The 56,489-nt window shown below is 71.9% G+C and carries 51 protein-coding genes and 1 pseudogene (1 of these 52 running past the window's edge); 26 read left to right on the forward strand and 26 right to left on the reverse strand.

What is annotated here, in order from left to right:
- Positions 1–108: 108 nt before the first annotated feature.
- Genes BKD26_RS27285 through BKD26_RS27295 form a run of 3 tightly spaced genes read right to left on the reverse strand, consistent with a single transcriptional unit; the run spans position 109 to position 2,410 of the window.
- The gene (locus BKD26_RS27285) at positions 109–1,047 is read right to left on the reverse strand and encodes an MBL fold metallo-hydrolase (protein ID WP_084903371.1); all 939 of its coding nucleotides are present in this window, start codon (positions 1,045–1,047) and stop codon (positions 109–111) included.
- Positions 1,044–1,580: a flavin reductase family protein gene (locus BKD26_RS27290; protein WP_084903373.1), complete on the reverse strand. Its 537-nt coding sequence runs from the start codon at positions 1,578–1,580 to the stop codon at positions 1,044–1,046. Before BKD26_RS27290 ends, BKD26_RS27285 begins: the two co-directional genes overlap by 4 nt.
- Positions 1,581–1,624: 44 nt before the next feature.
- Positions 1,625–2,410: an SDR family NAD(P)-dependent oxidoreductase gene (locus BKD26_RS27295; protein ID WP_084903376.1), complete on the reverse strand. Its 786-nt coding sequence runs from the start codon at positions 2,408–2,410 to the stop codon at positions 1,625–1,627.
- Positions 2,411–2,611: 201 nt separating this feature from the next.
- Between BKD26_RS27295 and BKD26_RS27300 the strand changes: the two genes are divergently transcribed.
- Positions 2,612–3,079: an SRPBCC domain-containing protein gene (locus BKD26_RS27300; RefSeq protein WP_179166723.1), complete on the forward strand. Its 468-nt coding sequence runs from the start codon at positions 2,612–2,614 to the stop codon at positions 3,077–3,079.
- Positions 3,080–3,444: 365 nt separating this feature from the next.
- Here BKD26_RS27300 and BKD26_RS27305 read toward each other — a convergent pair whose 3' ends face one another.
- Genes BKD26_RS27305 through BKD26_RS27325 form a run of 5 tightly spaced genes read right to left on the reverse strand, consistent with a single transcriptional unit; the run spans position 3,445 to position 8,108 of the window.
- On the reverse strand, positions 3,445–4,476 hold the full coding sequence (locus BKD26_RS27305; protein WP_084903381.1) for a Gfo/Idh/MocA family oxidoreductase: 1,032 nt from the start codon (positions 4,474–4,476) through the stop codon (positions 3,445–3,447).
- A 5-nt stretch (positions 4,477–4,481) separates the two neighbouring features.
- Complete coding sequence (locus tag BKD26_RS27310) at positions 4,482–5,921, reverse strand: NDP-hexose 2,3-dehydratase family protein (protein WP_084903383.1); 1,440 nt, start codon at positions 5,919–5,921, stop codon at positions 4,482–4,484.
- Positions 5,922–5,944: 23 nt separating this feature from the next.
- Positions 5,945–6,979 (reverse strand): amidohydrolase family protein, encoded by a 1,035-nt coding sequence (locus tag BKD26_RS27315; protein ID WP_206603723.1) that lies wholly within the window; start codon positions 6,977–6,979, stop codon positions 5,945–5,947.
- Positions 6,980–7,014: 35 nt separating this feature from the next.
- Positions 7,015–7,848 carry a hypothetical protein gene (locus BKD26_RS27320; protein ID WP_084903385.1) on the reverse strand — a complete coding sequence of 278 codons (834 nt, stop codon included), beginning with the start codon at positions 7,846–7,848 and terminating at the stop codon, positions 7,015–7,017.
- The gene (locus BKD26_RS27325; RefSeq protein ID WP_084903387.1) at positions 7,833–8,108 is read right to left on the reverse strand and encodes a hypothetical protein; all 276 of its coding nucleotides are present in this window, start codon (positions 8,106–8,108) and stop codon (positions 7,833–7,835) included. The genes BKD26_RS27320 and BKD26_RS27325 overlap by 16 nt, the downstream gene beginning before the upstream one ends.
- 174 nt (positions 8,109–8,282) lie before the next feature.
- Here BKD26_RS27325 and BKD26_RS27330 point away from each other — a divergent pair, with 174 nt between their 5' ends.
- The 3 genes from BKD26_RS27330 to BKD26_RS27340 are packed head-to-tail and all read left to right on the forward strand — an operon-like array spanning position 8,283 to position 10,703.
- Positions 8,283–9,056 (forward strand): fumarylacetoacetate hydrolase family protein, encoded by a 774-nt coding sequence (locus BKD26_RS27330; RefSeq protein ID WP_084903389.1) that lies wholly within the window; start codon positions 8,283–8,285, stop codon positions 9,054–9,056.
- A gap of 1 nt (position 9,057) precedes the next feature.
- Positions 9,058–9,255: a tautomerase family protein gene (locus BKD26_RS27335; RefSeq protein WP_084903391.1), complete on the forward strand. Its 198-nt coding sequence runs from the start codon at positions 9,058–9,060 to the stop codon at positions 9,253–9,255.
- Positions 9,252–10,703, forward strand: coding sequence for an aldehyde dehydrogenase (locus BKD26_RS27340; RefSeq protein ID WP_241518871.1), 1,452 nt, complete (start codon positions 9,252–9,254; stop codon positions 10,701–10,703). The genes BKD26_RS27335 and BKD26_RS27340 overlap by 4 nt, the downstream gene beginning before the upstream one ends.
- A gap of 89 nt (positions 10,704–10,792) precedes the next feature.
- On the opposite strand, the gene BKD26_RS27345 is transcribed toward BKD26_RS27340, so the two are convergent.
- Together BKD26_RS27345 and BKD26_RS27350 are read right to left on the reverse strand one after the other, a co-directional pair.
- Entirely contained in the window at positions 10,793–11,320 is a 528-nt protein-coding gene (locus BKD26_RS27345) for a hypothetical protein (protein WP_084903397.1), read from the reverse strand.
- A gap of 30 nt (positions 11,321–11,350) precedes the next feature.
- The gene (locus BKD26_RS27350) at positions 11,351–12,571 is read right to left on the reverse strand and encodes a 3-deoxy-7-phosphoheptulonate synthase (RefSeq protein WP_084903400.1); all 1,221 of its coding nucleotides are present in this window, start codon (positions 12,569–12,571) and stop codon (positions 11,351–11,353) included.
- A 185-nt stretch (positions 12,572–12,756) separates the two neighbouring features.
- Between BKD26_RS27350 and BKD26_RS40925 the strand changes: the two genes are divergently transcribed.
- Together BKD26_RS40925 and BKD26_RS27360 are read left to right on the forward strand one after the other, a co-directional pair.
- Complete coding sequence (locus BKD26_RS40925; protein ID WP_084903403.1) at positions 12,757–13,500, forward strand: IclR family transcriptional regulator; 744 nt, start codon at positions 12,757–12,759, stop codon at positions 13,498–13,500.
- Between the two features lie 17 nt (positions 13,501–13,517).
- Positions 13,518–14,705 (forward strand): 4-hydroxybenzoate 3-monooxygenase, encoded by a 1,188-nt coding sequence (locus BKD26_RS27360; protein ID WP_084903406.1) that lies wholly within the window; start codon positions 13,518–13,520, stop codon positions 14,703–14,705.
- A 63-nt stretch (positions 14,706–14,768) separates the two neighbouring features.
- On the opposite strand, the gene BKD26_RS27365 is transcribed toward BKD26_RS27360, so the two are convergent.
- On the reverse strand, positions 14,769–15,251 hold the full coding sequence (locus tag BKD26_RS27365) for a nuclear transport factor 2 family protein (protein WP_206603724.1): 483 nt from the start codon (positions 15,249–15,251) through the stop codon (positions 14,769–14,771).
- Positions 15,252–15,482: 231 nt separating this feature from the next.
- On the opposite strand from BKD26_RS27365, the gene BKD26_RS27370 reads away from it, so the two are divergent.
- Together BKD26_RS27370 and BKD26_RS27375 are read left to right on the forward strand one after the other, a co-directional pair.
- Complete coding sequence (locus BKD26_RS27370; RefSeq protein ID WP_084903411.1) at positions 15,483–16,505, forward strand: NADP-dependent oxidoreductase; 1,023 nt, start codon at positions 15,483–15,485, stop codon at positions 16,503–16,505.
- 96 nt (positions 16,506–16,601) lie between these two features.
- Positions 16,602–17,711 (forward strand): hypothetical protein, encoded by a 1,110-nt coding sequence (locus tag BKD26_RS27375; RefSeq protein ID WP_084903414.1) that lies wholly within the window; start codon positions 16,602–16,604, stop codon positions 17,709–17,711.
- A 64-nt stretch (positions 17,712–17,775) separates the two neighbouring features.
- Here BKD26_RS27375 and BKD26_RS27380 read toward each other — a convergent pair whose 3' ends face one another.
- Positions 17,776–19,041, reverse strand: coding sequence for an FAD-dependent oxidoreductase (locus BKD26_RS27380; protein ID WP_084903416.1), 1,266 nt, complete (start codon positions 19,039–19,041; stop codon positions 17,776–17,778).
- A complete protein-coding gene (locus BKD26_RS27385; protein ID WP_084903419.1) occupies positions 19,038–19,361 on the reverse strand; it encodes a 2Fe-2S iron-sulfur cluster-binding protein in 324 nt (107 codons plus the stop codon). Before BKD26_RS27385 ends, BKD26_RS27380 begins: the two co-directional genes overlap by 4 nt.
- Positions 19,362–19,544: 183 nt before the next feature.
- On the opposite strand from BKD26_RS27385, the gene BKD26_RS27390 reads away from it, so the two are divergent.
- A complete protein-coding gene (locus BKD26_RS27390; RefSeq protein WP_241518872.1) occupies positions 19,545–20,966 on the forward strand; it encodes an alpha/beta fold hydrolase in 1,422 nt (473 codons plus the stop codon).
- Between the two features lie 60 nt (positions 20,967–21,026).
- Here the strand turns inward: BKD26_RS27390 and BKD26_RS27395 are convergent, their stop codons facing one another.
- The 3 genes from BKD26_RS27395 to BKD26_RS27405 are packed head-to-tail and all read right to left on the reverse strand — an operon-like array spanning position 21,027 to position 24,479.
- Positions 21,027–22,058: a ketoacyl-ACP synthase III family protein gene (locus tag BKD26_RS27395; RefSeq protein ID WP_084903424.1), complete on the reverse strand. Its 1,032-nt coding sequence runs from the start codon at positions 22,056–22,058 to the stop codon at positions 21,027–21,029.
- A gap of 6 nt (positions 22,059–22,064) precedes the next feature.
- Entirely contained in the window at positions 22,065–23,222 is a 1,158-nt protein-coding gene (locus BKD26_RS27400) for a CaiB/BaiF CoA-transferase family protein (RefSeq protein WP_084903427.1), read from the reverse strand.
- Positions 23,223–23,255: 33 nt separating this feature from the next.
- A complete protein-coding gene (locus BKD26_RS27405; RefSeq protein ID WP_084903431.1) occupies positions 23,256–24,479 on the reverse strand; it encodes a cytochrome P450 in 1,224 nt (407 codons plus the stop codon).
- A gap of 149 nt (positions 24,480–24,628) precedes the next feature.
- On the opposite strand from BKD26_RS27405, the gene uvrA reads away from it, so the two are divergent.
- Both uvrA and BKD26_RS27415 read left to right on the forward strand, forming a co-directional pair.
- Positions 24,629–27,166 carry an excinuclease ABC subunit UvrA gene (gene uvrA, locus BKD26_RS27410; protein WP_084903434.1) on the forward strand — a complete coding sequence of 846 codons (2,538 nt, stop codon included), beginning with the start codon at positions 24,629–24,631 and terminating at the stop codon, positions 27,164–27,166.
- 248 nt (positions 27,167–27,414) lie between these two features.
- Positions 27,415–29,058: an MFS transporter gene (locus tag BKD26_RS27415; protein ID WP_241518873.1), complete on the forward strand. Its 1,644-nt coding sequence runs from the start codon at positions 27,415–27,417 to the stop codon at positions 29,056–29,058.
- 152 nt (positions 29,059–29,210) lie between these two features.
- On the opposite strand, the gene BKD26_RS27420 is transcribed toward BKD26_RS27415, so the two are convergent.
- Positions 29,211–29,441, reverse strand: coding sequence for a ferredoxin (locus tag BKD26_RS27420; RefSeq protein WP_084903439.1), 231 nt, complete (start codon positions 29,439–29,441; stop codon positions 29,211–29,213).
- 23 nt (positions 29,442–29,464) lie between these two features.
- Positions 29,465–30,673 carry a cytochrome P450 gene (locus tag BKD26_RS27425; RefSeq protein ID WP_084903442.1) on the reverse strand — a complete coding sequence of 403 codons (1,209 nt, stop codon included), beginning with the start codon at positions 30,671–30,673 and terminating at the stop codon, positions 29,465–29,467.
- 232 nt (positions 30,674–30,905) lie between these two features.
- Here BKD26_RS27425 and BKD26_RS27430 point away from each other — a divergent pair, with 232 nt between their 5' ends.
- From BKD26_RS27430 to BKD26_RS27445, 4 genes are all read left to right on the forward strand, one after another.
- Complete coding sequence (locus BKD26_RS27430; RefSeq protein WP_084903444.1) at positions 30,906–31,850, forward strand: SMP-30/gluconolactonase/LRE family protein; 945 nt, start codon at positions 30,906–30,908, stop codon at positions 31,848–31,850.
- 76 nt (positions 31,851–31,926) lie between these two features.
- On the forward strand, positions 31,927–33,243 hold the full coding sequence (gene rfbH, locus BKD26_RS27435) for a lipopolysaccharide biosynthesis protein RfbH (protein ID WP_084903447.1): 1,317 nt from the start codon (positions 31,927–31,929) through the stop codon (positions 33,241–33,243).
- A 19-nt stretch (positions 33,244–33,262) separates the two neighbouring features.
- Entirely contained in the window at positions 33,263–33,937 is a 675-nt protein-coding gene (gene rfbC / locus BKD26_RS27440) for a dTDP-4-dehydrorhamnose 3,5-epimerase (protein WP_084903449.1), read from the forward strand.
- Positions 33,934–35,097, forward strand: a complete 1,164-nt coding sequence (locus tag BKD26_RS27445; RefSeq protein ID WP_084903452.1) for a nucleotide disphospho-sugar-binding domain-containing protein — start codon at positions 33,934–33,936, stop codon at positions 35,095–35,097. The genes rfbC and BKD26_RS27445 overlap by 4 nt, the downstream gene beginning before the upstream one ends.
- Positions 35,098–35,160: 63 nt before the next feature.
- On the opposite strand, the gene BKD26_RS27450 is transcribed toward BKD26_RS27445, so the two are convergent.
- Complete coding sequence (locus tag BKD26_RS27450; RefSeq protein WP_084903454.1) at positions 35,161–35,556, reverse strand: hypothetical protein; 396 nt, start codon at positions 35,554–35,556, stop codon at positions 35,161–35,163.
- 131 nt (positions 35,557–35,687) lie between these two features.
- Here BKD26_RS27450 and BKD26_RS27455 point away from each other — a divergent pair, with 131 nt between their 5' ends.
- Positions 35,688–36,809, forward strand: coding sequence for a winged helix DNA-binding domain-containing protein (locus tag BKD26_RS27455; protein ID WP_084903457.1), 1,122 nt, complete (start codon positions 35,688–35,690; stop codon positions 36,807–36,809).
- An 87-nt stretch (positions 36,810–36,896) separates the two neighbouring features.
- Here the strand turns inward: BKD26_RS27455 and rfbB are convergent, their stop codons facing one another.
- The 3 genes from rfbB to BKD26_RS27470 all read right to left on the reverse strand — a co-directional run bounded on the left by rfbB (position 36,897) and on the right by BKD26_RS27470 (position 39,880).
- The gene (rfbB, locus tag BKD26_RS27460; protein ID WP_084903460.1) at positions 36,897–37,904 is read right to left on the reverse strand and encodes a dTDP-glucose 4,6-dehydratase; all 1,008 of its coding nucleotides are present in this window, start codon (positions 37,902–37,904) and stop codon (positions 36,897–36,899) included.
- Positions 37,901–38,977: a glucose-1-phosphate thymidylyltransferase gene (locus BKD26_RS27465; RefSeq protein ID WP_084903463.1), complete on the reverse strand. Its 1,077-nt coding sequence runs from the start codon at positions 38,975–38,977 to the stop codon at positions 37,901–37,903. The genes rfbB and BKD26_RS27465 overlap by 4 nt, the downstream gene beginning before the upstream one ends.
- A 243-nt stretch (positions 38,978–39,220) precedes the next feature.
- On the reverse strand, positions 39,221–39,880 hold the full coding sequence (locus BKD26_RS27470) for an NAD(P)H-dependent oxidoreductase (protein WP_084903465.1): 660 nt from the start codon (positions 39,878–39,880) through the stop codon (positions 39,221–39,223).
- A 182-nt stretch (positions 39,881–40,062) separates the two neighbouring features.
- Here BKD26_RS27470 and BKD26_RS27475 point away from each other — a divergent pair, with 182 nt between their 5' ends.
- From BKD26_RS27475 to BKD26_RS41630, 7 genes and pseudogenes are all read left to right on the forward strand, one after another.
- Positions 40,063–41,043: an aromatase/cyclase gene (locus tag BKD26_RS27475; RefSeq protein ID WP_277622421.1), complete on the forward strand. Its 981-nt coding sequence runs from the start codon at positions 40,063–40,065 to the stop codon at positions 41,041–41,043.
- The gene (locus BKD26_RS27480; RefSeq protein WP_084903467.1) at positions 41,030–41,659 is read left to right on the forward strand and encodes a hypothetical protein; all 630 of its coding nucleotides are present in this window, start codon (positions 41,030–41,032) and stop codon (positions 41,657–41,659) included. Before BKD26_RS27475 ends, BKD26_RS27480 begins: the two co-directional genes overlap by 14 nt.
- A gap of 111 nt (positions 41,660–41,770) precedes the next feature.
- Positions 41,771–41,971 carry an acyl-CoA carboxylase epsilon subunit gene (locus tag BKD26_RS27485; RefSeq protein WP_084903470.1) on the forward strand — a complete coding sequence of 67 codons (201 nt, stop codon included), beginning with the start codon at positions 41,771–41,773 and terminating at the stop codon, positions 41,969–41,971.
- A gap of 106 nt (positions 41,972–42,077) precedes the next feature.
- Complete coding sequence (locus BKD26_RS27490) at positions 42,078–43,814, forward strand: fatty acyl-AMP ligase (RefSeq protein ID WP_084903472.1); 1,737 nt, start codon at positions 42,078–42,080, stop codon at positions 43,812–43,814.
- Entirely contained in the window at positions 43,814–45,535 is a 1,722-nt protein-coding gene (locus tag BKD26_RS27495; RefSeq protein ID WP_084903475.1) for an acyl-CoA dehydrogenase, read from the forward strand. Before BKD26_RS27490 ends, BKD26_RS27495 begins: the two co-directional genes overlap by 1 nt.
- A gap of 45 nt (positions 45,536–45,580) precedes the next feature.
- Positions 45,581–46,822 (forward strand): acyltransferase domain-containing protein, encoded by a 1,242-nt coding sequence (locus BKD26_RS27500; RefSeq protein WP_084903476.1) that lies wholly within the window; start codon positions 45,581–45,583, stop codon positions 46,820–46,822.
- A gap of 265 nt (positions 46,823–47,087) precedes the next feature.
- Positions 47,088–47,543: pseudogene (locus BKD26_RS41630) on the forward strand (4'-phosphopantetheinyl transferase superfamily protein); the annotation flags it as partial.
- A 108-nt stretch (positions 47,544–47,651) separates the two neighbouring features.
- On the opposite strand, the gene BKD26_RS27510 reads toward BKD26_RS41630, so the two are convergent.
- The 4 genes from BKD26_RS27510 to BKD26_RS27525 all read right to left on the reverse strand — a co-directional run bounded on the left by BKD26_RS27510 (position 47,652) and on the right by BKD26_RS27525 (position 52,221).
- A complete protein-coding gene (locus tag BKD26_RS27510; protein WP_073759949.1) occupies positions 47,652–48,266 on the reverse strand; it encodes a response regulator transcription factor in 615 nt (204 codons plus the stop codon).
- A 35-nt stretch (positions 48,267–48,301) separates the two neighbouring features.
- Entirely contained in the window at positions 48,302–49,528 is a 1,227-nt protein-coding gene (locus BKD26_RS27515; RefSeq protein WP_241518874.1) for a histidine kinase, read from the reverse strand.
- 87 nt (positions 49,529–49,615) lie between these two features.
- On the reverse strand, positions 49,616–51,883 hold the full coding sequence (locus tag BKD26_RS27520; protein WP_241518875.1) for a TOMM precursor leader peptide-binding protein: 2,268 nt from the start codon (positions 51,881–51,883) through the stop codon (positions 49,616–49,618).
- An 11-nt stretch (positions 51,884–51,894) separates the two neighbouring features.
- A complete protein-coding gene (locus tag BKD26_RS27525; protein ID WP_084903481.1) occupies positions 51,895–52,221 on the reverse strand; it encodes a hypothetical protein in 327 nt (108 codons plus the stop codon).
- A gap of 286 nt (positions 52,222–52,507) precedes the next feature.
- Between BKD26_RS27525 and BKD26_RS27530 the strand changes: the two genes are divergently transcribed.
- From BKD26_RS27530 to BKD26_RS27540, 3 genes are all read left to right on the forward strand, one after another.
- Positions 52,508–53,305 carry an AfsR/SARP family transcriptional regulator gene (locus BKD26_RS27530; RefSeq protein WP_073759811.1) on the forward strand — a complete coding sequence of 266 codons (798 nt, stop codon included), beginning with the start codon at positions 52,508–52,510 and terminating at the stop codon, positions 53,303–53,305.
- Between the two features lie 119 nt (positions 53,306–53,424).
- Positions 53,425–55,014 (forward strand): acyl-CoA carboxylase subunit beta, encoded by a 1,590-nt coding sequence (locus BKD26_RS27535; protein WP_084903484.1) that lies wholly within the window; start codon positions 53,425–53,427, stop codon positions 55,012–55,014.
- A 302-nt stretch (positions 55,015–55,316) separates the two neighbouring features.
- A protein-coding gene (locus BKD26_RS27540; RefSeq protein ID WP_084903485.1) for a beta-ketoacyl-[acyl-carrier-protein] synthase family protein crosses the window boundary here: on the forward strand, positions 55,317–56,489 show its 5' portion. It continues 96 nt past the right edge of the window; 1,173 of the gene's 1,269 nt are visible here — the first part of the coding sequence; its start codon is at positions 55,317–55,319; its stop codon lies off the right edge, out of view.

Genomic DNA, 56,489 nt, shown 5'->3' on the forward strand with positions numbered 1-56,489 from the left:
CACCCGTTCAAGAACCCAGCACGCGTGTCACCAACGTCTCCGGACAGCACACCTAGGCCCTGCCCGGCGGTTCCCCGGGCGCCCGCCGGTCAATGTGCGGGCATCCCGTCAGGCGTGGCAGGCGGGCAGTCCGCCGTGGAAGGCGACCATCTCCTGGAAGGACGCCAGTACGTCGATCCGGGCGCCCGGGGAGAGCCCCTCCAGCTCCGCGTAGGCCCGGTGCAGGTTGGCCACCAGCCGCTCGGAGTCCACCAGGTCGGCGAACGCGCCCAGCTCGGCGCGCTCTGCCGCCGCGAGCGGTCCCAGGCCGTCCCGCAGGCCCTCCTCGGCCAGGAGCTGGACCCAGCGCAGATACGCCTCCGTGGCGTCGAGCAGCTCGGGGCCGCCGACCGGGCCGTGCCCCGGTACGACCGTACGGGCCCCCAGGCCGCGCAGCCGTTCCAACGCCCGCAGGGAACCGGTGACGGAACCCATGAGCACGAACGGTGTGACGCCCGACCACACCACGTCGCCGGTGAACAGCACCGAGCGCTCCGGCACCCACACCACCACGTCGTTGGCGGTGTGCGCGGGGCCCACGTGCAGCAGCTCCACCCGCAGATCGCCCGCGTGCAGCGTCAGCGCGTCACGGAAGGTGAGTCCCGGCAGGGTCAGCGGGGTGTCGCCCCAGTCGACGCCGGGCCACAGACCGCGCAGACCCAGACCCGCCTCGGCGGTGTCGGAGCGGGTGCCCTCGTGCGCGACGATCACCGCGCGGGGGACGAACTGGCCGTTGCCGAAGGTGTGGTCGCCGTGGAAGTGGGTGTTGACCACATAGGCAGGGCCGCCGGGCACGACCCGCTCGACCTCCTCGCGCAGCCGCCGGGCACGGGCCTCGGTGGCGGCGGTGTCCACCAGCACACCGATGCCCTCGACGGCGATCAGGCCGGCGTTGTTCAGACACCATCCGCCGTCGGGCTGGACGAAGGCGTGCACACCCGGTGCGACCTCCCGCAACGTGCCGGGCGGGGCGACGGAGGCGGAGGCATGGACGGAGGGGGCGCTCACGCCGCCTCCCCGAGCTCGGCGGGCAGCCGGCGGAAGCGGCCCTGATGGAAGACGAGCGGGTCGGCCTCACCTGCACCGGCCCGCAGGGCGACGACCCGGCCGATGAGCAGGACGTGATCACCGGCGTCGTACGCCTGGTGCAACCCGCACTCGAAGTACGCCTCCGCGCCCGGCATCACCGCGTTGCCGGTGACACCGTCCACGGCGGCCAGCCGCAGCATCGCGGCCTGTCCCTGCGAGCGGTCGGAACGGCTGAACTCCTGGGCCAGGTCCCGCTGCGGCTCGGTGAGCACGTTCACCGCGAAGCTCTGCCGCCGGATCACCCGGGGGCGGATCTGGCCGTCGGCCTTCACGGACACCAGTACCAGCAGCGGGTCGAGGGACACCGATACGAAGCTGTTGAGGGTGGTGACCAGGGTTTCGTCACCGCTGCCCTGGGTGAGGAGGGTCACTCCGGTGGGGAAGCGGCCCATCGCGGACCGGAAGGATGCGATATCGGGCCGGGCGAGCAATGTGCTTGCCGCGTGGGTCATGGCGCCTGCTCCGTTTCGGGGTCGAAGCCTCGGTGGTACGGGCCTCAGTAGTTGCCGAGGCCGCCGCAGACGTTGAGCGCCTGCGCGGTGATGGAGGCGGCCAGGTCCGAGGTCAGATAGCCGACCAGGCCGGCGACCTCCTCGGGGGTCGAGTAGCGGCCGAGCGGGATCTTCGCGTTGAACTTGTCCTGGATCTCCTCCTCGCTGACCCCGTAGTGGCCGGCGTAACCCTGGCGCACCCGCTGTGCCATCGGCGTCTCGACGTAGCCGGGGCAGACCGCGTTGACGGTGATGCCGGTCTTGGCCAGCTCCTTGCCCACCGCCTTGGTGAAACCGATGACGCCGTGCTTGGAGGCGGAGTACGGGGCGGCCAGTTCCACGCCCTGCTTGCCGCCGGTGGAGGCGATGTTGACGATCCGCCCCCAGTCGCCCTCGCGCATCCGGCCGGTGCTCAGGACCTCGCGGGTGACCCGGAAGGTGCCGTTGAGGTTGGTCTCGATGACCTCGTTCCAGAGCGCGTCCTCGATCTCGGCGGTGACACCGCCGCCGCCCCGGCCCGCGTTGTTGACCAGGATGTCGATCCGCCCGAACTCGGCGACGGCCGCCTCGACCGCGGCGCGGATCTCCTCGGGCGATGTCACGTCGCAGACCGTGCCGGCCACCTCCAGGCCCTCTTCACGCAGCCGCTTCACGACCGTGCGCACGCTCTCCTCGCTCCGCGCGACGCCGAAGACGGCGGCGCCCTGGCGGGCCAGGAGTTCGGTCACGGCGAGGCCGATCCCGCTGGTCGCGCCGGTGACGAATGCGACTCGTCGTCCCGCGTCTGTCATCGTGCTCTCCCCGCTGTGGTCTGTGACCGGGCCGTCCGGTCGGTAGCGACCGTCCCAACGCCACCTCGCAGCCGCCTCGATTTCCTCTCGCGGTCGTCCTCCAGCCGAGCCCGACAGGGCGTCGAGCGGGGCGCGGGAGCGTAGCGGGGTATGGCGAAATCCCGTGCGCGCTCCCGCGTGCACAGTGAGCGAGGAGGGCCCGTGCCCGAACAGACGATTTCGGACGTACGGAAGTCGGTGACTGTCGCGGCCACGCCCGAGGACGCCTTCCAGGTGTTCGTCGAGCGGCCGCAGGACTGGTTCCCGCCGCACCACGTCCTGCTGAAGACCCCGCGGGTGGGTATCGCCTTCGACCGTGAGGCCGGAGGCCGCTACTACGAGTGGGACGCCGAGGGCAATGAGATGACCTGGGGCACGATCCGGGAGTACGTGCCGGGTGAGAAGCTGATCCTCACCTGGCGCATCGACGCGCGGTGGCAGCCGCTGCCGGACGACGAGAAGGCCGGCTTCATCGAGGTCTACTTCACGCCCGTGGACGAGCACCACACCAGGGTGGAGCTCGCGCACACTCAGATCTGGCGGGTCGGTGAGGGCGCCGAGCGCATGCACCAGGCCCTCGACGGGCCCAGCCCGGGTGACACCCTCGGCCGCTACGAGAAGCTCTTCTGAACCCGCCGAGCCCTGGCGGCGGCACCGGAGCGCCGGCGGAAGGCCCCGTCCCCGACGGGGCCTTCCGCCGTGCCGGGATGCCCGGCCCCCGGTGCGCACGTCCGGGCCGCCCATGGGCTGCCGGACGGCCCCGCGTTGCGGCCAGTGACACCCGGCCGGCGCATGGCCGCCGGCCGTACGCCCACCCGGGGCGCCGGGCCGTCGGCTGTTCCGGGCGGCCGGCGGCCCGGAGACCGGGAACTGCCCCAGGCGGTGCCCTGCGCGCGGGCGGGTACCGGCCGGGGCGCAGGGCGGTCACCGAGCCGTGCCGGTGACGCCGGCGCAAAGGGGCGTAACCACCGCGCCGGGTCGGCCGGGACGGCGCGTCAGGGCGTGGTGGTGGACGCCGTCGCCGCGGCGGCGGCGTCCGCCGCCTGGACGTCGGCCAGAAGCCGGGCCAGCGCGAGTGACTGGTCCTCGCGCAGGTCGTTCGGCGCGTTCCGGACGGCGAGTGAGAACGAGCGTACCGCGTTGAGGTACTGGTCGTCGGATTCCACGGTCAACTCCTCGGAGCCGTTCGGCCGTTCCAGCCGGATCGCGGTCGGGTGGCCGGCGGCCGGGGCGTACGCCCGCTCGACGCGGAGCCGCCCTTCGCTGCCGCAGAGTTCGTACGCCGACCGGTAGGCGTGCTCCATGCCGAACACCACCTGCGCGGTCGTCCCGCCGGGCGCCGACAGCAGGATCGCGCCGCCGGTGTCCACCCCGTGCACGGGGTGCCGGCGCAGCCGGGCCCCGCGGACCTCGAGCTCCGGTCCCAGGTGGAGCCAGGCGGCGAGCAGCGGGTGGACGGCGATGTCCAGCAGGGCGCCGCCGCCCAGCTCGGGCCGGTACCGGATGTTCCCCGGTGGCGGTGCCGGGATGGTGAACTCGCCGGTGAAACCGCGCAGTTCACCGATCGCGCCGTCCGCCAGCAGCTCCCGCACCCGGCGGTGCTGTCGGTGGTACGGGAACATGAAGTTCTCGGCGAGCACCAGCCCGCGGGAGCGCGCCAGTGCGAACAGCCGCTGCGTGGAGCCGGCGTCGGGTGTCAGCGGTTTCTCGCCCAGCACGTGCTTGCCCGCCCGCAGCGCCCGCTCGATCCACTCGGCGTGCAGCGACACGGGCAGCGGCACATAGACCGCTTCCACGCCGGGGTCCGCCAGCACCTGCGCGTAGCCCGTCACGGGCTCGCCCCCGTAACGGCCGGCCAGATCACGGGCCTTGGCCCCGTCCCTGCTGGCCACCGCCACCACCCGGCTGCCGGGATCGGCCGCGAAGGCGGGCAGCATCCGGCGCCGGGCGATGTCCGCACAGCCCAGGACGGCGATCCGGACCGGCTCCGGGCCGCCCGGTGGGGTGACAGCGCTGCTTCCGTTCATGCCGCTCACCCCAGGGTGTTGAGGCAGGTCACCAGAGTGCGGGCCTGCACGCTCAGGTATTGGCCGCGCCGGATGAGGTCGCCGAGCTGGGACGCGGTGAGCCAGGCGTACCCCGGGGGCAGCTCCTCGGTCAGGGTCTCGCCGGCCTCGGCGATCACATAGCGGAAGTCCGCGCCGAGGAACCGGCCGCCCTCCTCCGCCTGGACGGCGTCGTAGCGGATCAGGCCGGGACCGGCGCCCAGCACCTGGTCGAGGAAGAGGGGCTGCTCGTCGTCGTCGTAGTTGCCCGGGCGGCACTGCACCGTCGGACCCAGCTCCAGCGCGTCGACCAGACCGCCCTCCACCTTGGCGTGCACCAGGGCGTGCAGGACTCCGTCGAACTCCCGCACCAGCAGCGCCGCCAGGCCGGGGCCGTGGGGCTCGATGAGAGGCTGGCTCCAGGAGGTGACCTCGCGGTTGCCGGCCTCGACCCTGACCCCGACCACCCGGAAGTGCCGGCCGTCGTCGCGGACGATCGCCTCGTCGGTGTGCCGCCAGCCGGGCAGGTCGCGCAGCGGGATCCGGGTGGCGTCCACCCAGTGTTCGCAGAGCTGGTCGGTGTGCCAGCGCAGCAGTTCGGGCAGGGTGGTCAGGGCGCCGGCGGAGGGCTCCCGGGAGGCCGCGAGTGCCCGCTGGAACCGGTCGGCGGGCCCGTCGACGGCCGCGCCGACCGAGGGCAGGCAGGACAGCACCGTCCGCGAGTCCATGTTGATCACGGTGTCGCGGGCGAGCAGCCCGTATATCTGTCCCAGGGTCAGCCAGCAGAAGTCCTCGTCGTACGCGATCTCCTCGTCGACCAGTTCGACGATCATGTTGCGGTTGCGCTTGCGGTAGAACCACCAGCCGTGCTCCGACTGGAGGCTGTCCGCGATGGTCCGGTCGCCGCGCGCGCCGAGGAAGAACTCGATGTGTCTGACCGCGGCACCGTTGTGGGCGCGCGTGTAGTTGCTGCGGGTGGCCTGGACGGTGGGGGAGAGCTGGAGCAGCGGACGGTTGCCCGGCTCCATCTTCGCCTGCATCAGGAAGTGCAGGACCCCGTCGAACTCCTGGCAGAGGATACCGAGGACACCGGTCTCCGGCTGGTTGATGACGGGCTGGTGCCACTGCGGATAAGGCCCGTTGGAGGTCTGTACGCGCAGCCCCTCGACCGAGTAGAACCGCCCGCTGCGGTGCACCAGGTTCCCCGTGTCGGCCGCGAAATGCCACCCGTCGATCTCCGTGAGCGGTACCCGCTCCGACGAGAACACATGCGCTGTGCGGCGGGCCTCCAGCCAGGCGTCGAACTCCGCTGTCGGCAGCCGTACCCCGTCCCTGGCTGCGGCCGACCGGGCCAGCCGCTCGGTGAGCGGGGCCTGCCCGGCGGCCGGTTCCGCCGGGCCGCGCGATGCTGTGAGTGAGGGTGACACGGGCTACCTCCCTGGGGCGATCGTCATGACGCGACGCCAGGTTCCTGACGCCGGCTAGAGCCCGGGGACAGGAACGCATGAGCGAGCAGCCGGCGGGCGTTGCCGCCCAGGATCAGCTCCGACTCCCGTTCGTCCAGCCCCAGTTCGCGCACGGTCCGCACCGGGTCCTCGTCGGCCAGGTCGAAGGGCGTGTCCGTGCCCAGCAGCACATGCTCCGCCCCGACGTCGGCGACCAGGCGGGCCAGCTGCTCGCGGGAGAAGACGGCGGTGTCGTAGTACAGCCCTCGCAGCCAGGTGCTGGGCGGGGACGAGGAGGCCCTGGCCGGTGGTTTACGGGCCCACCCGAGGTCCAGGCGGCCCGCCAGGGCCGGCAGGCAGCCGCCGCCGTGCGCCAGGCACAGCGGGAAGCGGTGCCGTTCCAGCACCCCGCCGAGGACCAGCCGGGACACCGCCAGGGCCGTCTCCATCGGGAAGCCCACCAGCTGGGCCATCCAGTAGGCGCGGGTGCGTTCCGGTTCCACCGGCACGCTGGGGTGCAGGAAGGTGAAGGCCTGCCGCCGGGCGAGGAAGGCCCACAGCTCCTCGTTGACCGGGTCGTCCAGCTCGCGTCCCAGGCCCTGGCTGCCGATGGCCACCCCCGCCATGCCCAGGTCGTCCAGGCAGCGGCGGGCCTCCTCGGCGGCGGACGGGTCCCCCACCGGAACCGTGCCCAGGGCGCACAGCCGGTCCGGGGCCCCGGCGGCGTACCCGGCCAGGGCGTCGTTGCCGCGACGGATGAGCTCCCGCAGCAGTACCGGGTCGGTGAGCCCCGAACCCATCAGGAACGGTGGCAGGGCCACCGCGTGGCACCCCACCCCCGTCCGGTCCATGAGCGCGAGACGCGCCCCGACCTCGACCTGCGCCGGTGGACAGGGCAGCGGGGCGTCCTTGGCCACCCCTGAGATCCGCGGGTCGATCCGTACGACATGGGCCTCGTCCAGTCCGTCGAGCGCGGCCAGTGAGCGGTCACCGAGCCAGCGCAGCAGGGGCAGGGGCATCGCATGGGTGTGGATGTCCACGGCCCCCCGGGTGCCGGGCGCAGGGCCCCGGCCGGTCACGACCACGCCGGGGACAGGTCGTAGTCGGCCACGCCCATGCCGGTGATCCACTCCTGGACCGGTTCGTAGGCGAGGATCCGGGCCGGCCGGTCGGCGAGCCCCGCCAGCGTGAGCCAGCTGCGGATCTCATGCGCGCCGTTGCCGGCCGCCTCCAGCTCCCGGTCCGCCATGTCCAGGACGTCGTCGAACCGGTTGGCGGCCATCCGGTCGAGGAACCAGCGGTCGAACTCGGTGTCGATCTCGCCGACCCGCTCGGTGCCGATCGTGTGCGAGAGGCCACCGGCGGCGACCACGGCGACCCGGTCCACCGCCGTGCACTCCGCGAGGGCCTTGCCCAGCGCAGCCCCCAGCTCGTGGCAGCGGCGCAGCGCCGGCATCGGGGCGACGGCACAGTTCTGCAGTATGGGCACCAGCGGCAGGCGCAGTGTCTCGTCGACGGCGTGGTAGACCGTCATCACCCCGTGGTCGAGGTGGAGGTCGTGGGAGAGGGCCGGTTCGAAGCCCTGGCCGAGCAGATGGCGGGTCAGCTCGTGCGCGAGGGCGGAGTGGCCCGGTACGTCACCGTGCGGCATGGGCAGCCAGGGCTCGGCGGGCCCGGTGTGCCGGTCGGCCAGGCCCACGCAGTGCTGCGGGAAGTTCCCCAGGAAGAAGTTGGTGAAGTGCTCGTTGGAGATCACCACCACGGCTTCGGCGCCGCCCTCCCGGACCCGCCGCACCGCCTGCCCCAGGCCGTCGAAGAAGCGGTCCCGCTGCGCGGCCGGCGCGATGTCCCGGGCAGCCAGCATCATCGGCGCGTGCGAGGCCGCGAACGCCGCTACGACGCGCGCCATCGCGGGCTCCCCTCCACCGCCGAGGCGGTACCGGTCAGCATCGCCCGGTAGCCGTCGCGGGTGATCCCGCAGGACCGGGCGAAGGCGTTCAGCAGCACCGGGTGCACACCCAGCAGGGTGAGCGCGCGGAGGTCCCGGCCCAGGAGGGCCGCCCGCTCGGCGCCGGACAGTTCGTACCCGTCGTCGGACGGCTCCGGCCGCCCGCGTTCACCGGCCCGCAGCCGGTCGAAGACTGCTCTTTGCAAGGTGTAGGCGCTCATACGCCGACGTTAGGCAGCCGGCACGGCCCGGGGCCACGACGGTTCCACTGAGTCGAAGCCCACCGGACGTGCGCTGCCGGGCCTTGCACTCAGTGGAAGAGCTCCACCGCCGGTCGACCCGTGCGTGCTGGGATCGGGGCGGACCTGTGCGCCGAACCCCGGAGGGGACCGACCATGTTGACTGTCGAGCAGGCCGCCGGCCTGCTGCTTGACGCCGAGCGGTCGGCGACCGACCGGCCACCGCTGACCGACCAGTGGCCGCAGCTCGACCTGGCGACGGCCTACGCCGTGCAGGACGAGACCCTGCGCCGCCGAGAGGCCGGGGGAGACCGGCTGGTCGGGGTGAAGCTGGGCCTGACCTCCGCCGCCAAACAGCGCCGGATGGGTGTGGACGCCCCGCTGACCGCCTGGCTGACCGAGAGCATGATGCTGGCCGAGGGCGACCCCGTACCGCTGAAGAGGCTGATCCACCCCCGGGTCGAGCCGGAGATCGTGTTCGTGATGGCGGAGCGGCTGGCCGGGCCGGGGGTGACCCCCGAGACCGCGCTGCGCGCGGTCGGCGAGGTCCGCGCCGGGCTCGACGTGATCGACAGCCGCTACCGGGACTTCCGCTTCACGCTGCCCGACGTGGTCGCCGACAACGCCTCGTCGGCCGCCTTCGTCGTCGGCTCCCGGGTACGCGCCCCCGGCGGCACGGACCTGGTCGGCGAGGGCTGCGAGCTCGAGGTCGACCGCCGGGTCGTCGACCGGGCCACCGGAGCCGCCGTACAGGGCGACCCCGCGGCCGCCCTCGCGCTGGCCGCGAACTCCCTCGGCTCCCGCGGGCTGGCTCTGGAGCCCGGCTGGATCGTGCTTTCCGGCGCGCTGACCGACGCCGTCCCGGTCGGGCCGGGCAGCCGGGTGACCGCCCGTTACACCTCCCTCGGCGCCGTGACCCTGGAGGCGTGAGATGCCGCTGGTGGAGGTCACGCTGGTGCAGGGGCGCGACGGAAAGCAGCTGAGGGAACTGCTGCACCGGCTGCACGCGGCCGTGCGGGACTCGGTCGGCGCGCCCGACGACGCCATCCGCGTGGTCATCAGGGAAGTGCCCGCCGCGCACTGGTCCGCGGGCGACATGACGATGGAGGAGCGGAGGGCGAGCGCATGAACGCTGCTGTGGAGTGGTTCCCCCATGTCATCGGCGGGGAGCGGACGGAGTCGGCGGACGGCGCCCGGTTCGCCTCCGTGGACCCCTGGACCCGCCGGCCGTGGGCCGAGGCCGCCTCGGGAGGCGCCGAAGACGTCGAACGGGCCGTGGCCGCCGCCCGCGAGGCGTACGACGAAGGGCCCTGGCCCCGGATGTCCGCCGGGGAGCGCGGCCGACTGCTGCACCGGCTCGCGGACCTGATCGAGGAGCACGCCGACGCCCTGGCCCTCGCCGACTCCCGTGACATGGGCAAGCCGGTGGCCGACGCCCTGGCCAAGGACGTCCCGCGCACCGCCGCCAACTTCCGCTTCTTCGCCGACCACGCCCGGCTCACCCCCGCCGAGACCTATCCCGCCGAAGGCGGCCACCACATCTACACCCGGTACGAGTCCGCGGGCGTGGTCGTGGCCATCTCCCCGTGGAACTTCCCGCTGATGCTGGCCTCCTGGAAGGTCGCTCCGGCGCTGGCGTGGGGCAACACGGTGATCCTGAAGCCCGCCGAGCAGTCCCCGGCGTCGGCCACCCTGCTGGCAGGGCTGGCCCTGGAGGCCGGCATCCCGCCGGGTGTGCTCAACGTCGTGCACGGCTTCGGCCCGGGGTCGGTGGGCGAGCGGCTCGTCTCCCATCCGGGCGTGGACCGGATCACCTTCACGGGCGAGTCCGGCACCGGCCGGGCCATCGCCGCGAACGCGGCCCGCAACCTCACCCCGGTGAGCCTGGAACTCGGCGGCAAGGGCGCCAACCTCGTCTTCGCCGACGCGGACCTGGAACGGGCCGTGCGCTGGTCGGTCCAGGCCGCCTTCGCCAACGCCGGGCAGGTCTGCCTGGCCGGCAGCCGGCTGTACGTACAGCAGGAGGTGTACGAGGAGTTCCTGGACCGGTTCACCGGCGCGGCCGCGCGGCTCCTCCCGGGAGATCCGCAGGACCCGGCGACCCGGATCGGCCCGCTGTCCTCCGCCGAGCACCACGCGAAGGTCCGCTCGTACCTGGAGGGTGCCGAGCGGGCCGGCGGAAAGCTGATGTCCACGGGTGGCGGTGACGGCTGGACGGTCCTGCCGACCACCGTCACCGGACTTCCCCGGTCGGCGGCGATCTGGCACGAGGAGGTCTTCGGACCGGTCGTCACCGTCGCCCCCTTCACGGACGAGGCGGAGGCGGTACGGGAGGCCAACGCCACCCGGTTCGGCCTGAACGCCATGGTGTTCACCGACGATCTGCACCGCGCCCACCGGGTCGCGGGCGCCCTGAAGGCGGGGACGGTCTGGACGAACTGCTTCTTCGTCCGCGATCTGCGCGCGCCCTTCGGCGGGGCCGGCGACTCGGGTGTGGGCCGTGAAGGCGGCACCTTCAGCCGGGAGTTCTTCACCGAGCCCAAGGCCGTGGTCATGGAGATCGACGGCGCGCGCTGACGGGAGGGACCCAGCCGCCGGCGCCCCGGTCTTCCCTGGGAGGGAGGGCCGGGGCGCCGGTGTCCGTCCGGGACCCGCGGGACGAGGGTTCAGACGCGGGCCGGTTCCGGAGCGGGCACCCACAGCGGGTTGAACCGCTCGTGCACATAGATGTGCATCCGCGGATTGCAGCTGATCACGTACTCCTTGCGGGAGCACGGGATGTTGCCGGGATTCCACCGCCCGTCCCCCGCGTCGATCATCCGGCGGGTGCCCGACAGCCCGTTGCGGGCCAGGTGGTGCCCGATCGGCACCCCGGGCGGTGGCAGCAGCAGGCCGGCGTTCTCCTCGGTCAGGATGACGCGGTTCACGCTCATCACCTCCCCTTCCGGGGTGATGAGCCGCGAGAACCGCTCGATGACGGGCTCGTCCGCCACCAGCCCCAGGGCGTCACGGATCTCCTCGGCGAGACCGATCGCTCCGCGCGGCCCCTGGAAGTCGATGACGGTGCTGAGGTCCGTGGAGAACCACGCCTCCAGGAGGACGGTGGTGGAACCGTCCGCGGCCAGCAGCATCTTCGTCGCCGCGGACCCCGCCGCCGGCGTGCCCGACTCCAAGCCCACCCGCTCCATGGTCATGACTCCCTCTCCTCACCTGCGGCCGGCAATTCAGCGCCAGGCCGCGACGACGTCGAGCGCCTGCTGCGGGTTGAGCCGGGGATCGCACAGGCTCGTGTACGCGGACCCGAGCCCGTCGAGCTCCGCCTCAGCACGGACGCACTCGTGCACCGCGTCGGGCGTGGTCTCCAGGTGGATCCCGGCGGCCACCCCGCCCATCGAGGACACGGCGGCCCGGAACGCCCGGACCTCGCGGACCACGCTGTCCACGAGCCGGGTCTTGAACCCGTTGGGAGCCTTCACGGTGTTGCCGTGCATCGGGTCGCACAGCCAGATCACCGGATGCCCCGCCGAGCGCACCGCGTCGACCAGCACGGGCAGCTTCTGCGGCAGCGCCTGGTGGCCCATGCGGGAGATCAGCGTCAGCCTTCCCGGGGTACGGTCGGGATCGAGCCGCTCGCACAGCCGCAGCAGCTCGTCCGGCGTCATCGACGGACCGACCTTGCAGGCCACCGGGTTGACCACCGAGGCCAGCAGCTCCACATGGGCGCCGTCCAGCTGCCGGGTGCGCTCACCTATCCACGGCCAGTGGGTGGAGGTGAGCAGCAGGCGGCCGCTCGACTCGCGGCGTACCAGCGGGAGTTCGTAGTCCAGCAGCAGCGCCTCGTGGCTGGTCCACAGGGGCGCGTCCACCCGCGGCTGCCGTCCGCCGACGCCGCGCAGGTACGCGGTGGCGTCCTTGGCGGCGTGGTAACCGGTCAGCAGCCGGGCCGGGTCCGGGACGCGCAGGTGGGGCGCCGGCCCCGGACTGTTGACCAGGTGCCCGCGGAAGACCTGCAGTTCCTGGCCGTCGACCTGTTCCACCGGACTGGACCGTGGTTTGGCGAACTGCCCCGCCACCCGGCCCACCCGCACCACCGGCTTGCCGGTGCCGAGCTTCATCACGCCCGCCAGCGCGTCCAGCAGGGCGGCCTTCCTGGACAGGTGGGCGGGGGTGCATTCGGCCGGGTCCTCGGCGCAGTCCCCGGACTGGATGACGTGGTAGGCGCCGCCCGCCACCTCGGCCAGGACCAGCCGCAGTTGCCGCACCTCCTCCGCGGTGACCAGACCGGGGGCCTGGGCCAGCCGGCCCACGGCGGTGTCGAGGGCCTGCTGGTCCGGCCACTCGGGCTGCTGACCGGCGGTGAGTGCGCGACACCGGTACGCCAGTTCGTCCGGAATCGGCGAACCCTGTGGCGCACGTTCACGAAGAAAGCCTGTGTCAACGGTCATGCCAGCCCTCCGTAGCGTTCTGGGTCGATTCGCAGGGCAGAACAACAGCCGTTCCTGGAGCGCTGCTTGAGGCCCCATGACGAGTGCACGGGGCGTATTGACCACTGCCCCAGCGGGTCTTGAGGACCGCGCCCCACGATGAGTGCCGCCAAATCGTCGGGGCGTGCTGCGGAAATGGGGCCAGGATGGCGGGAAACACACGGGAGGCGGGCGCCTCGGTCACCCGTCGCGCACTGGCCATCCTCGGGGCCTTCGACATGGCCCACCAGCATCTGTCGCTGTCGGACATCGCCCGGCGCACCGGCCTGCCGCTGGCCACCGCGCACCGCATCCTCGCCGAGCTGGTGGCCTGGCGCGCGCTCGAACGCGGCCCGGACGGCCGCTACCGGGTCGGGCTGCGGCTGTGGGAACTGGGCACCCTCTCGGTGACCCGTACCCGGCTGCGCGAGAGCGCGCTGCCGTACCTGCAGATGCTGTACGAGGTCACCCGTACCGATGTGCACCTCGCCGTGCCGGACGGCTCCGACGTGGTCTACATCGAGCACCTGGGCAGCCGCCGCACGGGCGGCCCGCCCGGCGTGATGGGCATGCGGGTCCCGCTGAAGCGCTCCGCCGCGGGCCTGGTACTGCTCGCGCACGGCCGCCACGAGGAGCCGGGACCGTGCCCGCGGCTCGCCGAGATCCGGCGGCGCCGCTGCGCGGTCCTCGCCGACGCGGTGCGGCCCGGCATGTGCTCGGTGGCCGTACCCGTGATGGGCGGTGACGGCACCGCCGTCGCCGCCGTGGGGCTGAGCGTCGCCGCCTTCTCGGACGCCAAGGGCTGTCTGCCGGTACTGCTCGCCGCGGCCGGCCGGATCCGGCAGAGCTTCGCGCGGACCCCCGCGGAGGAGTCCACCGGCCGTGCCGTGTTCGCGGTGGCCGGCGCATGAACCGAAGGAGAGGACGTATGCGTACCCAGGTGGGAATCATCGGCGCGGGCCCGGCCGGACTGCTGCTGGCGCAGCTGCTCCACCGCCAGGGCGTCGACTCCGTCGTGCTGGAACGCCAGGACGAGGCATACGTACGGAGCCGGATACGCGCGGGCGTGCTGGAACCGGCCACCGTGGAGGCCCTGTGCGAGGCGGGCGCCGGAGAGCGCCTGCTGCGTGAGGGCCTGGTCCACCACGGCATCGAACTGCGCTTCGGCGGCCGCGGCCACCGCATCCCGGTGAGCCGGCTGGCGGGTGGCCGGGCCATCACCGTGTACGGGCAGCAGGAGGTCGTCGCCGACCTCATCGATCTGCGCCGGTCCGTCGGCGCTCCCCTGGAGTTCGGCGCCGAGGTCACCGCCGTCGCGGGCACCGACTCCGCCTCACCGGTGATCACCTACCGCACGGCGACGGGCGAGCACGAGCTGCGGTGCGATTTCATCGCCGGCTGCGACGGCTTCCACGGAGTGAGCCGAGCCGCGGTACGGCCCGGTTCCCTGCGTACGTACCAGCGCGACTACCCGTACGCCTGGCTGGGTGTCCTGGCGGCCGTGCCGCCGTCCGCGGAGGAGCTCGTCTACGCCCGGCACGAGCGCGGGTTCGCCCTGCACAGCATGCGCTCCCCCCAGATGAGCCGCTTCTACCTCCAGGTGGAGCCCGGCACCAAGGCCACCGACTGGCCCGACGAGCGGATCTGGAAGGAGCTGCGGACCCGGCTCGCCACCGACGACGGCCGGCGGCTCGACGAGGGCGAGATCGTCGACCGGAGCGTCACGGGCATGCGCAGCTTCGTCTGCGGCGAGATGCGCCACGGGCGGCTGCTGCTGGCCGGGGACGCGGCGCACATCGTCCCGCCCACCGGCGCCAAAGGACTCAACCTGGCCGTCGCCGACGCCCGGGTGCTCGCCCGCGCGCTGACCGCCCACTACCGCGCGGGCGACCCGGGCCCGCTCGACTCGTACACCGCCACCTGCCTCGAACACATCTGGCGGGCCCAGGACTTCTCCTCCTGGATGACCACCCTGCTGCACCGGCAGGAGGGCGCGGCCGGGGAGTTCGACGACCGCGCGCAGCTCTCCCGGCTGGAGTACCTGTGCCGGTCCAGGGCCGCGGCGACCGCACTGGCCGAGAACTACGTCGGCACGGGCCTGCTGTGCCCGGCGTGATCCGCCGGGCTCCCGGGGGCGGGGAGCGCGTCCCCGCCCCTCGGGGGCTTGCCGGTCCGCGGCTTACGCCTGGCTCGCGGCCAGCCGGGCGAAGTAGCGGCCCGGGTCGTCCAGGTCGTGGCGGATGAGGCGGGACCGGGTGCGCAGCCCGTCCTCGGTGCGTACCAGCACGTCCGTGACCGTACAGCTCGGTTCGAAGGTCACCGCCCCCTCCTCGTCGGTGACGCTGACCAGCGCGGTGGCGGTGACCCGCACGGTGCCGTCGGCGAGCGGCTCGATCCGCCGGCCGTCGAACCAGTGCCGGATCGTGCTGGTCCCGTACCGGGGGATGGCGGCCCGCATCCCGCCGATCAGCGCCTCACGGCCCTCCAGCTGCCAGGCGCCCTCGTAACCGAAGACGCAGTCGTCGGTGAAGGTGCCGGCGAACGACACCAGATCGCGTCCTTCCAGCAGCGGCATCTGATGGGCGTAGAAGCTCTGTACCTCCACGTACAGGTCCGCACTGACGACGGGGGCCACGGCGGGGCCTTGCGTGGTCTGCGACACGGCACAACTCCTTCGGCTGGGACGGCGTGCCGCATCCCGACAGCGGCCGCACGGGACCACCGTGCGGGCGGCGCCCACAGCGGCGCTGGAGCCGCGCTCCAGCGGGCCGGGCATCGCTCCTCCCACGCGGTCGAGTTCCGGGCGACCCCTGTTCGAGGACCCGCTCCTACCGTCGTCGGGCGGGCTGCGCACCAGGGCAGCCGAGGCGCACGTCAACTCGAAGGAGAGTCCATGACCAGCGAGGTCATCCCCCCGAAGAGCCGGGAAGTACGGCTGGTCTCCTATCCCGGGGACGAGGTCACCCTGGAAAACTTCGAGGTCGCCGAGGTCGAACTCGGTGAGCCCGGTGAGGGACAGGTGGTCGTACGCAACGACTGGATGTCGCTCGGCACGGTCTACCGCGACCAGATGCGGCCCGCCACCGACATCCCGATCCCGGTGTTCCAGCCGGGACAGGCCATGTGGGGCCGCACCGTCGGCACGGTCATCCTGTCCAACAGCCCCGACTTGGCCGTCGGTGACCTGGTGGAGCACTTCAACGGCTGGCGCGAGTACGCGGTGGGCCACGCCGGAGGCTTCTTCAAGCGGGACCGGGCACAGCTTCCGTCCGCCGAGTACTTCCTGTCCAACGGCCCGACGGCGTGGCGCGGCATGGTCGACATCGCCCAGGTGCGGGAGGGCGATGTGGTCTTCGTGTCCGGTGCGACCAGCGGCGTCGGCTGCCTGGCCGGGCAGATAGCCAAGGCCCTGGGCGCCGGGAAGGTCATCGGCAGCACCGGCTCCAAGGAGAAGATCGACTTCCTGACCCAGGAGGCCGGTTACGACGCGGCCTTCGACTACCACGACGGCCCGGTCGCCGAGCGGCTGCGTGAGCTGGCCCCGGAGGGCATCGACGTCTTCTTCGACAACGTCGGCGGCGAACAGTTCGAGGCGGCCGTGCAGGTGGCGGCCCCCGGCGCCCGATTCGCCCTCTGTGGCTCGCTCGCCGGGCAGCACGGCGACCACGAAGGTGCCGCGCCCCGTCTCGACCTCCCGGGCCTGATCCCCCGGGAGCTGACCCTGCGCGGCTTCGCCACCCTGCACACCCCGGACCAGATCGAGGGCTGGAACGCGCAGTTCAGCACCTGGCTGAGCGAGGGGAAGGCGAGCTTCCCGCACACCGTCGTCGAAGGCGGGGTGGCCGCGCTGCCGGAGGCGATGATCGCGCTGCTGAAGGGCAAGCACACCGGCACGGCCGTGGCCCGGCTCTCGTGAACGCCTCACCCGGCCCGCGCCGTCGGTGCCGTACCCGGTACGGCACCGACGGCGTTGGACGTTCCGCACGACCCATCCCGCGAGGAGGACACACCGATGCCTGTTGCTGAACTCGACACCGGACTGGGGGCGGTGGCCGAGAAACTCTCCCACCTGGCGGCCCAGCACGCGGCCGACGCCGACACCACCCGCCGGCTCGCCCCCGAGGTGGTGGCGGGGCTGCGCGAGGCCGGCTTCGCCCGCCACTTCGTGTCCTCCCGCTGGGGCGGCACCGACGGCACCTTCACCGAACTGGTCGGCGGTGTGCTGACCGTCTCCCAGGCATGCGCGTCGACCGGCTGGTGCGCTTCCCTGCTCGCCGCCTCCTCGCGGTTCGCCGCCCACCTGCCCGAGGCGGGGCACGAGGAGCTGTGGGGCGGCGGCCCCGACGCCTTCATCGCCACCGGCCTCGTGCCCTCCGGCAAGGCGCAGGCCGCCGACGGCGGGTGGCGGCTGAGCGGCTCGTGGTCGTACATCAGCGGTGTGGACTTCGCGGACTGGGTGCTGCTCTGTGGCGCGGTGGCCGGCGAGGGCCCCCCGGAACTCCGCTTCTTCGCCCTCCCCAGGGGCTCGTTCGAGACGATCGAGACCTGGGACTGCGCGGGGATGCGGGCGACCGGCAGCCACACCGTGGTGGTCTCCGGGGCATACGTCCCCTCCCATCGCTCCTTCGCCCGCGCCGACATGGAGACCGGCCGCAACAGCTGGTCCACCCAGCCCACCCACAACGTCCCCTTCCAGGCGTCCGGCGCGCTGACCTTCATCGGTCCCGCCGTCGGCGCGGCCCAGGGGGCCCTGAAGGCGGCCGCGGCCGGGCTGGCGAACAAGAAGCGCTTCGACGCCGCCGAGGTGGAACTGGTCCGCGCGTCGGGCCGGATCGACGCCGCCCGCCACCTCGTGGAACAGAATGCCCAGGTCATCGACGCCCGGGCGTTCACCCCCGAGTTCATGGCCCGCAACCAGCGCAACGCCTCGTTCTCCGGGGAGCTGGTCGCCGACGCGCTGACCGGCCTGCTGCGGGCGGCCGGAACCGCCGGGCTCACCGAGTCGGGTTCGCTGCAACGGTTCTGGCGGGACGTCACGGCGGCCACCAGCCATGTGGCGCTGCGCTTCGACATCACGAAGGCGGCCCGCAACTACTCCGCGGCCTTGTTCGCCGACGCGTAGGGAGCCACGACGCCAAGGGGGCCGGTCCGCTTCGGACCGGCCCCCGCTGTGTTCCGTGTGGGCGTCACACCATGGCCGCCGCCGCCCGGGACCAGGCCATCAGGTCGAAGCCCTCGGCCGAGGCCTCCCGCGCGGTGAGCCCCGCGTCCGCGGCCAGCAGCCTGCGGGCCACCATGTGGTCGGCGGGCCGGTTCACCGACTCCACCCCCAGCAGCCGGCCCCCGCCGAAGCAGAGCACGGAGAACCGACCGGCCGCCAGGGCGCCGGTGACCACCGTCTCCTCGTGCCTCGCCGTCAGCCCGGCGATCTGCACACTGACGGCGTGCTGAGTGGTCCAGAACCGGGGAACGGCCCGGTACGGCACCGGGTTCCCGCAGATGTCGGCGGCGACGGCACGGGCCGTGTCGGTGGCGTTCTGCACCGACTCCAGGCGCACCGACTCCAGGCGCACCGGCCGTCCGGCCGGATCGCCCGGATGACGGGCACAGTCCCCGACGGCGCTGATCGCCGGATCACTGGTACGCAGGTACGCGTCGACCACGATCCCGTCGTCGGTGACCAGCCCCGCGTCCTCGGCCAGAGCGGTGTGCGGCCGTACGCCGACACCGACGACCACGAGGTCGGCGGGCAGCACCACACCGTCGTCCAGCGCCACCCCGCGTACCCGCCCCCGCAGGTCGCCCAGGAAGCCCGTCACCCCACGGCCGAAGCGGAACTCCGTGCCGTGGGCGCGGTGTTCCCCGACCAGGTGCGCGGCGGACGTCTCGCTCAGTACCCGCGCCATGGCCCGGGGCTGCGTCTCGACCACCATCACCGGCACGCCCCGCTTGGTCGCCGCCGCGGCCACCTCCAGGCCGATGAACCCGGCGCCGACGACGACCAGCCGCCGGCACGGCTCCAGCCGCCGGCGTACCTCCCGGGCGTCGGCGACGGTACGCAGGGTCACGACGCCGTCCAGTCCGGCCCCCGGCACGTCGAGGGTCCGCGGCCGCGCGCCGAGGGCCAGCACCAGCCGTTCGTACGGCAGCCGCCGGCCCGAGCCGAGCACGACCCCGCGCCCTGCCCGGTCGACGGCGACCGCCGGATCGCCCGCGATCACGTCGATGCCCTGCTCGTCGTAGTACGAACGGGCACGCAGGACCACGTCCTCGAAGCCGCCCCCGGACCCGCCCAGGAAGTCCTTGGACAGCGGCGGGCGCTGATAGGGGAGCACCCCCTCGCCCGCGACCAGGGTGACCGGGGCCCGGCAGCCGCCCTCGCGCAGCGCGGCGGCGACCGTGCACGCGGCCTGGCCGCCCCCCACCACGACCACGGGCCCGGGGGCGCTCACAGCTGCCGCTCCGGCATGTCCACGACCAGGCCGTCGATGTCGTCGGTGACCGGGAGCTGGCAGCTCAGACGGCTGTTGTCGCGCCGCTCGCAGGCGGTCGTGTAGAGCAGCTCGTGCTCGATGTCGGGCATCGGCGGGAGCGGTGCCGTGGAGTCCTCGGCTATGTAGACGTGGCAGGTCCCGCACATGGCCCCGCCACCGCACTCGCCCACGATGCCCCGGACGCCGTTGATGACCGCGCCGCGCATCACCGAGTTGCCGTTGGGGACTTCGAGCACCGTGACGGTTCCGTCCGGATGCCGGTAAGTGATCTTGGCCATGTGAGGTCCTCCGCGATGTCTGGCAGCCGTACCACCTCCCCACCGTGCGGCCGGACGCTGGGGAGGTGCTGGAGGGCTTCTCGAACCGGGCCGGGCCCGGACAGCGCCGCTCCAGGCCGGTTCGAGAGCACCACCCGACCCTGGGCCGTACACATGACGCTCTTGGACCCCGACGGAGGCCCCATGTTGCAGACCACCCAGCGGCTCGAATGGACGGCCGCAGGGCCCGACGAGCGCCTGGAGTACGCGACACTCGACGTCCCGCTGGACTACGCCGACCCGGAGGGCGAGCGCATCTCGATCGCCGTCAGCAGGCTGCGGGCCAAGGACCCGGTACGCCGGCGCGGCATCCTGCTGGGCGTCAGCGGCGGTCCCGGGGGCGACGGCGGCCAGGGCCGTGACCTGCCCGGCCGGCTGTACGACACCCCGCTGGCCGATGTCTACGACCTCATCGGCTTCGACCCCCGCGGCACCGGCGCCTCCACCCAGCTGTCCATCGAGGTCACGCCGACCACCGCGCCCTTCGACTCGCGGCCGCCCGACGAGGTGTTCGCGGCGATGGCCGCCGACATGTACGAGCGGGAGCAGGGCTGCCGACGCGCGGGCGGCACCGTGCGCCCGCACATCAACACCCGCAACACCGCCCGGGACATGGACGCCATCCGGGCGGCCCTGGGGGAGGACCGGCTCAGCTTCCTCGGCTACGCCTACGGCAGTTACGTGGGCGTGGTGTACGGGACGATGTTCCCCGCGCGCCTCGACCGCAGCGTCCTCGACTCGTGCGTGCACCCCGGCTGGACCTGGCGCCGGCAGTTCCTGGCCCAGGCCGCCGCGGTCCGCGCCAATGTGGACCGGTGGTCGGAGTGGACCGCCCGACGCAACGGCCACTTCGGCCTGGGCACCACGGCGCGGGAGGTGTTCGCGGCCGTGGAGCGGGTAGCCGCCCGGCTCGAAGCCCAGCCGCACGGCACGCACGCCCGCACCTCCTTCGACGGCACCGTGGGCAGCCTGGCCACCGACCGCTCGGCGTGGGAGAAGCTGGGCCTGCTGGTCGGCGGGCTGCTGGCCGCGACCGCCGAGGGCGACGCCGAGCGGGCGGGCACCCTGCTGGCCCGGCACAGCACCGGCGGCTGGGGCGCGCGGGCCAACGAGCAGGTCCGCCAGAGCGTGCTGGAGGCGGTCACGCTGGAGACCGAGTGGCCGGCCGATCTGGAGACGTACTACGCGGACATGCGCGAGTGCCGGGAGAAGTACCCGTTCGGCCACGGGGTGCTGCGCGCGGCGCCCTGGGTGGGTGCCTTCCGTACCTTCGAGTCCCCCGAACCGCCGACCGTCCCGGCCCGGGACGGCTATCCGGTGGGCCTGATCGTGCAGGCCGACGGCGACCCGCTGGACGACCACGAGGGCGGGGTCGCCATGGCCGAGCTGCTCGGCCACCACCTGATCACGGTGGAGGACTCGGGCGACCACGAGGTCTACGTGCTCAGCGGCTCCAATCCCGAGCTGGAGGCGTACGTCGAGGGCTACCTGGTGGACGGGGTCCTCCCGCCGGCCCGGGTGAGCGTGCCCGGCGCCCATCCCGTCCCCGCGATCCCGGAGGACTGACCCGTACGGGCACGCGGAAGGGGCCGGTCGTCCGTGACCGGCCCCTTCCGCGTGCCGCCGCTAGATGTCCCAGCGGGGGACGTCCAGGATCTCCAGCACCGCGGCCCCCCAGCTGTAGCCGCCGCCCACACCCACCAGCACCACCCGGTCGCCCGGCCTGGCCCGTCCCGAGACCATCAGGTGGTCCAGGCTGCCGAACTGGTCGCCCGCCCCCAGATGTCCGACCGTACGGCTGAACTCCCACGTGGTCTTCGCCGGGTCGATGCCGAACTGCTCGAAGTAGATGGAGTTGAGCCTGCGGCGCCCGAAGTGCGGCAGCAGCACCCAGTCCGCGTCCGGCAGTTCCAGCCCGGCGTCGGCGAGGGCCTCCTTGACCACCACCTGCTGGCCGGCATTGGCCCGGCTGATGGCGAACGAGAGGCCGAACTCCTTCATGAACGACCGCTTGGCGGCTTCGAAGTCCACCGGGATCCGGTTCGCGAACGGCGCGTCACCGAACGGGTCGTCGCCCCGGTGCATCGGCTCCAGCGCCGAGTCGGAGTACATCGCCAGCGAGCGCACCCGGGCGAAGCCGCCGCGCCGGGACAGCACCACGGCCGTGCCGGAGTCGGCGTAGGGGGTTCCGGGGTCGGTCCGCCAGCGGTCGAAGCCGGGCAGGCAGTAGCGGTCCGCGGTGCTCAGCAGCGCGTCGCCGGTGCGCGGCAGACCCTTCAGATACGCGGCGGCCAGGTCCAGCATGGCGATACCGCCGTTGGACATCTGCTTGATCTCGATGGCCGGGCAGGTGTTGCCGAGCGTCTCGCGCTGGATGTACGAGGCGACGGGCCAGGCGTCGTGCCCCTGGTGATAGGTGTCGGCGTGCAGGATCAGGCCGACCTCGGCACCGGTGGACCCGGCGCGGGCCAGCGCGCTGCGCGCCGCGGCCACGCCCATCTCGGCGGCGGACTCGCCCAGCGAGACCGAGACCGACTCGACGTCCGTACGGGCGACGAGCTGGGGCGTGCACGCACCGGAGGCGATGGCGTCGGCCACCGGCAGCAGGGCGGGGAAACGCACGCCGGTGGCCCGTAGGTAGATGTCGTCCAGTTTCACCGGTGCTCACCTCGTCGTCGTCGCGGGGCTCATGGCCACCCCGTCCGCGATCAGCTGTCTGACGTCGGCGGGCGTCAGCCCGCACTCGAACAGGACCTCCTCCGTGTGCCCGCCGGGCCGCGGGGCGGGGTCCGGGAGCCGTGGCGGGGTCGCGGAGAACCGTGGGGCGGGGGCGGGCTGGAGCCGGCCGTCCCCGGTCACATAGGTGCCGCGCTCCCGGTGGTGCGGGTGCGCGGCGGCCTCGGTGACGTCCAGGACGGGCGTCGCACAGGCCTGCGTCCCGTCGAACAGCGCGGCCCACTCGTCTCGCGTACGGCTGGCGAACCGCTCGGCGAACAGCGTCCGCAGGGCCGGCCAGTTGGCCGCGTCGGCACGGTCCGGCAGCGACTCGGGGGCCAGCCCCAGACCGGCCAGCAGCTCACGGTAGAAGGGCTCCTCCATGGCACCGACGGCCATGTACCGCCCGTCGGCGCAGGTGTAGACGTCGTAGTACGGTGCCCCGCCGTCGAGCAGGTTGCCGGCGAGCCGGGGACGCCAGTTCCCCGATGCCGTCATCGACATCAGCATCCCGAACAGCGCGGCGGTGCCGTCCGTGATGGCCGCGTCCACCACCTGGCCGCGCCCGGAGCGGCCGCGCTCCAGCAGTGCGGCGAGCACACCGGCGACGAGCAGCAGGCCACCCCCGGCGAAGTCCCCGATCACATTGAGCGGCACGGCGGGCGGCCCCTCACCGCGCCCGATGGCGGCGAGCCCGCCGGACAGGGCCAGGTAGTTGATGTCGTGGCCGGGGGCCTGGGCCAGCGGCCCGTCCTGCCCCCACCCGGTCATCCGGGCGTAGACCAGGCCGGGATTGCCGGCCCGGCAGTCCTCCGGGCCGATGCCCAGACGCTCGGCGACCCCCGGCCGGTAGCCCTCCACCAGGACGTCGGCGCGAGCCGTCAGCCGCAGCAGGGCATCCACCCCGCGCCGGTCCTTCAGGTCCAGCGCCACCGAGCGGCGTCCGCGGTCGAAGACCCGGTGCTCGTCGGCGTACGGCCGTACGCCGTCCGTCCGGTCCACCCGCACCACGTCAGCGCCGAGGTCCGCCAGGAACATGCAGGCGAACGGCGCGGGGCCGATGCCGGTCAGCTCGACGACGCGCACTCCTCGCAGCGGGCCCCCCATGGGCTTCTCCTCTCCCTTGCCCCGTGGGCGGGCTCACCACTTGACGGGCAGCGCCCACACGCCGTAGACGACCGAGCCCTCCTTGGTCCTGATGTCCTCGAAGGGCACCGCCAGCTGGAGGTTGGGCAGCCGCTCGAAGATCTTGCTGATGGCGATCTCCAGCTCCACGCGGGCCAGATCGGCGCCGATGCAGTAGTGCGCGCCGTGGCCGAAGCCGAGGTGGCGGCGGGTGCCCCGGGAGAGGATCAGCTCGTCGGGGCGGTCGAAGACCTTCGGATCGCGGTTGGCGGTCAGGCTCAGGCAGAGGATGCCGTCACCCTTCTTGATGGTCACGCCGTCGATCTCGATGTCCTCCAGCGCGACCCGCGGGATGGCCAGGTCGCCGATGGTGATGTAGCGGACCAACTCCTCGATGGCGGGGCCGATCAGCTCGGGATCGGCCTTGAGCTGCTCCAGCTGCTCCGGGTTGCGCAGCAGGGCCATGGTGCACAGCGAGATCATGTTGGCGGTGGTCTCGTGGCCGCCGTTCATCAGCAGCCGGCAGAGGTTGACCAGGTCCCGCCTGGTGTACTCCTCACCGGACTCCTTGTAGGCGACGATCGCCCGGCTGATCAGGTCGTCGGCCGGCTCGCGCTCCTTGAGGTCGACGAGCTTCTCCAGGTACGCGCCGACCTCCACCATGGCCGCCTGGCGCTGCTCGGCCGAGCTGTGTCCGCCCAGCAGGTTGGTGCCGTGCTCGGCGAAGAACGCGTGGTCCTCGTAGGGGACGCCGAGCAGTTCGCAGATGAGGGTCATCGGGACCGGCAGCGAGACGATCGCGTGCAGGTCGGCCGGGGAGCCGGCGGCGATCAGCGCGTCGAGCCGCTCGTCCACGTTCTTGGCGATGTTCTCGCGCAGCCGCTGCACCCGGCGGTTGGTGAAGGTGACCGCGGCCTTGCGGCGGGTGGTGGTGTGCTCGGGCGCGTCGTACCCGATGAAGGAGGTCTCGGTGCGGAACTCCGGCGGTGCCTGGAAGTAGAAGGGGAAGTTCTCGTGCTTGCGCGAGGAGCTGATCCTCGGGTCCATCAGCAGCTGACGGATGTTCTCGTACCCGGTCACCGCCCAGACCTCGATGCCGGTGATCAGCTTGACCTTGGATATCGCGGCCTTCTCCATCATCGGCCCGTACTCCTCGGGCTGGGAGAACGGGCACTTGCGCTTGTACGGGAACACCGGAGTACCGGCTTCCGGTCCGGACGTGACGGCCTCTGTGGTCATGGCGGAACCCTCCTCAGTACGTGGGACGAGGATCGCCCGGAGAAGTGGATCCGTACTGGAGTCCGGGTGGCCGGGCGGCTGGGCAGCGGGTCGAGTGAGTGTCGAGGGCCGGCTGCCACGGTGGTGGTTCAACCGGAAGGAAGAGGTCTATGACGGTAATCGACCCGCTGGGACAGCTCGCCACCGAGCGGCCCGCATCAGGGCAACTCCCGGAGAAGCTCGTCGTGGTCGGCGCCAGGGAGCACAACCTGATGGGCGTCGACGTCGAACTCCCGCACCGGACCCTCACCGTGTTCACCGGGGTCTCCGGGTCGGGCAAGTCGTCGCTGGCCTTCAGCACCATCTTCGCCGAGGGGCAGCGCCGCCAGGTCCAGTCGATGTCCTCGTACGCCCGGCAGTTCCTCAACGAGATGGCTCAGCCGGAGGTGGAGCGGATCACCGGGATGTGCTCCGCCGTCGCGGTGGACCAGCGCTCCTCCGGTTCGCGCAGCCCGCGTTCCACCGTGGGCACCGTCACCGAGATCTACGACCTGATGCGCGTGGTGTACGCCCGTATCGGCATCCCGCACTGCCTGGTCTGCGACGCCGTCCTGACCGGCGGCGGCGAGGGGTTGCGCTGTCCGGACGGCCATGACACCGCGGTCCCGGAGATGACCAGCCGGGGCTTCTCCTACAACCTGCCCTTCGGCCAGTGCCAGGGCTGCCAGGGCCTGGGAACGCAGGCCGAGGTCGACCTCGACTCCCTCGTGCCCGATCCGGAGCGGACCATCGCGGGCGGCGCCGTGGAGCCCTGGATGCATCCGATCGCCGACCAGATCCGCGAGGTGGTGGCGGTGCTGGTGGCGGAGTCCGGTCACAGCGTCGACCAGCCCTGGCGGACGCTGCCCGAGGAGCTGCGCCACACCCTGCTCCACGGCGCCGGGATCCAGGTGAAGCTCCGCAGACCCGGCAAGGGCGTGGAGCGCGTCAAGGAGGTCGAGTTCACGGGCGTGGTGCCCTGGCTGGGCCACCGCTACCGCAACGTGGTGACCGAACGCGGCGCGAGCCGGCTCGAAGGCTTCATGCACCCGGTGAGGTGTGCGGAGTGCGGTGGAGCGCGGCTGTCGAAGGCCCAGCTCGGTGTGCGGGTGGCCGGCCGGAACTTCGCCGAGGTCGGCGCGATGTCCTTCGCGCAGTGCCTGGAGTTCTTCCGGGGCCTGGAGGTCGCCGACCGGGACCGGGCGGTCGTCGCCCAGGCCGTCGACGAGACCACCGCACGGCTGGGCTTCCTCAACGAGGTGGGGCTCGGCTACCTGACCCTGGAACGGCCCGCGGCCTCCCTCTCCGGCGGCGAGGCGCAGCGCATCCGGCTGGCAGGCCTGCTCGGCACCCAGCTGTTCGGCCTGCTGTACGTGCTCGACGAGCCCACGGCGGGTCTGCACCCCAAGGACGGCGAGCATCTGCTGTCCAGCCTGCGCACCCTGCGCGACCAGGGGAACACGGTCATCGTGGTGGAGCACGACCACCATCTGATCCGGGCCGCGGACTGGGTGGTGGAGCTCGGGCCCGGCGCCGGTGTGCACGGCGGTGAACTGCTCTTCTCCGGCACGGTACAAGAACTGCTCGACCATGACACCTCGCCCACCGGCGGGTACGTCAGCGGCCGCCGCGGCATCCAGGTGCCCGACCGGCGCCGTACGCCGCGCCCCGGCCACGAGATCGTGGTCCGCGGCGCCCGGGAGCACAACCTGACCGGGTTCGACGTCTCCTTCCCGCTGGGCTCCTTCATCGCCGTCACCGGGGTCTCGGGAGCGGGCAAGTCCACCCTGGTGGACTCGATCCTCTACCGGAGCGCCGAGCGCGCCCTGGGCGGTGAGGCCCCGGCTCCGGGCGCCCACGACGCGGTGGCCGGGCTGGAGTTGATCGACCGGGTGATCAAGGTCGACCAGGACCCCATCGGCCGCTCGGGCCGGTCGACCCCCGCGACGTACACCGGCATCCTCGACAACGTCCGCAAGCTGTTCGCCCAGACGGACGAGGCCAAGGCGCTGGGCTACAAGCCCGGCCGGTTCTCGTTCAACTCCCCGGGCGGCCGCTGCGAGGTCTGCGCGGGCGACGGGCACGTACGGGTCGAAATGTATTTCCTGCCGGATGTGTTCCTGCTCTGCGACGAGTGCGGAGGCCGCCGGTACGACGAGGACACGCTCCGGGTGCATTACCGCGGGAAAAATATCGGAGATGTGCTCGAAATGCCCATCGAGGATGCGGCGGAATTCTTTGCCGACGTGCCCGCGATCGGTAAGCCGCTCGATGTGCTGTGTGATGTCGGTCTGGGTTATCTGCGGCTGGGGCAGCCGGCGAACACGCTGTCGGGCGGCGAGGCGCAGCGGATCAAACTGGCGAACGAACTCCAGCGCCGCGCCGGACGCAGCACGCTCTATCTGCTCGACGAGCCCACGACCGGACTGCACTCCAGTGACATCGACCGGCTGCTGGGGATCCTTCACCAACTGGTCGACAAGGGCCACACGGTGGTCACGGTGACGCACAGCCTCGATGTGATCAAGACGGCGGACTGGGTCATCGACATCGGCCCCGAGGGGGGCAGCGGGGGCGGCCGGCTGTCGGCCGTGGGCTCGCCGGAAACAGTCGCGGCCGGCTCCGGCCACACCGCCCGGTATCTGCGTGCGGTCTTGCAGGGGGAATGAAATAAGTCAACCCGTCGGACAGTGGCGGGAAAAGGCCCACAGTGAGATTCGACCGAACGTCGAGTTCATCTCCCTAGGCTGAATTCGACAGGGCTGAGGAGCGGTGTGCGGCCGCACACCATTGGTTGTTCACCGTTCAAGGACAAGATGAGAGGTATGCCATGTCTGTTGACTCCAGGTCAGCGGATCGAAAAGGCCCGGAAAACGGGGACACGCTCCCGGACCCCAAGCGATGGATCGCGCTTGCCGTGATCCTGGTCGCCGCGTTCATGGATCTGCTCGACAGCACCGTCGTGAACGTCGCCATCCCTTCCATCCAGGAAGACCTCGGCGCCGGTTACGCGGCGCTCCAGTGGGTCACCGCCGGGTACGGCCTCGCGTTCGCCGTGGGCCTGATCACCGGTGGCCGGCTCGGTGACATCTACGGACGCAAGCGCGTCTTCATGGCCGGCGTCGCCGGTTTCACCGCCTCGTCGTTGATGTGCGCGGTGGCCCAGAGCCCCGGAGTGCTGGTGTCCGGGCGCCTGATCCAGGGCGTCATGGCCGCCGTCATGGTGCCGCAGGTCCTGGCCATCATCCATGTCACGTTCGAGCCGCAGGAACGCGGCAAGGCGTTCGGCATGTTCGGCGGCGTCGCCGGTCTCGCCGCGGTGGCGGGCCTGAGCCTCGGCGGAGTCCTGGTCCAGTGGGACCTGTTCGGGCTCGGCTGGCGGCTGATCTTCCTGATCAACATTCCGCTGGGCATCATCGGGCTCCTGGTCGGCGCGCGGGTCATCCGCGAGTCCAAGTCTCCCCAGGCGCTCCGGCTCGACCTGATCGGCGTCGTCATCGCCACCGTCGCGCTGCTGATGCTCGTCTACCCGCTGATGCAGGGCCGCGAACTGGACTGGCCGGTCTGGGGCTTCGTCCTGATGGTGGTCTCCATCCCCGCGTTCGTCCTCTTCCTGTGGTACGAGCGCGTCAAGACCGACAAGGACGGCTCGCCGCTGGTGGCGCTGGGCCTGTTCAAGGCCCGCAGCTTCGTCTCCGGACTCGCCGTCCAGATCGTCTTCTACAGCGGCGTCGGCGTGTTCTTCCTGTCCTGGACGATCTACATGCAGTTCGGCCTCGGCTGGACCCCGCTGCACGCGGGTCTGACCACCCTGCCGTTCTGCATCGGTGCCTTCGTGGCGTCGGGTACGTCCTTCGGCTTCCTGGCGGAGAAGTACGGGCGCAAGCTGATGCAGGTCGGCAGTGTGCTCGCGCTGCTCGGCCTGGGCAGCTACGTCTGGGTGGTCGGCCACTACGGAAGCGGTGTCAGCACCTGGCAGATGGCCGTCCCGCTGCTGCTCTTCGGTATCGGCTTCGGCTGGGTCACCGCACCCATCCCGGCGGTCGTGCTCAGCCAGGCGCCCCGCAAGGACGCGGGCTCCGCCTCCGCGCTGATCAACACCATGCAGCAGGTCGGGGCGGGCATCGGTGCCGCCCTGGTCAGCGTCGTGTTCTTCGGCGTACTCGGTTCGTACGCCGGGGACAGCGCCGGCCGGGTGGGCGACGACCTCCGCAAGGAACTGGCCGCACACGTGCCCGCCGACCGGATCGACGAGCTCGTGGCGTCCTTCCGGACCTGCTCGGTGGACCGGGCCAACGAGAAGGAGCCGGGCGCCGCCCCGGCCAGCTGCCAGGCCCTGCAGAAGGAGGACCCGCAGGTACTCGCGGTGATCGACAAGCACGGCCAGGAGCAGACCGCGCTCACGTTCGCCGACGCCTTCCAGGTCTCCCTGCTGACCTTCATGGGAACCACCGTGCTGGCGTTCCTGCTCATGTTCACCCTGCCGAAGGGCGGAGCGGCGCACTTCGACCCGGACGCCGCGGAGGCCGGCGAGCCGGCGCCCGCGCCGGCCGTCCACTGACGAACCGCGCACAGCAGCCGGGTCCGGCATCCCGCCAGGGAGCCCGGACCCGGCTGACGGGCGTCCCGGGCGCCCGCCACCCGCCCGGTACGGCCAACGGCTGGGCCGCCTCTGTCATGGCAGAGAGGCGGCCCAGCCGTTCGCCGTACCGTTCACACCTCGGGCGCGAGCACCTTCCCGGTGGCGAGCTCCCGTACCGTGATGGCCTCCACGGGACAGACCTCGGCGGCGTCGATCACCGCGTCGTCCGGATCGACCGTCTCCGCCAGGGCAAGGGCCTTGCCGTCCTCCATCCGGAAGTGCTCCGGAGCAGTGCCCACGCACATGCCGGAGCCGGCGCAGGCGGCCCGGTCCGCGTCGACGGACCAGCGCTTCTCGCTCATCGCGCCTCTCCTCTCCACCCCGGTCACCAGGTCACCAGCAGTTCCTGGGGAGCCCGGTGCAGAGTGCCCTTGCGCCACGGCACCTCCTCCGCCGGCTTGACCAGCCGCAGGTCCGGGAACCGGTCAAGCAGCGACTCGAAGGCGACCTGGAGCTCCATCCTGGCCAACTGGGCGCCCAGGCAGCGGTGCACGCCGTGCCCGAGCGCCAGGTGCTGGTTGCTCTCCCGGTCGAAGTCCAGCTCACCGGCGTTCGGGAACGCCGCCTCGTCACGGTTCGCCGAGGCCATGGAGGGCAGGACGGCCTCCCCCTCGCGCACCAGTACGTCGCCGAGGCGGACGTCCTCCGTGGCCACCCTGGGGAACATCGCGCCCGTCGCCAGCGGTACGTACCGCAGCATCTCGTCGATCGCCTGCGGGATCTTCTCCGGGGCCGCCCGCAGCATGGCCAGGTGCTCCGGGTGGGACAGCAGCAGCCAGGCCAGGTTGAGGATCTGGTCGGCCGTGGTCTCGTTGCCCGTCACCAGCACGGCCACGGCGAGATCGACGGTCTCCTCCTCGGTCAGCCGGTCCTCGTCGTCGCGGGCCGTCACCAGGACGGTCAGCAGGTCCTCCCCGGGGTTCTCCGCCTTGGCGGCGATCACCCCGGGCATATAGGCCCGCATCTTCCCGAAGGCGGCCTTCTTCTCCTCCGGGGTGTAACCGGAGAACGGCGTCGACAGGGCGATCTCCGTCCACTCCTGGACCTGTTCGCGGTCCGAGTACGGCACACCCATCAGCTCGAAGACGACCTTGCCCGGCTGCGGGCGGGCGAAATCGTGCACCAGGTCGCTCGGCGGACCCTTCTCCTCCATGTCGTCGATGAGGCCGTCCACGATCTCCTGAACCCGCGGCCGGAGCTGCTCGATCCGGCGCTGGGTGAACGCCTTCGCCACCACCCGACGCAGCCGGCTGTGGTGCGGCGGGTCCGTGGTCACGATGGTGTTCGGGCCCGGCCCCATGGGGATCAGGCTCGGCTCGTCCCCGTTCTCCAGCGCCCGGGCGCGGCTGAACCGCGGGTCTCCGAGCACGGTCTTGACGTCCTCGTACCGAGTGGCCAGCCAGGCGGCACGCCCGAACGGCGGCTGTACCCGTATGAGGCCCTCGTTGGCGCGGATCTCGGCGTATGCGGGATCCATGTCCAGCCGGTGCGGGGCGCTGAAGGGATACCTCTTCGCTTCTTCCTCGCCTGCCATGTCCTCGCTCCCTCCCGGGGGCCGTGCCCGGCCCTCGAAGTTCCCGCGGTGACCGGCCCAGTTGCCGGTGCACTGCCGCGGCCGAGGGTGCCGCACCCCGCTCGTCGCCCGGAGGAGCCGGGCTGGACCGCCCTGCCGCGCCCTTGCCGCAGCGAGCTCGCAACGCGAGTGCTCCTCAAGGGAGTTCGGCGATGCTCGGGGAGATCAGCACCCCGCCCCGGAGGAGAGTCACATGTCGCAGCAGACCTGGGCCGCCAGCGCCCCCGGCGCCGCTCCCGCCGGCCTGCCCGCGTCGATCGCCGTCCGCACCCCGGGACTTCATCCGCCAGGCGTCGCCTGGGACCCCACCCGGGGCGCGTTCCTCGTCAGCTCGATGCGCCGCGGCACCGTCTCGCTCGTCCGCCCCGACGGCGGGACCACCGAGTTCATCGGCGAGACCCCCGACATCGTGGCCACCGTCGGGCTGCGCGTGGACACCGCGCGCGGCCGGCTGCTGGCCGTCTACGCCGACGCGGGCTTCGCCGAGCGCTCCGGCCCCACGACCAGCTTCCGCACCACGGGCGTGGCCGTCTTCGACCTGGCCACCGGAGAGCGCCGGCACCTGGTCGAGCTCGGTGAGACCACCCTCGGCGCCAACCTCATCAACGACCTCACCTTCGACGACGAGGGCAACATCTACGCCACGGACACACCCAACGACGGCATCCTGCGCATCGACCCCGACGGCCGCGCGAGGGTGCTGCGCACCGGGGCACGTGTCGCACCTCCCAACGTCGGCTTCATGGGCGTCATGTGGCACCCGGACGGGTTCCTGCTCACCGTGCGCCACGACGACGGAGGTCTCTACCGGGTCCCCCTCAACGACCCGGCCGCCATGGAGGAGGTCACCCTCGACCGGGCGCTGGTCGGCGGCGCCGCGCTGGCCCTGCGGGCGGACGGGTCCGTCGCGGCCGTGACCAACACCCTGATCGGCCCGGGCAAGGACGGTGTCTCCGTGCTGGAGTCCGGTGACGGCTGGCGCAGCGCCCGCACGGTACGGCGCGTCGAGCCGTGGCCGGATCCGGCGCCCACCGGAGTGACCGTCACCCCCTTCGGAACCTATGTCGTCAGCGGCCGCCCGGACCGGCTGGTCGGGGGCGAGGGGGTCTGGGACCAGTTCAGCCTGCGCCGGATGTGACCGGCGGGCGAACCGACAGCACGGCCGACCGACCAGTGAGCGGGGCACGGGTCCCGCCGACCCAGGGGAGACCAACATGACTGCTGAAGCCAAGGCGCTGCTGCTGGAGCAGGTGCGCAAATACCACCAGGCGGTGGAAGCGGAAAACGCCGGGAAGGAGTTCGAACCCGGGACCACGGAGATCTGGCCGTCCGGTGCGGTCCTGGACGAGGACGACCGCACCGCTCTGGTGGAGGCCGCCCTGGACATGCGGATCGCCGCCGGCTGGAGCTCACGAAAGTTCGAGTCCGCCTTCGCCAGGAAGCTGAAGCTGCGCAAGGCGCATCTCGTCAACTCGGGCTCCTCCGCCAACCTCCTGGCCGTCTCGGCGCTCACCTCACCCCATCTGGAGGACCGGCGGCTCGTCCCCGGCGACGAGGTGATCACCGCCGCCGTCGGCTGGCCCACCACCGTCAGCCCGATCCTCCAGAACGGCCTGGTGCCGGTCTACGTGGACGTGGAACTGGGCACCTACAACGCCACCGCCGAGGCGATCGAGGCGGCCATCGGGCCGCGCACCCGGGCCATCTGCATCGCCCACACCCTCGGCAACCCCTTCCCCGTCGCCGAAGTCGCCGCACTCGCCGACAAGCACGACCTGTTCCTGATCGAGGACAACTGCGACGCGGTCGGATCGACGTACGGCGGGAAGCTCACCGGCACCTTCGGCGACCTGACGACGGTCAGCTTCTACCCCGCCCACCACCTGACGATGGGCGAGGGCGGCTGCGTACTGACCAACAACCTCGCGCTCGCCCGGATCGTCGAGTCGATGCGCGACTGGGGCCGGGACTGCTGGTGCGAACCCGGCGAGAACAACAAGTGCCTCAAACGGTTCGACTACGAGATGGGAACCCTTCCCAAGGGCTACGACCACAAGTACATCTTCTCGCACGTCGGTTACAACCTGAAGGCGACGGACATCCAAGCCGCCCTGGGCATGAGCCAGCTGAACAAGCTCGACGACTTCTGCACCGCCCGCCGGGCCAACTGGCGCCGGCTGCGCGACGGCCTGGAAGGCGTACCCGGCCTGCTGCTGCCCGAGGCCACCCCGAACAGCGACCCCAGCTGGTTCGGTTTCCTGATCACCGTGGAGCCCGACGCCCCGTACAGCCGCAAGGACCTGGTGGACTTCCTGGAGGACCGCAAGATCGGTACCCGGAGGCTGTTCGCGGGCAACCTGATGCGCCAGCCCGCCTACCTCGACCAGCCCCACCGTGTCGTGGGCGAGCTGAGGAACGCCGACATCATCACCGAGCACACCTTCTGGATCGGCGTCTATCCCAAGCTGACCGCACAGATGCTGGACTACGCCGTGGACTCCATCCGTGAGTTCGTCTCGGCCCACGTCTGACGGCCGGCGGGGCGACGACATGGACATCCAGGCGACGGCGGTACGGGATCTCTTCCGGGTCCAGCCACACCTCCGGGACGACAGCCGGGGCCTCTTCTTCGAATCGTTCAAGGAAGGGCGGCTGGCCGAGGCGACGGGCCATGTGTTCGTGCCGCGGCAGGTCAACTACTCGGTGTCCAAACGCAACACGCTTCGGGGCATCCACGGCGTGGTCCATCCGCCGAGTCAGGCCAAGTACGTCACCTGCGTCAGAGGCGCCGTCCTGGACGTGGTGGTCGATCTGCGGCTCGGCTCACCCACCTTCGGCGCCTACGAGACCACCGTCCTCGACGAGCGGTCGGGCACCTCCCTCTACATCGCGGAGGGGCTCGCCCACGGATTCCTCACGCTCACCGACGACGCCTGGATGAACTACCTCTGCTCCACCGAGTACGTCCCGGGCACCCAGTTCGACATCAATCCCTTCGACCGCCAACTGGCCATCCCCTGGCCCCTGACCGAGCCTCCGGTGATCTCCGACAAGGACGCCACGGCACCCTCGCTGGCCGAGGCGATCGACGCGGGCATCCTGCCCGACTACGGCCAGTGCCTCCGGCTGTACGCCGAGGCACGCCGGGCAGCGGCACGCCGCGCGGCGGGTGACGAGCGCAGCTCCACTCCCGCCCCAGCCGCCGTTCCTAGGGTGCCGTCATGAGGATTCTCGTGAGCACGGGCCCGGCCTACGGGCTCTACAACCCTGTGGTCCCGATCGCCTGGGCACTGCGTTCGGCAGGACACCAGGTACTGGTCGCCGGCCCCGAGCCGCTGGCCGCCATGGCCAGGACATCCGGCCTGCCGTTCGTCCCGACCTATGGCCCCATGCACATGAAGGAGGTCATGCGACACGACCGGTCGGGCAAGGAGTTCCCCAACGCCACCACCGACGACGGGCAGCTGGAGCAGATCGGCCGTGGCTTCGGCCGGCTCGCGGCGCGCACCCTGCCCGGCATGCTCCAAGCGGTCGACCGGTTCCGGCCCGACCTGATCATCTCCGAGCCGCGCGCCTACTCGGCGGGCGTCGCCGCCCGGCTGCGCGGCATACCGTGGGCCCAGCACGGCGTGGGCATGCACTTCCGCCCCGACGTCGAGAAGTACGGCGCGGACGAGTTCCACCCCGAGCTGGAGGAGAACGGGCTGGACGGTCTGCCGGAGCCCGACATGTTCCTCGACAACTGCCCCCCGTCGGTGGGCCACAAGGACCGCGACCCCGGCCGGCCGCTGCGCTACGTCCCCTACGACCCGGCCGGCACCGTTCCCTCCTGGTCCTTCGAGAAGGGCCGGCGGCCCCGGCTGCTGCTCACCCTCGGCACGGTCGAGCCGGAGTCCGTCGGCGTCAAGAGGAACTTCGGCAGCGGTGTCCCGCTGTTCAGGGAACTGGTCCGCGTCCTGCCCGAGGCGGGCGTGGACCTCGTGATCGCGGCGGCCGACCCGGTGGTCGAGCAGCTCGGCACGCTCTCCGAGAGCGTGGTGGCGGCCGGCTGGATCTCGCTGACCTCGGTGGTGCCCTCCTGCGACCTGATCGTCCACCACGTCGGCTCCGGCAGCACCATGTCCGGAGTGATCAACGGCCTGCCGCAGCTGCTGCTGTCACGCAACGCCGAACACACCGTCAACGCCCAGCTGCTGGAGGACTACGGATCCGCCCGGCAGATCACCGACCAGGACGTCGAGCCGAAGGATGTGCTGGACGCCTGCCGGGCGCTGCTGGAGGTCCCCTCGTACAAGGAGCGGGCCACCGAGCTCGCCGCCGAGGTCGCGAGCCTGCCCTCGCCCGCCGAGACCGTGCCGGTACTGGAAGCCCTCGCCGGCCGCTGAGGCCCGCGGAAAGGCCCCCATCGAGGTGATGGGGGCCTTTCGGCTTCCTGCGGGCGGGACAGGTCACCGGGCGCCGATGAGGGTCACCGGGGTCGGCGGCATGATGGAACCGTCCGTCTTGTGGAAGACCGCGCTGCCCGTGGACGAGTGGCCGTCCCCGTCGACGGTCACCTCCTGGATGCTGTGGATCTCGCCCATCGTCCCGCCCCGGCCGTCCGGGATCGGGTGCGTCAGGTAGTACGTGAAGGTGCCGTCCGGCCGGTTGATCCAGTGGCCCTGACCGGTGAAGGAAGGGGTGCCGTCCGGCCCCTTCGGCCCGCCGACGTCCAGGGTGTGGTCGGCGTTGAAGGTCAGCGTGCTGCTGAACGGGGCGGGTTCGCCGTTGATGACGGAGCTGACCGTCCAGGTGCCGACCAGGGTGCCGGTGCCGGGGGCCGTCTCTATGGTGTGGGTGCTCATGAGGGAGGAGACTCCTTGCTCTCGACCGGATGGATGGTGCGCAACAGGCCCTCGAACAGTGACCCGCCCGAGTCGAGCCGCGTTGTAGGCCCGGTGGATACGTTGGCCCGGTCCACCTCAGGGGAGAGGCCATGCCCGTACCGTCTTCGAAGACCCTCACCACGCGAGCGCTCAACCGGGCGCTGCTCGACCGCCAGATGCTGCTGCGCCGGTCGCCGGTGTCCGCCCACGACACCATCGCCCACCTGGTCGGCATGCAGGCGCAGGCACCGTACGCGCCCTACACCGGACTATGGACCCGGATGACCCGGTTCGGCCAGGACGAGCTGTCCGGGCTGCTGACCGACCGCCGGGTCGTCCGTATCGCGCTGATGCGCTCCACCGTCCACCTGGTGACCGCGGAGGACTGCCTGTGGCTGCGGCCGCTCGTCCAGCCGGCCCTGGACCGCGACCTGTACCCGAACAACCTCTACGGCCGGCACCGCCTCGACGGACTGGACCTCGACGCGGTGGTGGAGGCCGGCAGCGCGCTGATGGCCCAGCGCCCGCTGTCCACCGGTGAGCTGCGGGAGCAGCTCGGGGCCCGCTGGCCGGACCGCGAGCCCGCCGCACTCGCCTACGTACTGCGCAACCTCGCCGCGCTCGTCCAGGTGCCGCCGCGCGGCATCTGGGGCGTCGGCGGGCAGACCACCTGCACCACCGTCCAGACCTGGCTCGGCCGCGACCTGCACCCCGGCCCCTCCCCGGCCGACCTGGTGCTGCGTTACCTCGCCGCCTTCGGCCCGGCGACCGTCAAGGACGTCCAGACCTGGGCGGGCATCACCCGGCTGCGCCCGGTGGTCAAGGAGATCGAGGACCGGCTGGTGGTGCTGCGCGGAGAGGGCGGGGAGGAGCTGTACGACCTGCCGGACGCGCCGCGCCCCGACGCCGGGACACCCGCCCCCGTCCGGTTCCTGCCGGAGTACGACAATCTCCTGCTCTCGCACGCGGACCGTTCCCGGGTCATCGCCGAGGAACACCGCAAGCTCGTCTACACGGGCAACGGGATGAAGCCGACGTTCCTCGTGGACGGCTTCGTCGCCGGCACCTGGAAGATCGACCAGAAGCGCTCCGCCGCCACCCTCGCCATCACCCCTTTCGCCCGGCTGACCGCACAGCAGAGGGCCTCGCTCACCGAGGAGGGCGAGCGGTTGCTCGCCTTCACCGCGCCGGACTCGCAGAGCCGCGACATCAGGTTCGAGCAGGCCGGCTGAGCGCGGCCGGCACCGCACAGCGCGGTGGGGGCCGGATCCCTCCGGCCCCCACCGCGTGTGCCTCCCGGCTCCCGCCCGCCAGGCGGGTCATGCCACCCCGGATCCCGCCAGCGCCAGGCCCGGCACGGTGAGTTCGCCGGCGGCCGCCCACCGGTCCGTACGGAGCCGGTACCACTCCACGGTCTCGGCCAGTCCGCGCTCGAACGGCACCCGGGGCGCGTAGCCCAGCTCCTCACGGATCTTGGTGTCGTCGATGGCGTAGCGCAGATCGTGCGCCTTGCGGTCCGGTGCCCTGCGCACCAGATCGGGGGAGGCCCCGCACAACTCCAGCAGCAGGTCGGTGATCTGGCGGTTGGTGTAGTCGTTGCCGCCGCCGACGTTGTAGATCTCACCGGCCCGGCCCCCGGTGAGGACCAGGTGGACGGCCCGGCAGTGATCGTCGACGTGCAGCCACTCGCGGACGTTGCCGCCGTCTCCGTACAGCGGCACGGTCTCGCCGCGCAGCAGCCGCGTGGTGAAGTGCGGGATCAGCTTCTCGACGTGCTGGTAGGGGCCGTAGTTGTTGGAGCAGCGGGTGATCGACAGGTCGAGCCCGTACGAACGCCAGTAGGAGCGCGCCACCAGATCGCCGGCCGCCTTGGACGCCGAGTACGGGGAGTTGGGCAGCAGCGGGCAGTCCTCGTCCCACGCCCCGGTCTCGATCGAGCCGTAGACCTCGTCGGTCGAGACGTGCACGACGCGGGAGACCCCGCTGAGCCGGCAGGCCTCCAGCAGGGTCTGGGTGCCGGTCACATTGGTCCGCATGAACTCGGCCGCGCTGTCCAGGGAGCGGTCCACGTGCGATTCGGCGGCGAAGTGGACCACCGCGTCATGACCCGGCAGCAGGTCCAGCAACAGGGGCAGGTCGCAGATGTCGCCCTGCACGAACGTCAGCCGCGGATCGTGGCCCGGCAGGTTGTCCCGGTTCCCCGCGTACGTCAGCAGGTCCAGCACGGTCACCGACGTGTGCTCGTACCCCGGATAGCCGCCGTCGAGCATCGTGCGCACATAGTGCGAGCCGATGAACCCGGCCGCACCCGTCACCAGAATCTTCATGCCGCTGCAACCTCCACCGTGGTGTGGTCCCCCACCGCGAGCCGGTGCCCGCCACGGGGGGAGGAAATGACGAGGGCGGCCCGGCCGATCACGGACTGCCGGATACCGCGGACCTGCCGGATGCGCGCCCGGTCCAGCACGATGGAGTCCTCCACCCCGGCTCCGGACAGCCGGCACTCCTCGCCGATCACCGTGTACGGACCGAGCGCGCTGTCGACCACCTCGCTGCCGCCGCCGATGACCGCCGGTCCCACGATCCGGGACCGGACGATCCGCACTCCGGGTCCCAGGACCACCGGGCCGACCAGCTCGCTGTGGTCGTCCACCGCGCCCGCCACCGCGCCCGCCACCGGCGGCGGAAGGATGTCGAGCAGGGCCCGGTTGCACTCCAGCAGGTCCTCCAGCTTCCCGGTGTCCCACCACTGCCCGTGGTGCTCGTGCACCCGCACCTCGTGGCCCGTGGAGACCAGCACCTGGATGGCGTCGGTGATCTCCAGCTCACCGCGGGCGCTCGGCCGGATCGCCGCGACCGCCTCGTGCACGGCCGGGGTGAAGAAGTACACACCCATGATCGCGAGGTCGCCGACCGGATGCGCGGGCTTCTCCCACAGCCGTACCGCACGTCCCTCCCCGTCGACCTGCACCACCCCGAACGAGCTCGGGTCGCCGACCTTCTTGACCGCGACATGGGCCGCCGGGCGCCGGGCGAGGAAGCCCTCGGCGAGTTCCGCGAGACCACCGGGCAGCACATTGTCACCGAGGTACATCACGAAGTCGTCGTCGGCGAGGAAGTCACGGGCCAGGCGTACGCAGTCGGCGAGACCGTGCGGCACGTCCTGCCGGATGTAGGAGATGCGCACGCCGAGCCGGCTCCCGTCGCCCAGGGCCGCCGCGATCTCCGCGGCATGGCCCCCGACGACGATCCCGATCTCCGTGATGCCCAGGGCGTGCAGATTCTCCACCGCGTGGACCAGTACGGGCTTGCCGGCGACCGGAATGAGCTGTTTGGGCATGGAGTAACTGAAGGGACGCAGGCGGGTACCCGCACCTCCCGACAACACCAGGGCTTTCATGAGGGCATCTCCTCTTGACGCGATGCGTTGATGGCACGCACGGCCTGCTGCCGGACAGCCAGACCGTGGGGCCGTCCGCTGGAGGCTCGCTCAAGCCGCCGGGCGAGGACGCCCGACGGGCCCCGGGAACGACTCGGCCCCTTCCGCCGCGCTGCCTGCGGAAGGGGCCGGTCGGGAGCCGGTCGAGCCGGCCGGGGAACGCGCCGGGGAGCCGGCCGGGGAACGCGCCCGGGGAGCGCGGGGTCAGGCGGAGACCAGCGCGGTGGCGAGGGTGCGGGCGCGCTCGGCGACCGCCTGGTGCGCCGCGGCCCTGGACTGCTCGGCGAGGGGCACCAGATCGGCCATCGCCGGGACCCGCGGGGCCAGCGACAGCTGCGCGCTGATCACCTCGGTCTGCATGCCGAGGCCGGTGGAGAACACGGTCTCCAGGTACGGCCCGCAGTGGTTGGCCCGCTCCATGGGCGCGCCGGGCGAGTAGCCGCCCCCGTAGCTGGCCACCACGGTCGCGGGACGGCCGGCCAGCGGGCCGGGGCTGCCGTCGAAGGTGATGGTGCGGTCGTTGACCAGGACCTGGTCGATCCACGCCTTGAGGGTGGAGGGGATGGACCAGTTGTACATCGGGGTGCTCACCAGCACGGCGTCGGCGGCCAGCAGCTCCTCGATCAGTACGTCGCGCAGCAGCGTCGCCGCCTGCTGCTCCCGGTTCATCGCGACGTGCGGGGTGAACCCGGCGGTGACCCCGGCCTCCGTCAGGTGCGGCACCGGCACGGTGCCGAGGTCACGGTGGGTGACGGTGCCCTGGGGGTTGTTCTCGGCCCACACCCGGCGGAAGGTCTCGGCCAGTTCCTTGGAGACCGAACCCTGGGACAGGGCGGAGGAGTCGATGTGCAGCAGATGGGACATGGGCGATCTCCCGGTACGTCGGCGGCCCCGTGCGGGCCTGTCCCGGACACGGTGCGCCGGCGCCCTCGGACCGCGACGGATCCTGCCTCGAGCGGTACGCGAGGCGGGTCCACCACACTCGGCAGTCGGAAACGTCGTCCAGAGCCGTGGCTGCGGCCGGGAGCGGAGGGAGGGGGTCCGCTGTGGTGCCGAGCGCTGCGTCCGCGACCCATGTCACCGAGCACGTCATCACCGTCGGAGCGGCACCGGAGACCGTCTACGGGCTGGTCGCCGATGTCTCCGCATGGCCCCAAGTGTTCGGCCCGACGGTGCACGCCGAGGTCGTCGAACCGGCCGACCCCCGCACCGGCGGTGAGGAGCTGATCCGGATCTGGGCCACCGCCAACGGCCAGGTACGCACCTGGACCTCCCGCCGCACCCTGGACCCCCAGGCCCGCACCATACGGTTCCGCCAGGTCGTCTCCGCCGACCCGGTGGCCTCGATGGGCGGCGAGTGGCGGGTCGACCCCGTCGAGGGGGGCACCACCCGGGTGGTGCTGCTGCACGACTACCGGGCCGTGAACGACGACCCGGAAGCCGTCCAGCAGATCGAGCAGGCCGTGGACCACAACAGCCGTGCCGAACTCGCCGCCTTGAGGAACGCGGCCGAGCTCGGCGCGGACCGCGACGAACTCCACTTCACCTTCCGTGACTCGCTCACCGTCAACGGCTCCGCCCAGGACGTCTACGACTTCCTCGACCGCGCGGACCTGTGGCCCGAACGGCTGCCGCACGTCGCCCGCCTCGCGCTGACCGAGGACGAACCCGGCATCCAGCACATGGACATGGACACCCGCAGCCCGGACGGCTCCGCGCACAACACCACCTCCATCCGGGTCACGTTCCCGGAGCGCGGATCCATCGTCTACAAGCAGTTGCGGGTACCGGTCGCCATGAGCGGCCACACCGGTCGCTGGGACATCGAACCGCAAGGAGACGGCACGGTGTTGGCCACCTCCTGGCACACTGTCACCCTGGACCCCGAGGGTGTGCGCAGCGCCCTCGGTCCGCAGGCCACGCTCGCCGAGGCCCGCGCACTGGTGCGCAAGACCTTGGGAACCAACAGCTCGACGACCCTGCGCCACGCCAAGCAGTTCGCGGAGGAACGGCATGCCGCATCGTGACCTGGGCGGACCGATCACCGTCATCAACCGGTTCACCGTCAAAGGCGACACCGGCACCTTCGAGCGGGAGTTCCGCGACCACTCCCAGTTCATCCGGCGCCGGGAGGACTTCCACTTCCTGGTGACCGTCCGCCTGGTCGACCGGCCCCAGGAGTACGTCCACATGGGCCACTGGCGGAGTCTGCGCGGATTCCTCGGCACCGTGCACGACGACACCTTCCTCGACCACGTCCAGCGGCTCGGCGCGACGGTGGAGACCGAGGCCGACCAGGCGCTCAGCGTCCAGCGGGTGCTGCGCGAGAACGCCGTGGTCGGCGCCGAGAACGTCGTACTGACCTGGGCGCGGGTCACCAGCGACCGGCGGGCGTTCGAGAAGCGCTTCGACGAGGTGGGGGAGCGCTGCACGGAACTCGGCGGCTTCGGCGGCAGCGACCTGATGCGCTCCACCCTGCGCCCGATGACCTACACCGGCATCCAGTGGTGGCGGGACACCGAGGACTGCGACCGGGCGCTGGCCGACGCCGAGTACCAGGCGGCGCTCCGCGCGCTCGCCGAGGTCGCCGAGGTCACCACCGAGCGCACCCGTCACGTGGCGTACGAGCGGGTGATCGGCTGATCCGCTGATCGGCCGCGGTCCAGCGGGAGGGAAGCCGGGGACGAGACGTCCCCGGCTTCCGTGCGTTCCCAGCCCGAGCCCCCCTCGAGCGACCCGGCGCACGCTGCCTGCATGGACGAACAGACAGCTTTCAGGGTGGTGCGCGGACAGCCCGACGCGGAGGAACTCGCCGCCCTCACCACGGTGCTGCTCGCCCTGCTGAACCGGGCCGGCGCAACCGAGCAGCAGGAGGCCGGCGCTCCGGCCGCGTACGCCGACTGGAGTGTGCGCGGCCGCGCACGCCGGCCTGCCGTGGACTGGTCGGGGCGGTGACGGTCCGGGGGCGGTCGAGCCGCCTTCGAGCAGGTGTTCCTACCGTCCAGCCATCCGCGGCCGGCCCCCACCGGGTGACCCGCCGCACGACATCCAAGGGGGAGGCGTGACCGGTTACCGGACGTTCACCGAACGCGTCCAGGCCCGAGCGGCCGAAGCGCCGGGCCGGGAGGCGCTGGTGCTCCTGACCGAGCACAACGGACAGCTGCTGCCCGAGCAGATCGCTTACGCGGAACTGGACCGTGCCGCCCGCTCGCTCGCCGCCCGGCTGCAGACGGCGACCGCCCCGGGAGACCGCGTGGTCGTCCTGGACTCCTCCCGCAGGCTCTTCGCCACCAGCTTCCTGGCCTGCCTGTACGCGGGAGTCGTCGCCGTACCCGCGGCGCCCCCCGGCGGCCGGGGCCACCACGACGAGAGGGTCGCCGGCATCGTGAAGGACTCCACGGCCTCCTGCGTGCTCACCTCCGCGCGTGAGGCCGCCGAGGTGTCCCAGGTGCTGGCCCGCACCGGGTACGGCCATGTCACCTGCCTGCTCGCCGACGTGGCCACCGACCACGCGGAACTGACCGAGCCGGACCAGGGTCCGGACGACATCGCGTTCCTCCAGTACACCTCCGGATCCACCCGCGATCCGCGCGGCGCGGTGGTGACCCACCGCAACCTCCTGGCCAATCTCGACGCGATCGGCCGGACCTTCCGTACCCCGCCGGGAGCCCGCCTCGGCGGCTGGCTCCCCTTCCACCACGACATGGGCCTGATCGGCCAGTTGCTGTATCCGCTCTGGCTGGGCGGCACCGCCGTCCTGCTCTCGCCGCTGTCGTTCCTGAAGAAGCCCGTGCGCTGGCTGGAGACCATCTCCCGGTACGGTCTGACCCTCAGCGGCGCCCCCGACTTCGCGTACGACCTCTGCGTGCGGGGGGTCACCGACGAGCAGCTCGCGGACCTGGACCTGTCCTGCTGGCAGACCGCCGTCAACGGCGGGGAGCCGATCCGGCCGGAGACCGTCCAGGCGTTCGCCGAACGCTTCGCACCGGCCGGCCTGCGCCCGGAGGCCCTGACCCCCTGCTACGGCCTGGCCGAGGCCACCCTGCTCGTCGCCGCCGCGAAGCCGGAGGTCCCCGCCGCGCGGCGGACGGTGGACGCCGCCGCGCTGGAGACGCACCGGCTGCGGCCGCCGCGCCGCGGCGGCCCCGAGCGGACGGTGGCCGCCTGCGGCCGAGCCGCCTCCTGCGATCTGCGGATCGTCGACCCCACGACCCTGGAGGTCCTGCCCGACGGCCGCATAGGGGAGATCTGGGTCCGCGGCGACAGCGTCGTACGCGGCTACTGGGGCCGCCCCGCGGAGAGCTCCGTGACCTTCGGCGCGCAGACCGCCGACGGCCGGAAAGGCTTCCTGCGCACCGGGGATCTCGGAGTGGTCGAAGAGGGGCTGCTTTACGTCACCGGCCGCATGAAGGACGTGATCCTGGTGGCGGGCAGGAACCTTTACCCGCAAGATCTGGAGCGCACGGTCCAGCGGGTCAGCTCCCTGTTCGGCTCGGCCACCGCCTTCGGCGTACCCGGTGAGCGCGAACACATCGTGGTGGTACAGGAGTTGCGGGCCCGCAGCCGGTACGACATCGATCTCGACGGACTCGCCGCCGAGGTGGAGAGCCGGCTGGCCGAGGAGTTCGAGGTGCAGACGGGCGGAGTGCTGCTGGTGCGCCCGGGGACGGTGCGCAAGACGACCAGCGGCAAGGTGGAGAGAGGCGCCATGCGGGAGTTGTTCCTGCGGGGGGAGATCCAGCCCCTGCACCAGCGGATCGGCCACGACGTGGCGCGGCTGCTGCCGGAGAACCGGTGATGGGCGGCGCCGAGCGGCGCATCGACGCCCTGGAACGCGCCTTCGGACCGCTGGAGGACCCCGGGAACCCGCTGGGGCAGGACGCCCTGCTGCACGCCGACAGCCTGCGTACGGTGCTCCCCGAGGCGGAGAAGGTGCTGGACGACCACGGCTTCAACGCCGAGTTCGTCCCCGTGGAGCACGGCGGCCGGCTCGACCGGCTCGACGTACTGGGGCGGGTGCTGCGCCCGGTCTTCCGGCGCGACGCCTCCCTCGGCTTCGGCTACGGCCTCAACTGCTTCTTCGCCGCCACGCCGGTGTGGACCGCCGGCGACCACGCGCAGCGTGAACTGGCCGCCCGGCTGCTGCTGGAGGGCAGGCGCCTGGCCGTGGTCCGGCACGAGATGGGCCACGGCAACGACTTCCACCGCGACGAGTTCCGGGCCGTACCGACCGGCGACGGGGGATACGTCCTCAACGGCAGCAAGTCCGTCATCGCCAACGCCTCCCGGGCCGCCGGTCTGGTGGTCTTCGCCCTCACCGACAAGGACGACGCGGCCGGCCGCAGCCACTCGGTGCTCCTGCTCGACCGCGGCCGGCTGCCCGCCGACCGGATCACCGGCACGGGACGGCACAGCACCAGCGGCATGCGCAGCGCGGAGTTCGGCGGTCTGAAGGTCACCGACTGCCCGGTGCCCGCCGAGGCGCTGATCGGCCGGCCGGGCGACGGCTACGAACTGAGCCTGCGTTCCTCGCTGGTGGTCCGCGGACTGATCCCGTCCATCGTGCTCGCCGGCGCGGACACCGCCCTGCGGACCGTGATGCGCTTCGCGGTGCGCCGCCGCCCCGACGGCCGGTCCTCGCTGGACGTCAGGCACGTCCGCTCCGTCCTGACCGGAGCCTTCCTCGATCTGCTCCTCAGCGACTGCCTGGCGCTGGTGGCCACCCGCGCACTGCACCTGCTGCCCCGCCAGATGAGCGCGTACGCGGCCGCCGCGGCCTATATCGCCCCGAAGATCGTCACCGAGGCGATGGACGAGATGTCGGCGGTCCTCGGCGGTGAGAGCTTCGCCGAGGACGGCACGTACGGCATGTTCCAGAAGCAGCTGCGGGACCTGCCCGTGACCTCCCTCGGGCACGCCGGCAGCGCCGGGCGCCAGGTCAGCATCCTTCCGCAGCTGCCCTTCTTCGCCCGGCACGCCTGGTTCGCCGACCCCGAGCCGCCGCCCGCGCTGTTCCGGCCGGACGGCGGCCTGCCGCCGCTCGACCTCGCCGCGCCCGCGCTGCTCGGCGACGGTGATCCGCTCGCGGCGACCCTGGTGGCCTGCACCGACCGGCTGGAGACCATGGCCGTGTCCGCCCGGCACCAGGACTGCCTGGGCGCCCTGCGGTTCCTGGTCCGCCGGCTCACCACCGAACTCGACGAGCTGCGCACGCTGTTCATCCGGATCACCCCCGGCGACCGGGCCGCCCTGGCGAGCCCGCGCAGTTTCAGCCTCGCCGACCGCTACACGCTGGTGCTGGCCGCCGCGGCCTGCCTCGGCGTCTGGCAGGAGCAGCGGGACGGCACCTTCCTGGCCGACCCGGCCTGGCCGACGGCCACCCTGTACCGCACCTGCGGGCGCCTGGGCCTGCCGCTGCCCGACCGGCCGGAGGAGAGCGAGCGGCGGGTCCTCGCCGAGGCACTGGCCCGGCTGTCCGGGCGGCGCAGCTACGACCTGTACGGCTCGGCACTGGCCTGACGACCCGGGCGGTACCCGCCCGAACCGAGGAAAGGGACACAGACCATGTCCGAACAGCATCCGGACCCGTCCGAGCAGGCCTACGCCGCGTGGCTGAGGGAGCGCCTGGAGCGCTACCGGGGCGGGCCCGTGGACGAGGACGTACCCCTGACCTCGCAAGGGCTGGACTCCGTCGCCGCGCTCAACCTGTACGGGGACATCGAGGAGGAGTTCGGGCCGCTGCTCGACCCCACCGACCTCTGGGAGTACCCGACCGTGTCGGCCCTGGCCCGCTGCCTGGCCTCGCGTGACACCCACCCCGGCAGCCTCAACCAGGTCCGGGCCGCGTTCGTCTTCGCCGGCCAGGGCGCCCAGCACCCCTTCATGGCCGCGGGGCTCTACCGGGAGCACACGGCGTACCGGACCCATCTGAACGAGGCGTGCGAGGCGCTGCTGCCCTACACCGGCCTGTCGGTGGTGGACATGATGCTCGGCGGGGACCTGCGCATCCACCGGACGGCCTTCACCCAGCCCGCCGTGTTCGCCGTGGAGTACGCCATGGGCCGCTGCCTGGAGGACGCCGGGGTCCTCCCGGTGGCCGTACTGGGCCACGGCATCGGCGAGTTCGCCGCGGCCACCGTCGCCGGCGCCCTCACCCTGGACGATGCCGCGAAGCTGGTGGCGCTGCGCGGCGCGTTCATGCAGTACCTGCCCTCGGGCGGCGGGATGATGGCCACCTGCGCCACCCCGGAGGAGGCCGCGCGGCTGATGCGGAACGAGCCGGGCGTCGGCATCGGCGCGGTCAACGCCGCCCGCGCGACCGTGCTGTCCGGTGACGACGCCGGACTGGAACGCATCCGGGCCGCCCTCGAGGCCCGGGGGATCGCCTGCCGCCGGCTGGCCGTGAGCCACGCCTTCCACTCCCCGCAGATGGAGCCGATGGTGCCCCGGTTCGAGGCGGTGGCCAGGCGGCTGCCCGGCACGGCCGCGCGCGTCCCGTTCTACTCCACGGTGCGCGGCCGGTTCACCACCGAACCGCTCTACGGTCCGTACTGGGCCGAGCACATCACCGCGCCGGTGCGGTTCGCCGAGACGGCCCGGCTGCTGCTCGACCAGCAGACCCCGACCCATGTGGTGGAGATCGGCCCGCGCACCATCCTCACCCCGTTCGTCCGGCGGATGGGAGGCACCGCGGGACCGGTCTGCCTCAGCGCCTGCCGCGGTCCGCAGACCGGGGCGCTGCACTTCGCGGACATGCTGGTCGAGCTGGGTGCCAGCCCGTTCGCCTCGTCGTTCGCGGGGGCGTGAGATGACGGGCCACGCCGCGGCGGTCGGGACACCGCTGCGGGTCCGGGCCGGCGACGGCCCCTGGGAGGAGGCGTACGGGCAGCTGACCCGTACCGGGACGGTGGTCGTCCACGGCTGGCTGGACGACTGGCTGCCCGGCGCCATGCCGCCCGAGCGGCTGCGCGCACTGCTCGGCCGGGACTGGCACCGCTACCAGAGCTTCGCCCAGCCCCGGCTGCGGGAGCGGTTCGCCGCCTCCCGGCTGCTCCTGCGCCGCGCGGCGGCCATGGCCATCGAGACGGAGGCGGAGCTGGTCGATCTGGCCTATCTCCAGGGCGGCAGGCCGTATGTGCGCGGCTGCGACCAGATCGACGTCAGCCTCAGCCACACCGAGGAGCTGATCGTCGTAGGGATCACCCGCAGCGGCCGGCTGGGCGTGGACGTCGAGCGTGCCGACCGCAGACTGGCGGGCACCGGTTCCGAGTCGCAGGCCCTCACGCCGTACGAGCGGGCACAGCTGGACGCCGGCGGAGACGCCGCACGCAACGACGGCATGGTCCGCCTGTGGACGCTGAAGGAGGCGTACAGCAAGGCGCTGGGCACCGGACTGCGGTTCCGCTTCACCGAGTTCGGCTTCGGCCTGGAGGACGGCGGCGGGGCGCGGCTGGTCAGGCCGGACGGCACCCCGGTGACCAGTACGGGTGTCTGGTCGTTCCGGACCTTCGGGGTCGGCGGACGCTATGTGGTGAGTGTGGCCGTGCACGACACCGGTTTCGGCGCGGTGCGGGACCTGTCGGTCGGCACCACCCTGGATAAAGGTTTCCTCGACGTCCTGCTCGGCGGACCGGGGTCAGGGTATCCAGCCGGCCTCTTCGGCGATCCGTACGGCGTCGATGCGGTTGCGGGCCCCGAGCTTGCTGACGATGGCCGTCAGGTAGTTGCGGACGGTGCCCTTGGAGAGGAACAGGCACCCGGCGATCTCGGCGGCGTCCGCGCCCCCGGCGGCCAGGCGTAGCACCTCCACCTCCCGGGGCGAGAGCGGGTTCTCGGGGGAGTCCCAGGCCGTCAGGGCCAGCTGCGGGTCGACCACGCGCCGGCCCGCGGCCACCGACCGTACGGCCATGGCGAGTTGGTCCGACGGCGAGTCCTTCAGCAGGAAACCGGTGACCTGGAGGGCCAGGGCTCTGCGCAGTGTGCCCGGGCGGCCCAGACTGGTCAGGATCAGGGTCCGGCAGCTGGGCAGCTGCTCGCGCAGCCTGCCGGCGGCGGTGAGCCCGTCCATGCCGGGCAGGTCGATGTCGATGACGGCCACATCGGGGCGCGACGCCAGAGCCACCTCCACGATCTTGTCCCCCCGGTCGACCGAGGCCACCACCTTCAGATCGGCTTCCAGTTCCAGCAGCGCGATCAGTGCACCCCGGATCATGTGCACGTCTTCGGCGAGCAGGATCTTCACATCCAGCAACGTCAGTCCCCCCACCCATCGTTCCCGCGGTCAGATCATGCCGCGGCACCGCCCAGACTCACGGCCGGCCCTCCCCCGGCCGTCTCGTTGCCACACGGCCTCAAGGGTGCCGTGACCTCGAGGTGGAAGCAGCCGTCCTCACGTACTCCGGCGTCGAGACGCCCGCCGACGGCCTCCGTACGCGTACGCAGGTTGTTCAGTCCGCTTCCGCTGTGCAGCGGGGGGACCCCGTTCCGGTCCTGCTCACCCACGCCGTCGTTGACCAGCGAGAGGCGTACCGTCTCCCCGTCCACGGCTGCCGCGATCCGGCACGTCTGCACCTTGCTGTGGCGCAGGACGTTGGTGACGCCTTCGCGCAGCGCGGTGGCGAGCACCGTGTCCACCAGAGGGTGCAGCCGGCCGTGGTCCATCGCCAGCTCCACCCGGATGTCGGCGGCCTCGAGGATGCCGACCGCCGACTCCGCCTCGCCCCGCAGCGACATCTCCCGGTAGCCGCTGGCGACCAGCCGCACGTCGGCGAGCGCCTGCCGGGCGACCTCCAGCAGCCCGGAGGTCTCCTGGCGGGCCTGCCCGGGCCTGGTGAGGATCAGCCGGTGGATCAGCTCACCCTTGAGGGTGAGCGCGGACAGGCTGTACCCGAGCAGGTCGTGCAGGTCCCGTGAGAACCGCAGCCGCTCCTGGGTGACCGCCATCCGCGCCAGCTCGGCCCGCGACGAGTGGACCTCGTCGACCAGGTCGGCGAGCTTGGTGAAGCCGTAGATGACCAGGGCGGAGAGGATGGTCGACTGGACCAGGTACACGATGTACAGCACGTCGGGCGCCGAGCGGACGGCGAACGCCACCGAGGTGGCCACGCACAGGGCGAACAGGCTCAGCCCCGCCCGGCGGGGCAGCAACAGCAGCAGGGAACCGGCCAGGCACCCCCACATCGAGCCCCAGGTGAACTCGAAGGCGAGCGGGGGCACGAAGGTCGCGGCGGCCTGCACCCCCAGCGTCGCGGCCCTGACCTTCAGCGGCCACCTGCGGGCGCCGCGAGAGGAGTGCAGGAACTGCAGGACGCCGATGACGGCGATGCACACGAGAAACACGACGAGCTTCAACGTGCCGGGTTTCTCGGACACCATGTTCGTGACCAGGATGAGCACGAAGCACATCACCGCGAAGACGGTGATGCCCCGCGCCAGGCGAGGAGCGGGTATCTCGCCGGCGTAAGCGCGGCCGGTCGAGACATCCGCTCTGCCTCCGCCCGATGCAGCGTTCACGTACTGACTCCTCGACACAGACGTGGAATGGCGCAAAGCCTAAGCCCAACCTCCCGGTGGAGCCACCTGCCTGAGTGGTCGTCATGTTCAAGTGAACAGCGGAATCGGGTTCAGCTCTTCGTACGACCGCGGAGCGCTGAGGTGACCGAGAGTGACCGGCACGTCGTAGAGGCGCCCGGGGCCGAACCGTGTCCAGAAGTGGCGCATTCCGGGAACGATCACCTTCACCACGGGAATCGCGACGTCAGGCCGTGTCTGATCGAGTACGAGCAACTCCATGGCGTGAGCACCGACCAGGGCCTTGCACGCCTCCACGTCATCCCGCAGATCCGATCGCGGTACGTAGTCGAAATCGCGCGGCGCACGCGAGGGGGTGGCCGGATCCGCCGTGAGGTACGGCTGATTCCGTACGGTTGCCGTCCTCCACCAGGACACCAGCTCGGGCTCGGAGAGGGCGTACCCGCCGCCGTCCGCCGTGGCCAGGGCCACCGCCGGGAGGAACTGCCCCATTTCGGTGATCGCGCGGCGCAGCGCGATGCGCGGGTCGAAATGGGCGCCGAAGCCGAAGACGATGTCCTCGGTGGGCTTGTCGATCCGCCGCGACAGGGCTGCCATGACCGGAATCCCCAGGTCCGACGTGAGGTCGAGGGCCCATACGCGCCGGTCGACCCGGCCGTACGCGTCCCGGATGTCGGCCAGCCACGGCTGGTCGAACGCGTCCAGATCGACCCCCGGCTGCCGGGTGCGGTTGTACCACCACACGGCGACCGCGTCCCGCTCCACCAGTTCCAGGAACCCTTGCACGATGGCGTCCTCGACGCTGCTGCCGGCCGCGTTGCCGTTGGAGTCGGCCCACGGCGTCGACGCCGAGGCGTCCCGGTCATGGCCGAAATAGAGCATGGAGGTCGGCAGCATCCGGTGGACGCCCGCGGTGAGTGACCACACCGGCGTCCAGTCGACCGGCCGGTCGGCCGGAAAGGGCGCGCTCACCTGGTGGAAGGCCGAGTGGGTGGCGTTCCACCGCTCGCGGTCCCGGAACTGCCGCTCGTCGAAGAGCTGGCAGTCGTTCGGGTGGACGGCGTCGCCGCCCAGACCGAGCAGCGTGTCGCGCACCGTGGGCTCATCACCCTGCCACGTCGCGCTGTACCGTTCGGCCGCCTCGCACAGGGCGCCGGTCCGGGCCTCGGTGGCGGTGACGCCCTTGCCGCCGCTCAGGCTGCGCAGTCCGCCTCGTACCTCGGCGAGAGTCGTGCAGCGCAGCGCGAGGTTCCGGCCCGAGATGTACGCGTTGAGGCCCTCGGGGAGCCTGTGGTCACGCACGATCTCGCCCACGATGCCGGTGATCGGGCTGATCAGGTGCTCGTACCGGCCGAGCATCTCGTGCGGGGTGAGGGCGCGGTGGCCGCCGCTCAGCGTGGCCTTGGGACGGGAACGAACGGTGAGCGGCCGGCGTACCTGTTCCCGGACCAGTCCGGTGTCCCCGCACTCCCGGCACTGCGGCCGCTGCCGGACCGGGTGGGTCCGGGACCGCAGGGTCAACGTGTCCAGGCTGCACAGGCCCTTGGTGATGTCACCACGGGCCCCGGCCAGCCACTTCGCCGTCTCCAGCACCGCCAGTTGCAGGCCGATGGTGCGCCCCGCGGCCAGTGAGGCCGCGGGGCGTCGTACCGGTTCCGTGCTGCCGATCGCCCGTTGTGCCGGGACCTCGGCGGTCCGGTGGGCCCGCAGACGATGCGCCAGACACGACCAGCACGGCCCCGCGCCGGGGGTGAAGACAGGGCCGACCCAGGGGGTGGTCCCGTACGGTTTGGCCAGCAGCCACGGCCGCCCCGCGGCGCGGTGCCACGCGTCCACGGCGGCCAGGCCGGGTGCCAGGTAGTCGTCGCACAGCACGAGGGTCAGCGCGGCTTCGTCGTCCTCCTCGCTGACGATCACCCCGCTCTCACGGCAGGCGTGCCGGGCCGCCCCGACGTCCGCCTGGCCCACCGCGACGAGCCTCACCCGGCCCTGGGACAGGGCCCTGGACGCGCCGTCCCCGTCGAGGCCCATCAGATCCCAGTACGCCGAAGCGGCCTGGTCACAGGGCCCGGTGGGCTGTGAGTCGTAGTACCGGATCAGCGCCGTCTTCGCCAGCTTGGCCAGGATCCGGCCGGTGGACACCGGAGGCACCAGGGGCTCCGCCTCCCTGATCACGCGGGGCAGCGTCCGGGTGCCGTCCAGCAGCGGCGCCAGTACCTCCACGGCCTGCCCCCGCAGCACTTTCACGCCGTGTTCGGAGAGCAGGTACACCCCCTCACCCGGAACCACCTCGACACGCAGGTGGCGCTTGAAGCCGACCAGGGGCGCCGCGGACAACGGGAGGCCCATCAGAGGGCGCGCGGGGCGTCGGCCCAGCACTCCCGGGGCCAGCAACTGAGCACCATGGCCTCGGGCCCGGAGGAGCCCAGGTCCTCGATCACCACGGGCGCGTCCAGGTACACCGGTTCGGAGGCGGAGAGCCCGAACTCCGCCAGCAGGGCGACCGGGTCCGTCATACCCGGTTCCGCGTAGGCGGATTCGGACGCCGACATTCCGAAGGCGCAGAGCACGCTGATAGGGTCGTCGGCGTAGTTCTGGGCGAGGTCCGACTCCAGCCCGGTACGCGCGGCCAGCAGCGCGAAACGGTGCGTTTCCTCGGTGAACGTGCTGGTCACCGGCGCGGTTCTGAGGCCGTGGGAAGCTGCTCTGACATTCATGGAATCCCCTCCAGTGTCGGACGTGCTCGCGTTCGACCATTCGCTGGGGAGGATTGTGGGGCTCCTTCGACACAGCATCACAGTGCTTCAGTCACCATCCGGGTATGACATTTTCATGAACCGGTTCATGACGCTCTCACTGTGACTCCACCGCTCCTGGTGCCAGGCTCATATGACGCTCGGGAACCAGCCGTCGGCACCCACCGCCGGCGGACCGACCGGCGCAGAGCGAAAGGGGAGCGAGATGGAGATCAAAGTACTGGGGCCGCTCACGGCACACGAGCACGGCCAGTCCGTCGTGCCGACGGCCGCCAAACCGAGGCAGATACTCGCCCTGCTCGCGCTGCGGGCCGACCACGTCGTCACGGTGCCGATGCTGATGGAGGAGATCTGGGGCGAGGACGTGCCGCGCAGCGCGGCCACCACGCTGCAGACCTACATCCTCCAACTGCGCCGCAAGCTCGCCATGGCACTCGACGGCGACCCGACCCGCAGAGCCAAGGACGTGCTGGTCACCCGGCACGGCGGGTACCTGCTGAACCTGCAACCGGGCAATGTGGACGTCCGCGAGTTCGAGGCGCTGGCCGCGTCCGGGCGGGCGGCCTACGACGCGGGCGACCACCGCGCGGCCTCCGAACTGATCGGCGCCGCCCTCGCCCTGTGGCAGGGGCCGGCCCTGGTCGACGTACGGATCGGCACCGTGCTGGAGCTGGAGGTGCTGCGGCTGACCGAGGAGCAGATGGCCTGTCTGGAGCGGCGTATCGACGCCGATCTGCGGTTGGGCCGGCACACGGAGATCGTGCCGGAGCTGCAGGTCCTGGTGGCCCGCCACCCGATGCACGAGAACTTCTGCGCCCAGTTGATGACGGCGCTGCACCGCGCGGGCGGGTCCTGGCGTGCGCTGGAGGCGTACCAGAGGCTGCGCGGCACGCTCAGCGACGAACTGGGCCTGGACCCCTCGCCCAAGCTGCAGCGCCTGCACCAGGCCGTGCTGTCCGCGGACCCGGCGCTCGACTTCGAGGTCGCCGTGGCCGCACGCTGACGGGGCCGCGGCGGGTTCCCGGGGCCTCCGCCCGGGGACCCCGCCCATCCCGTGCGGTCCGGCCTGATCCAAGAGACACGCCCTAGCCGCGTTCGAGGTGCCGTTCCTAGGTTCGCCCGATGACGATCCTGGACGACCTGAAGGTCGCTGCACCCGAACCCGATCTGCGCCGGGCGAGCGCGGAACTGCTGCGGCTCAAGGAGGAGGTCGGGCGCGGACCCGACCCCGAAGCCACCCGCAGACAGCACGCCAAGGGCAAACTCACCGCCCGCGAACGGCTTGAACTCCTCTTCGACGAGGGTACGTTCACCGAGATAGAGCCGCTGCGCCGGCACCGTGCCAGCGGCTTCGGCCTGGAGGCCAAGAAGCCGCACGGCGACGGTGTCGTGATCGGCTGGGGCACGGTCCACGGACGGACCGTCTTCGCGTACGCCCACGACTTCCGCGTCTTCGGCGGTGCCCTGGGCGAGGCACACGCCGCCAAGATCCACAAGATCATGGACCTCGCCGAGGCGGGCGGCGCCCCCCTGGTCAGCCTCAACGACGGCGCCGGCGCCCGCATTCAGGAGGGCGTCTCGGCCCTCGCCGGCTACGGCGGCATCTTCCGCCGCAACGTCGCCTCCTCCGGGGTGATCCCGCAGATCAGCGTGATGCTGGGCCCGTGCGCCGGTGGCGCGGCGTACTCGCCGGCCCTGACCGACTTCGTGTTCATGGTGCGCGAGACCGCGCAGATGTTCATCACGGGCCCGGACGTGGTCCGCGCCGTCACCGGCGAGCAGATCACCCAGAACGGCCTCGGTGGCGCCGATGTGCACGCCGAGACCTCCGGCGTCGCCCACTTCGCGTACGACGACGAGGCCTCCTGCCTGGAGGACGTGCGCTACCTGCTGTCCCTCCTGCCGTCCAACAACCGCGAGATGCCCCCCGCCGAGCGCTCCGGCGACCCGGCCGACCGGCGCACCGACGCCCTGGCGGACCTGGTGCCGGCCGACCCCTCGCGGGCCTACGACGTCCGCGGGGTCATCGAGGAACTCGTCGACGACGGGGAGTACTTCGAGGTCCACGAAGGCTGGGCGAAGAACGTGGTGTGCGCCCTGGCCCGGCTCGACGGCCACCCGGTCGGCATCGTCGCCAACCAGCCGTCCGTGCTCGCCGGCGTACTGGACATCCACGCCTCGGAGAAGGCCGCGCGGTTCGTCTCCACCTGCGACTCCTTCAACATCCCGCTGGTGACCCTCGTCGACGTACCCGGCTTCATGCCCGGCGTGGACCAGGAGCACGACGGGATCATCCGGCACGGCGCCAAACTGCTGTACGCGTACTGCAACGCCACCGTGCCGCGGATCTCGCTGGTACTGCGCAAGGCCTACGGCGGCGCGTACATCGTCATGGACTCCCGCTCCATCGGGGCGGACCTCAGCTACGCCTGGCCCACCAACGAGATCGCGGTCATGGGCGCCGAGGGCGCGGCGAACGTCATCTTCCGGCGTGAAATCGCCGCCTCGGACCACCCCGACGCCACCAGGGCCGCCCTGGTGGCCCAGTACAAGGCCGAGCTCATGCACCCGTACTACGCGGCCGAGCGAGGCCTCGTGGACGACGTCGTGGAACCCGGCGACACCCGCCGGGTGCTGATCCGCTCCCTGGCCATGCTGCGGGGCAAGCACGCCGAAGTGCCCTCCCGGAAGCACGGAAATGTCCCGACATGACCGGACGGAATCGGCGTTCGAGCCCCGTACGAGCGCCTGTCGAGGCCCCGGACGTTCCATGACGTCACCGGAAGCGGCGGTACGCCACAAGCGGACGGTCGCCCGGACGGCCGCCGGGGCGGGGAGGAAGACCCCGAACCGCCCCGGCCGCCGAGGCACCGGCGGCAGACCGAGGTGAGGCTCCGGCAGCAGCGCACAGCACCACACCACCCGGCCTACAGAGGGGGACGCACAGTGGCCCGCACAGTTCCGTCCGGCACCCGCCCACAAGGGCGGCCGGACCCGTCGAAGGCGAGGCAGCCGTGACGCGCAGAGTTGCCATTACCGGACTGGGCGCGGTGGCCCCCGGCGGAGTGGGCGTCAAGGAGTACTGGGGCCTCCTCACCGCGGGCCGCTCCGCGACCCGGATCATCACCGCGTTCGATCCCACTCCCTTCCGCTCCCGAGTCGCCGCGGAGGTCGACTGGGACCCGAAGGCCGCCGGCCTCGGCCCCCAGGAGATCCGCCGCCTGGACCGCGCCGCGCAGTTCGCGGTGGTCGCGGCCCGCGAGGCGCTCGCGGACAGCGGTCTGGAGCCCGGCTCCATGGACCCGGCGCGCATCGCGACCTCGCTGGGCAGCGCGGTCGGCTGCACCACCAGCCTGGAGAACGAGTACGTGGTCGTCAGCGACGGCGGCCGCAAGTGGACCGTCGACCACGAGTACGCGGTCCCCGAGCTGTACCGGCACTTCGTGCCCAGCTCGATGGCGGCCGAAGTGGCCTGGACCGCCGGTGCCGAGGGCCCCGCGGCCATCGTCTCCACCGGCTGCACCTCCGGTCTGGACGCGCTCGGCTACGCCGCCGAGCTGATCCGGGAGGGCACCGCCGACGTGGTGATCGCGGGTGCCACCGAGGCCCCCATCTCGCCGATCACCTCCGCCTGCTTCGACGCCATCAAGGGCACCACCCCGCACAACGACGAACCCGAGCGGGCCTGCCGCCCCTTCGACCGCACCCGCGGCGGCCTGGTACTCGGCGAGGGCGGCGCCATCCTCGTCCTGGAGGAACTCCAGAGCGCCAGGCGCCGCGGCGCGCACATCTACGCCGAGGTCGCCGGCTACGCCACACGCTCCAACGCGTACCACATGACCGGCCTCAAGCCGGACGGCCGGGAGATGTCCGAGGCGATCGACGACGCCCTCGCGCAGGGCCGCGTCGACCCCTCCGACCTCGACTACATCAACGCGCACGGCTCCGGCACCAAGATGAACGACCGCCATGAGACAGGGGCGTTCAAGCGGAGCCTGGGCCGGCACGCCTACGCCACACCGGTGAGCTCCATCAAGTCGATGATCGGGCACTCGCTCGGCGCCATCGGCTCCCTGGAGGTCGTGGCCTGCGCCCTGGCGATGGAACACGGAGTGCTGCCGCCCACCGCCAACCTCCACGAGCCCGACCCCGAACTCGACCTCGACTACATCCCGCTGACCGCCCGC

It is taken from the genome of Streptomyces sp. CB03238, assembly GCF_002099185.1.
GTDB lineage: Bacteria > Actinomycetota > Actinomycetes > Streptomycetales > Streptomycetaceae > Streptomyces.

Excerpts from the sequence above, each read along its gene's own strand:
- BKD26_RS27290 (WP_084903373.1), bottom strand. The coding sequence starts at position 1,580 with ATGACCCACGCGGCAAGCACATTGCTCGCCCGGCCCGATATCGCATCC.
- BKD26_RS27295 (WP_084903376.1), bottom strand. The coding sequence starts at position 2,410 with ATGACAGACGCGGGACGACGAGTCGCATTCGTCACCGGCGCGACCAGC.
- BKD26_RS27305 (WP_084903381.1), bottom strand. The coding sequence starts at position 4,476 with ATGAACGGAAGCAGCGCTGTCACCCCACCGGGCGGCCCGGAGCCGGTC.
- BKD26_RS27320 (WP_084903385.1), bottom strand. The coding sequence starts at position 7,848 with ATGGCGCGCGTCGTAGCGGCGTTCGCGGCCTCGCACGCGCCGATGATG.
- BKD26_RS27325 (WP_084903387.1), bottom strand. The coding sequence starts at position 8,108 with ATGAGCGCCTACACCTTGCAAAGAGCAGTCTTCGACCGGCTGCGGGCC.
- BKD26_RS27330 (WP_084903389.1), top strand. The coding sequence starts at position 8,283 with ATGTTGACTGTCGAGCAGGCCGCCGGCCTGCTGCTTGACGCCGAGCGG.
- BKD26_RS27335 (WP_084903391.1), top strand. The coding sequence starts at position 9,058 with ATGCCGCTGGTGGAGGTCACGCTGGTGCAGGGGCGCGACGGAAAGCAG.
- BKD26_RS27340 (WP_241518871.1), top strand. The coding sequence starts at position 9,252 with ATGAACGCTGCTGTGGAGTGGTTCCCCCATGTCATCGGCGGGGAGCGG.
- BKD26_RS27345 (WP_084903397.1), bottom strand. The coding sequence starts at position 11,320 with ATGACCATGGAGCGGGTGGGCTTGGAGTCGGGCACGCCGGCGGCGGGG.
- BKD26_RS27350 (WP_084903400.1), bottom strand. The coding sequence starts at position 12,571 with ATGACCGTTGACACAGGCTTTCTTCGTGAACGTGCGCCACAGGGTTCG.
- BKD26_RS40925 (WP_084903403.1), top strand. The coding sequence starts at position 12,757 with ATGGCGGGAAACACACGGGAGGCGGGCGCCTCGGTCACCCGTCGCGCA.
- BKD26_RS27360 (WP_084903406.1), top strand. The coding sequence starts at position 13,518 with ATGCGTACCCAGGTGGGAATCATCGGCGCGGGCCCGGCCGGACTGCTG.
- BKD26_RS27370 (WP_084903411.1), top strand. The coding sequence starts at position 15,483 with ATGACCAGCGAGGTCATCCCCCCGAAGAGCCGGGAAGTACGGCTGGTC.
- BKD26_RS27375 (WP_084903414.1), top strand. The coding sequence starts at position 16,602 with ATGCCTGTTGCTGAACTCGACACCGGACTGGGGGCGGTGGCCGAGAAA.
- BKD26_RS27385 (WP_084903419.1), bottom strand. The coding sequence starts at position 19,361 with ATGGCCAAGATCACTTACCGGCATCCGGACGGAACCGTCACGGTGCTC.
- BKD26_RS27390 (WP_241518872.1), top strand. The coding sequence starts at position 19,545 with ATGTTGCAGACCACCCAGCGGCTCGAATGGACGGCCGCAGGGCCCGAC.
- BKD26_RS27400 (WP_084903427.1), bottom strand. The coding sequence starts at position 23,222 with ATGGGGGGCCCGCTGCGAGGAGTGCGCGTCGTCGAGCTGACCGGCATC.
- BKD26_RS27405 (WP_084903431.1), bottom strand. The coding sequence starts at position 24,479 with ATGACCACAGAGGCCGTCACGTCCGGACCGGAAGCCGGTACTCCGGTG.
- uvrA (WP_084903434.1), top strand. The coding sequence starts at position 24,629 with ATGACGGTAATCGACCCGCTGGGACAGCTCGCCACCGAGCGGCCCGCA.
- BKD26_RS27420 (WP_084903439.1), bottom strand. The coding sequence starts at position 29,441 with ATGAGCGAGAAGCGCTGGTCCGTCGACGCGGACCGGGCCGCCTGCGCC.
- BKD26_RS27425 (WP_084903442.1), bottom strand. The coding sequence starts at position 30,673 with ATGGCAGGCGAGGAAGAAGCGAAGAGGTATCCCTTCAGCGCCCCGCAC.
- BKD26_RS27430 (WP_084903444.1), top strand. The coding sequence starts at position 30,906 with ATGTCGCAGCAGACCTGGGCCGCCAGCGCCCCCGGCGCCGCTCCCGCC.
- rfbH (WP_084903447.1), top strand. The coding sequence starts at position 31,927 with ATGACTGCTGAAGCCAAGGCGCTGCTGCTGGAGCAGGTGCGCAAATAC.
- rfbC (WP_084903449.1), top strand. The coding sequence starts at position 33,263 with ATGGACATCCAGGCGACGGCGGTACGGGATCTCTTCCGGGTCCAGCCA.
- BKD26_RS27445 (WP_084903452.1), top strand. The coding sequence starts at position 33,934 with ATGAGGATTCTCGTGAGCACGGGCCCGGCCTACGGGCTCTACAACCCT.
- BKD26_RS27450 (WP_084903454.1), bottom strand. The coding sequence starts at position 35,556 with ATGAGCACCCACACCATAGAGACGGCCCCCGGCACCGGCACCCTGGTC.
- BKD26_RS27455 (WP_084903457.1), top strand. The coding sequence starts at position 35,688 with ATGCCCGTACCGTCTTCGAAGACCCTCACCACGCGAGCGCTCAACCGG.
- rfbB (WP_084903460.1), bottom strand. The coding sequence starts at position 37,904 with ATGAAGATTCTGGTGACGGGTGCGGCCGGGTTCATCGGCTCGCACTAT.
- BKD26_RS27465 (WP_084903463.1), bottom strand. The coding sequence starts at position 38,977 with ATGAAAGCCCTGGTGTTGTCGGGAGGTGCGGGTACCCGCCTGCGTCCC.
- BKD26_RS27470 (WP_084903465.1), bottom strand. The coding sequence starts at position 39,880 with ATGTCCCATCTGCTGCACATCGACTCCTCCGCCCTGTCCCAGGGTTCG.
- BKD26_RS27480 (WP_084903467.1), top strand. The coding sequence starts at position 41,030 with ATGCCGCATCGTGACCTGGGCGGACCGATCACCGTCATCAACCGGTTC.
- BKD26_RS27485 (WP_084903470.1), top strand. The coding sequence starts at position 41,771 with ATGGACGAACAGACAGCTTTCAGGGTGGTGCGCGGACAGCCCGACGCG.
- BKD26_RS27495 (WP_084903475.1), top strand. The coding sequence starts at position 43,814 with ATGGGCGGCGCCGAGCGGCGCATCGACGCCCTGGAACGCGCCTTCGGA.
- BKD26_RS27500 (WP_084903476.1), top strand. The coding sequence starts at position 45,581 with ATGTCCGAACAGCATCCGGACCCGTCCGAGCAGGCCTACGCCGCGTGG.
- BKD26_RS27530 (WP_073759811.1), top strand. The coding sequence starts at position 52,508 with ATGGAGATCAAAGTACTGGGGCCGCTCACGGCACACGAGCACGGCCAG.
- BKD26_RS27535 (WP_084903484.1), top strand. The coding sequence starts at position 53,425 with ATGACGATCCTGGACGACCTGAAGGTCGCTGCACCCGAACCCGATCTG.